This is a genomic window from Hydrogenophaga sp. (assembly GCF_050182545.1).
In the GTDB taxonomy this organism is placed as follows: Bacteria; Pseudomonadota; Gammaproteobacteria; order Burkholderiales; family Burkholderiaceae_C; genus Hydrogenophaga.
This window is the reverse complement of sequence record NZ_JBFXCD010000006.1, coordinates 167,778-223,459: the sequence shown is the minus strand read 5'-3', so window position 1 is coordinate 223,459 and position 55,682 is coordinate 167,778. Positions and strand designations below refer to the sequence as shown.

Genomic DNA, 55,682 nt, shown 5'->3' with positions numbered 1-55,682 from the left:
CGCGGACGCGGTGCGCTCTGCTCCGCGGCTGTCCCCCGGGGCCTGCGGCCCCTCCTCCTTGATGCCGCTGCGCAGAGCGCACCGCATCCGCGAGCGATAGTGGCGGGCGAGGAGTGAAGTGGGATTGACTCCGACATTGAAAACTTGTCGCCTAGCCAAGCAAGTCGGCATGTTGACCGTCCGCAACCTCGCCAAGAAAACGCACCAAAGGCGCAACTAAGTTTGCCGCGATGTATGGCTTCATAGGAAACGCGCCGGCTTGGGAAGACTGGATTCCCCATATCCAGTACTTCATACTGCCCTCGACAAACCTGGCGGCAAATATCGGGCCACCACTGATGCCGACCATGGAGGGTAGTTGGTCGGTCGGAACCACCTCGAAGTAGCAACGAAGCGGATGCTCTTCGAGTTCCGCAGGGCATGTGTCGAGTGATTTCAGCAGCGCGCTTATGGCTTTGAGGCGAACCTGATTAGTTGCCAACTGCGCGCCATGATCAGGCACACCGCATACAAAGAACAGTTCCGGCCTTACCTGATCGTCAGGCCAAGCGCCCTCGTCAAGAGGGACAACTCCGTTTGCCTCCAACTGAGCGGCCTCCAAGTCGCCCAGGATCAAAAGGCCGTAGTCCATAAGCTCACCGTCGAGTGGCACAGTGGGAAGGGCCGCGTCATAGTCAAAAGGGACTGGGTCCGAATACTTTGACGCGATCGAAAGTGCATCTATCAGTCGCGCTCTCTCTATTGACCAGCCTTGATTCCTCAGCGCCCCGACCTTCTGAAGACAGTGCCCTGCGGTGACAAGGAGCCAATTTCCTCGAACTTGAACTGCAAATGCTGAAAAAAGAAACGGAAGCGACGATCCATCCGAGTTCCTCAATTCAAGATAGACAGGTACCAGATGTCGCGCGAAGGTTTCAATGAGGGGTGTGCTTGATTTCATAGCGCCAACAGTGTCCGTTTTTGACCGATTCGCAACATCGTAGTGCGCACAGGCGATCTCGGATCGCATAAGTCCTCAGACCTTCACGTGGTCTGCTCGCCAGAGGCGGCGCCACGCACGCCCTCTCGCCTGTCTGCCCACGGACGCGGTGTGCCCTGCGCAGCGGGGTAAAGGAGGAGACGGCACCAGCCGTCGGGGGACACCCGCGGAGCAGGGCACACCGCGTCCGTGGGCACGCGAGGCATCACGACCTAAACGCAGCGTGCGTCAACCCAACCCGAGCGCCACACCCACAAACACCGTGAACCCCAACCAGTGGTTGAGCCGGAAAGCCTTGAAGCAGCCTTCGCGTGTGCGGTCCTTGATGAGCTGGAAGTGCCACGCCACCTGCGCCAGCGCCACCAGCAGCATGGCGCTCCACACCCAGGGGTTCACCACGGCCCAGAGCGCCGCGGTCCATACCGCGAGGTACACCAGGTAGAACGCGGTGACGGCGGGCACGTCGGCATCACCCAACGTGATGGCCGAGGTCTTCATGCCGATCTTCAGGTCGTCGTCGCGGTCGACCATGGCGTACTCAGTGTCGTAGGCCAGCACCCAGAACAGGTTGCCGGCCATCAGCACCCAGGCCAGCGGCGGCACCTGCGACTGCACGGCGGCGAAGGCCATGGGCACGCCGAAGCTGAAGGCCACGCCCAGCACCGCCTGGGGCAGGGAGACGTAGCGCTTGGCGTACGGGTAGACCAGCGTGATGGCCAGCGCGGCGAACGACATCAGCACCGTGAGTGTGTTGGTGGTGAGCACCAATGCGAAGGCGGTCAGCGCCAGCACCGCACCCAGCGCGAGGGCCTCGCGCACCGAGACCTTGCCCGAGGTGATGGGGCGCTGCGCCGTGCGCTTCACATGTTTGTCGAACTCGCGGTCGGCCACGTCGTTGACGCAGCAGCCCGCGCTGCGCATGAGGATGGTGCCGAGCACGAACACCGCCAGCAGTTGCCAGCCGGGAAATCCGCCGGCCGCCACCCACAGTGCGCCCAGCGAGGGCCACAGCAGCAGCAGCCAGCCCGCAGGCCGGTTCCAGCGGATCAGGTCGAGGTAGAGGGAAAAGCGGCTGGGTCCGCTCATTCTTCAAGCAGTGAACGCAGCATCCACGCGGTCTGCTCGTGCACCGTCAGGCGCTGCGTCAACAGGTCGGCGGTGGGTTCGTCGCCGGCCTTGTCCACCACGGGGAACAGCCCGCGCGCGGTGCGCGCCACGGCTTCGTGGCCCTGAACGAGGATGCGCACCATCTCCATCGCCTTCGGAGGGGTGGCCGGCGCGTCGGGCACCGAGGCGAGTTTGCCAAACTGGGCGTAAGAGCCCGGTGCCGCATGGCCCAGCGAGCGGATGCGCTCGGCCACCGGGTCCACCGCGCCCCAGAGCTCGGTGTACTGGGTCATGAACATGGCGTGCAGCGTGTTGAACATTGGCCCGGTCACGTTCCAGTGGAAGTTGTGCGTGGTCAGGTACAGGGTATAGGTGTCGGCCAGCAACTTGGACAGGCCTTTGGCGATGGCGGCACGGTCTTTCTCGGCAATGCCGATGTTGATGACGGGCGCGGCGGTCTTGGTGGCGGATTTGGCCATGAAGGGACTCCTGGGTTTGTGAGAAAGCGGTTGCGTGCCTCCAGTGTAGGCACGGGATCAGGACAGGCGTTTGACCCCGGGCAACTCGCAGGCATAAATGGCGTTGCGCAACTCGGCAATCGCCTCGTAGCGCGTGAAGCTGCGCCGCCAGGCCAGCACCACGCGGCGCGTGGGCGCCTCACCCTCGAACGGCAGGTAGCGCACGTAGGACGAATCGCCGAAGTCCTGCCCCGGCCTGGCCGCACCCTCGAGCGCGGACGACGGCACCGACAGGCGTGGCACCAGGGTCACGCCCATGCCGGCGGCCACCATGTGCTTGATGGTCTCCAGCGAGGAGCCCTCGAAGCTCTTGCGGATGCCCTCGGCGTCGTTGGAAAAACGGGCGAACTCGGGACAGACCTCCAGCACGTGGTCGCGAAAGCAGTGGCCCGTGCCCAGCAGCAGCATGGTCTCGCGCTTGAGCCGCTCGCTGGTGATGTGGTCCTGCTGCGCCAGCGGGTGCGTGTGCGGCACGGCGGCCAGAAAGGGTTCGTCGTACAGCGGCGCGATGGCGAGGTTGGTGTCCGGAAAAGGCTCGGCGAGGATGGCGCAGTCGATCTCGCCCAGGCGCAGTTGCTCCAGCAGGCGCACGGTGAAGTTTTCCTGCAGCATCAACGGCATCTGCGGCGTGCGGTCAATGACGTTGCGCACCAGGTCGGAGCAGGTAGGGGCCGATGGTGTAGATCACGCCCAGGCGCAGCGGCCCGGCCAGCGGGTCCTTGCCGCGCTTGGCGATTTCCTTGATGGCGGCGGCCTGCTCCAGCACGGTCTGCGCCTGGCGCACGATCTCCTCGCCCAGCGGCGTCACCGCGATCTCGCTGGCGTTGCGCTCGAAGATCTTGAGCTCGAGTTCTTCCTCCAGCTTCTTGATGGCCACCGACAGCGTGGGCTGCGAGACGTAGCAGGCCTCGGCCGCCTTGCCGAAATGCCGCTCCCTGGCCACGGCCACGATGTACTTGAGTTCGGTCAGCGTCATGGGCACCTATTGTGCTCCGCCGGCCCGCCCGCATACGGGTGGCAGTGCGCGCCGCTCAGGCTTTCAGGTACTCGGCCTTGCCGCCCAGCCAGCGCGCGATGTGCTTTTCGGCCCGTTGCGGGTGCTGCGCCAGCATCACGGGTGCGGCCTCGCGCGCCCATTCGAGCAGGTGGGTGTCGGTGGCGAGGTCGGCAAAGCGCAGCAGCGGCGCGCCCGACTGGCGCGCGCCAAGGAATTCGCCCGGGCCGCGAATTTCGAGGTCGCGCCGCGCGATCTCGAAGCCGTCGCTGGTGTCAGCCATGGCCTTGAGGCGCTCGCGCGCGGTCTCGCCCAGGCGCCCGCCATCGGGCGGCGTGTACATCAGCACGCAGGCCGAGGCCGCCGCGCCGCGCCCCACGCGGCCGCGCAGCTGGTGCAGTTGCGAGAGGCCGAAGCGCTCGGCGTGTTCGATCACCATCAGCGAGGCGTTGGGCACGTCCACGCCGACCTCGATCACGGTGGTCGATACCAGCACACCCATCTGCCCGGCCGTGAACAGCGACATCACTGCCTTCTTCTCGGCCACCGGCATGCGCGAATGAAGCAGCCCAACCAGGACGCCCGGAAGTGATTCGCTCAACTCGGCATGCGTCGCGGTCGCGTTGGACAGATCCAGCGCCTCGCTCTCCTCGATCAGCGGACACACCCAGTACACCTGCCGGCCTTGCGCGAGCTGGCCGCGGATGCGCTCGATCACCTCGGCGCGGCGGCTGTCGGCCACCACCTTGGTGACGATGGGCGTGCGCCCGGGCGGCAGCTCGTCGATGGTGGAGACGTCGAGGTCGGCGTAGTAGCTCATGGCGAGCGTTCTGGGAATCGGCGTCGCGGTCATCATCAGAAGGTGGGGTTCACCCTCTGTCATGCCCGATCCCATCTTGCTGCGCAGCGCCAGTCGCTGCGCCACGCCGAAGCGGTGTTGCTCGTCGATGATGGCCAGCGCCAGGTTCCTGAACTGCACCTGCTCCTGGATGACGGCGTGCGTGCCCACCACCAGCGCGGCCTCGCCGCTGGCGATCAGCGCCAGCATCTCGGTGCGCTGCTTTTTCTTCTGGCTGCCGGTCAGCCAGGCCACGCGTTTGCCCAAGGGCGCGAGCAGCGGTTCCAGCCAGCCGATGAGCTTGGCAAAGTGCTGCTCGGCCAGGATCTCGGTGGGCGCCATCAGCGCGCACTGCCAGCCCGCGTCGATGGCGATGGCCGCGGCGAGCGCGGCCACCACCGTCTTGCCCGAACCCACATCACCCTGCAGCAGTCGGTGCATGGGCACCTGGCGCAGCAGGTCGCGTGCGATCTCCTCGCCCACGCGGCGCTGCGCGGTGGTGAGCGCGAACGGCAGGGCGGCCAGCAGCTGTTCATGCAGGCCGCCGGGCGCGGCGCGCAGGGCCGGAGCGCTCAGCGCGGCGCGCTCCTGCCGCGCGGTGAATTGCGAGAGCTGCTGCGCCAGCAACTCCTCGGCCTTCAGGCGCTGCCAGGCCGGGTGGCTGCGGTCCTCCAGCGCGTCGAGCGACACGTCCGGCCCCGGGTGGTGCAGGTACTGCAGCGCGTCGCGCAGCGTCCAGGTGCCGCGCACCACCGCCTGAAGGCCGTCCAGCAGCGCGGGCGGCAGCGTCTCGTCCAGGTCGGCATGCCTGAGGCCACTGGCCACCGCCTTGCGGATGTAGGCCTGCGGCAGTTGCGCGCTGGTGGGGTAGACCGGCGTCAGCGCATCGGGCAGTTCGCCACCGGCGGCGTGGAAGGCCGGGTGCACCATGGTCCAGCCCAGGAAGCCACCGCGCAGTTCACCGCGCACGCGCACCCGCGCGCCCACGGCCAGGGTTTTCTGGTGCGCGGGGTAGAAGGTGAAAAAGCGCAGCGTGCAGGTGTCGGTGCCATCGTCCACCGTGACCAGCAACTGGCGGCGCGGGCGGAAGCTGATCTCGCTGTGCGTGACCATGCCCTCGATCTGCGCCAGTTGCCCGTCGCGCGCGCCGCGCAATGTGACGATGCGGGTTTCGTCCTCGTAGCGCAGCGGCAGGTGCAGCGCCAGATCGATGTCGCGCACCAGCCCGAGCTTGTGCAAGGCCTTCTGCGGGGCACTCAGGGGCTTGCGGGCGGGGGAGGCATCGGGCATGGGACAATTCTGCCCGGTTCCCATCCGCTCCCTTTCACTTGGCACGGGCCTTGTTCGGCCCTCAAGCAGCATGACCTCCTCGCCTTCCGACACCGTCGCGCGCCCCTACACCGTCGCCGACTTCGACTTCCACCTCCCCCCCGAGCTGATCGCCCAGCACCCCGCGCCCGAGCGCAGCGCCTCGCGTCTGCTCGATGGCAGTGGCGGCCCGCCGGTGGACCGCGTGTTCCGCGAGCTGCCCGGCTTGCTGCGCGAAGGCGATTTGCTGGTATTCAACGACACGCAGGTGGTCAAGGCGCGCCTGTTTGGCCAGAAGTCCTCGGGCGGCCAGCTGGAGATGCTGATCGAGCGGGTGCTGCTGCCGCACGAAGCGCTGGACGGCAGCGGCCACGAGGTGGTGGCCCATCTGCGCGTGAGCAAGAAGCCGCAGATCGGTGGAGTGCTGCACATGGCGGGCGGCCTGGCCGGTGGCGGCTTCGACGCGGTGTTTCTCGGCCGCTGGCCCGACGAACAGGGCCAGCTGTTCCGCTTTCGCTTGCAGGGCCCGGCCGGCGAGACGCCGTACGAGCTGATGGCGCGCCATGGCCACGTGCCGCTGCCGCCCTACATCGACCATGGCGACGACGCCGACGACGAGCGCCGTTACCAGACCGTGTTTGCCCGCGTGCCCGGCGCAGTGGCCGCGCCCACCGCCGCGCTGCATTTCGATGAGGCGGTGCTGGCCGCGCTGGAGGCGCGCGGCGTGCGCCGCGCCAGCGTCACGCTGCACGTGGGTGCGGGCACCTTCGCGCCCATGAAAGCAGGGCGCATCGAAGACCACGTGATGCACCACGAGCGCTACGCCATCCCGCGGGCGACGTTGCAGGCGCTGGCCGATTGCCGCGCGCGCGGAGGCCGTGTGCTCGCCGTGGGCACCACCACCGTGCGCACGCTGGAGAGCTGGGCGCGCAGCGGCGAGACGGCGGGCGACACCAACATCTTCATCACGCCGGGTTTCGATTTCCGCGTGGTGGACCTGATGCTCACCAACTTCCACCTGCCGCAGTCCACGCTGATGATGCTGGTGAGCGCCTTCGCCGGCTTTGACCACATCAAGGCGCTGTATGCGCACGCGATCGCGCAGCGCTACCGCTTCTTCAGCTATGGCGACGCGATGCTGCTGGAGCGGCGCCGATGATCCGCCGCTGTGTCGCTGCCCTGGCCGCCTTGCTGGCCACCCTGGCCCAGGCGGCAACGCCCTACGCCGAACAGACGCCGTGCAACGGCCACCCCGGCATCGCGCTGAGCGTCCCGGCCGGCTGGTGCGCCGGCCTCGTGGCCGATGCGCGCGACGGCCTGCGCATGCCGCGCCGACTGCTGGAGGTGGCACCGGGCAGGTTCTGGATCGTCGACATGGGCAACTGGGAACCGCGCCGCGGCCGCCTGCTGGAACTGCGCACCGACGTGCCGCGCGGCCAGCCCGGGCGCGTGCGCGTGCTCGCCAGCCGGCTGGACCGACCGCACGGCCTGGCGAAGGGGCCCGATGGCCGCATTTACATCGGCGAAGCCGGCACGGTGTGGCGCACGCCGGTGGGCGATGCCGTACAGCGGCAGGACGTCATCACCGACCTGCCCACGGGCGGCGCGCACCCGCTCAAGGAACTGGCCTTCACGCCCGACGGCCGCCTGCTGATCAACATGGGATCGCTCACCGACGCCTGCCGGGGCGACGACCAGCAACAGCCTGAGCCCTGCCCCGAACTCACCGGCCCGCAATCGCACGCGGCGGTGTATGTCGCGACCTTCGGCGGCGACGATTTCGCGCTGCAAAGTTTCAGGCCCTTCGCCACCGGCCTGCGCAATTCGCTCGGCCTGGCCAGCACCACCGCGCGCGACGGCTCGGTGCGCCTGTGGCAGGCGGAAAACTCGGTGGACTACACCGACGCGACCCTGCCCGCCGAAGAACTCAACGAACTGAAGGATGGTGCGTCCTACGGCTGGCCGTATTGCGTGAGCGACGCGCGTGGCAAGGCCGTCGTGGCGCGTGGCTACGAAGGCCGCGCGCGCTGCGGCGGCCACAACGCGGCGCATGCGGCATGGCCGGCGCATGTGGCGCCGCTGCAGTTGCTCACCACGCCGAGCCACGTGACCACCGGCCCCTTCGCCGGCCGGCTGCTCGCGGTCTGGCATGGCTACCGCGCGGGCGGCCACCGCATCGTGGCCTGGCGGCTCGACGAACACGGCAGCCCCTTGGGCGCGCGCGAGGACCTCGTGCGCGGCTGGCACGCGCAGGCCGGCGTCCGGCCACTCGGCACGCCCGCCGGCGCCAGCTTCGACGCGCAAGGCCGCCTGTGGATCGTGGAAGACCGCAACCGCAGCGTGATCGTCATCGCGCCCCGACAACCCTGAACACCCGACACCTTCCCGTTGAAAGTGCACCATGCTGCAGTTTGAAGTCCTCCAGAACGACCCCACGAGCCACGCGCGCCGCGCCCGGCTCACGCTCAACCACGGCGTGGTCCAGACGCCCATCTTCATGCCCGTGGGCACCTACGGCACCGTCAAGGGCGTGATGCCGCAAAGCCTGCACGACATGGGGGCGCAGATCATCCTGGGCAACACCTTCCACCTCTGGATGCGCCCGGGCCGCGAGGTGATGCAGAGCTTTGGCGGCCTGCACGCCTTCGAGCAGTGGCACAAACCCATCCTGACCGACTCGGGCGGTTTCCAGGTGTGGTCGCTCGGCGCGATGCGCAAGATCACCGAAGACGGCGTGCACTTCGCCAGCCCCGTCAACGGCGACAAGCTCTTCATGTCGCCCGAGGTGAGCATGCAGATCCAGACCGGCCTGAACAGCGACATCGTGATGCAGCTCGACGAGTGCACGCCGTACGAGACCAACGGCCACATCACCACCGAAGCCGAGGCGCGCAAGAGCATGGAGATGAGTTTGAGGTGGGCGAAGCGATCACAGGATGAATTCGCGCGGCTGGAAAACCCCAACGCGCTGTTTGGCATCGTGCAGGGCGGCATGTTCGAGCACCTGCGCCAGGAGTCGCTGGACGCGCTGGTGTCCATGGACTTCCCCGGCTACGCCATCGGCGGCGTGAGCGTGGGCGAGCCGAAAGAGCAGATGTTGCAGATCATGGCGCACACGCCGCACCGCCTGCCCGCGCACAAGCCGCGCTACCTCATGGGCGTGGGCACGCCCGAGGACCTGGTGCAGGGCGTGGCCGACGGCGTGGACATGTTCGACTGCGTCATGCCCACGCGCAATGCGCGCAACGGCACGCTGTTCACCCGCTTTGGCGACCTGAAGATCCGCAACGCGCGCCACAAGACCGACCACCAGCCGCTGGACCCGACCTGCACCTGCCACGCCTGCGCCGGCGCCAGCGGGGTCAGCTGGGCCGACGGCGGGCGCGACGGCTTCAGCCGCGCCTACCTGCACCACCTGGACCGCTGCGGCGAAATGCTCAGCCCCATGCTGGCCACCATCCACAACCTGCACTACTACCTGAACCTCATGCGCGAGGTGCGCGAGGCGCTGGACGCCGGCACGTTCAGCGCATTCCGCGCGCAGTTCAAGGCCGACCGGGTACGTGGGGTCTAGCCAAACTGCAGACAGCGCATGCTCAGCGTGCCGCTGTGGAAGGCCTCGAACACGTGCTGGGGCACCTGCCCAGCATCGGCCGCGCCCAGGGCGTAGAGGAAGGGCCAGTAGTGGTCGGGCGTGGGCACCGCCATGCGCGCGGACATGTCCAGCCCGGTGTAGTCCAGCAAGGACTTGTCATCGCGCTGATCCAGCGCGCGCTTGACGCGCTCGTCGAAGGCCTGCGCCCAGGGCCGGCTGGCTTTCGATTGCTCGGGCGTGCCCCGGTCGGTCGCGCGCAGGTTGTGCACGATGTTGCCGCTGCCGATGATCAACACACCCTGCTCACGCAAGGCCTGCAGCTCGCGGCCCAGTGTGTAGTGGAAGTCGGCCGGCTTGTCGTAGTCGATCGAGACCTGAAACACGGGCACGTCCGCCTTCGGGAAGAGGTGGTGCAGCACCGTCCAGGTGCCGTGATCGAGCCCCCATTCCGTCGTGGGCACACTGGGGTTGCTGCGGATCAACTTCGCTGCGGCGCGCGCCAGCTCGGGATGGCCCTTGGCCGGGTACTGCATCTCGTGCAACTGGCGCGGGAAGCCGCCAAAGTCGTGGATCGTCGGCGGCTTCTCGTTCACCGTCACGCCTGTGGCGCCGCCGGTGAGCCAGTGGGCCGAGACGACCAGGATCGCGCGCGGCGCGGGCAGGCGCTTGCCCCAGGCCGCGAGTTCGCGGGTGAAGCGGTTGTCCGAGATCGCGTTCATCGGACTGCCATGGCCAATGAACAGCACCGGCAGGCGCTGCGCTTTGCCGGCGGCGTGGACGGCGGGCACCGAGGCGCTCAGCGACAGCAGCGCGGCGGATACCGCGCTCAGGGACGTGGATTCGAGGAAGAGGCGGCGAGAGAACATGAGTGGCAACGCAGGGAAATGAACCGCCTTTTTGGCGAGAGGCAGATCGTAGAGAGGCTTGCCACCCGTTGGGTTCCCTCGCCCCCGGAGAAAAATCGGCTCAGCCCGGGGCCGCCGCCCCGTCCGCCCGCGCCGCCGGCTCGCCACACGCATGGCAGTAGCGCGCGAATGCGCTCTTGCGCGTCTGGCAGGCGCCACAGGGGTTGTGCAGGCCCATCCCGCAGTGCGGGCAGAAGTCGTTTTTCGGGTCCTTCAGGTCCACCGCGCGCTCGCAGCCCGGGCACACGCCCTTGGCCAGACGGGTCTGCGCGAGGTCGTAGTCCAGCTCCTGGCGGCGCTGGCGGTCGGGCAGGGTCTCTGCCTGTTGCTGGCGCTCCAGGTAGCGCTGCAGCGCATGTATGGCGAAGCGCCCGCCGATCACCGTGATCACAATGCCCACGATGTAACGCACATAGCCGCCATAGCTGGGCAGGTAGGGCACCAGCTCCACGAAAAAGGCGAACAGTGCGAAAAAGATGAAGCCCCACACGAAAGGCCAGTACGTGCTCTTGCGCTGCTTCGCGAACAGCCAGCCCGCCGCCACCAGCAGGGGCAGCGTGAGCGCCAGGCGGTAGAGGAACACGCGCAACTCCTGCGCGCGCCGGGCCGACTCGTACGACTGGCGCGCGTCCTCCTGCATTTGCGCCAGTTCGGCCTGGGCACGTTGCCGCGCCTGCCGCGCGTTCAGTGCGGCCTGCTGTTGTGCCTCCACCGCTGCGAGCGCCTCGCGTTCGCTGCCGCGATAGCCCTCCAGTTGCTGCGTGCGCTCGATCAGTTCCGGGTCCTGCTCGGGCCGCTGGGTGGCGTTGCGCGTGGCCAGCCAGTTGCTGAAGGTGTCGCGCGCGGCGCGGTGGTTGGCCTGCGCGGTGCGGTGCCGCAACTGCGCCTGGTCCAGCGCGTCCTGCGCGTCCCGGGCCGCGCGCTGTGCGGCGTCGATGTCCTGCCTCAGTTGCGGCGCGCGCTGTGGATCCAGAAATTCATCAAGCGTGCGTTGCTGCTCCACCTGCGGCAGGTCGCCCACGATGGTGCTGCCCAGCCCCACCAGGAACCACGCGAACACGAAGGCCACCAACCACAGCCCCCGATGAAACCATTTCTCCGACCAACGCAACGCCTTGCCCATGTTCATGCCCTCCAGCGGTATTGAAACGATTGCAGACGGCGCAGGCTCACAGAGCCAGCGCCTGCGGTGCCGACGCGATGCCGCTGCGCGAGAACCAATGAAACACCGAGTCCACCGTGACGGTTTCGATGCGATCCGAGAAGCGCTTCTCGTTCGGGTGGTCGTCGAAGGCCACGTTGGCGGTGCCGGCGCGCGCGCCCAGCCGGGTGAACGCACCGAGGCGGAGCGTGGTCGGCTGGTAGGCCTTGAAGCGCAGCCAGGCCTGGGCCTGCTCGCGCGTCGCCACACCCGGCTCGGCCGCCATGGCCAGTGTCTCGATCGCCCATTGGTTGGACTGCTGGTAGCGCTGGCTCCAGGGGTAGCTCACCAGGTTGTAGGCGCGCTCGTGCAGCAACACCGCGCGGCGCGAATCGCTCAGCAATGCAAGCAGCGGCGCCTGCAGCGCAGGTGCGGGCACCGCCCAGGCGGCTTCATGGCGCCAGAGGTCGTCCAGAAAGAATTCGCCCAGGCCGTGCCGGTACAGGTCGCCCGTCGCCGTGCCGCACTGGTTGAGCTTGTGCAGCACGCGCCAGGGCCCCGCGTCGGTCTTGTAGGCCCAGCCCAGGTGCGAGTAGCGCAGCTGGTACTTGCTCAAGTCCTGCCCGGCGCGCGCCAGCACCACCACCCGCGCGCCGCTGCGGGCATGTTCGGCGTCCAGCGCCTGCGCGGTGCGCTGCGCCAGCGCCATGCCTTGTTCGATGTCATGCGCCGTCAAAGGCTTCTGTTCGCAGGAACGGCCGGCGTGGGCGGTGCCCAGGAGCCCCAGCGCCAGCGCCATGGCGCAGGCCATCTGTTTCATCGCGCGGCTCATGGCGTCACCCGCTCGTTGTGCAGCAGGGCGCGGCCCAGTTCGTTCGGGATGAAGGCCAGCACCTCGCCCGCCGCCGACAGCAGCACGCCGGTGCCGATCACGCTCACCGCCACCACCGTGCCCACACCGACCACCACACCCGACGCGGCGCGCCCGGCCACTTCCACGCTGGCGCGCGCGCCGTCGGAGGCCCGCTCCAGCACATAGACCGTGCCGCGCGCGGTGCTCTCCACCGCCTTGACCGTCAGCACCGCGCCGGCGGTGGACAAGGCCACCGGCACGGCGCTGACCGCCGCCGCGCCCACCGAGGCCGTGGCCACCACGGAGGCAACCGGCAGCAACGACAGCGCGGCCGAGGCCTCGCTTTGCGCCCGCGCCGGGGCACTGGCGACGGCGAAGGCGGCACACAGGCTGGCGACCAGCGCCAGGGATTTCCACTTGATCGTGTTCATGAAAGCTCCAGGTGTTGGGGAGATGAAGGGCGCGCGATCACTCGGCGTCGCGGGCAGCGGCGCGTTCCTGCATCGCCTGCTGGCGGCCCATCAGCTCGCCGCGCACCTGGGCTTCGCTCAGATCGGCTTCGTGGCGGTCGCGAAGGGTCTTGGCCAGCGTGAACGCGGAGGTGACGAGGTACAGCCAGCTCACGCCCAGGTAGGCGCGGTAGGTGTCGTTGATCTCCATGCGCAGCAGACCCCAGCCCGTCAGGCCCATGGCCACGGCAAAGCCACCCCAGACCACCAGCCGCCACATCGGGGTTTCAGTCTCGCCATTGAGCGAGGCCTTCTGGCTGTCGCGCACCGCCTTGGAGAGCACGAACACGGTGGAGAGACAGAACACATAACCCATCACCATGAACGCGCGGTCCAGCGCCTGCCCGGGCAGGTACGCCAGCCCGGTGGCGCACAGGAAGACGGCGATACCGAACGAGACCCAGACCTGGAGCTGCCAGGCGCGGGTGTCGCGCATCACGATGAGGGGAGAACGGTTCGAGGCCATGTGCAAAACCCTTCGGGGTTGTTGAGGAGCCGCGATGGTGGCCCCAGGCCGCGCCGAAAGACCCAGAAACCTGGACCTGTATCGAAGATAGATCTCACAGGTATCACAAATTGATACCTTAAACCAGGGCGGAAGCCCCGGCGCGCGCTCAACGCAGCAACTGCGCCACCCGCCCGTGCAGCGCATCCGGCGTCACCGCCGACGGCGCCAGCGGCTCGCCCACGTTGAGGCCCACCCGGTTGAACAGCCCGCGCCGGAACGGCCGCACCATGGCGGTCTTCTCGCCGTGGCGCACCTCGACGCGGCTGAAGAACGAACCCCAGAGGTTGGTCAGCGCCATCGGGATCACCGGAACCTTCAGGCCGTCGGCCCCGGCGCGCTCCAGGATCTTCATCACGCCGCCCTTGAAGGGCTGCAGCGTGCCGTCGGCGGTGATGCCGCCTTCGGGGAAGATGGCCAGCAGCTCGCCGTCGCGCAGCACGGCGGCGGCGGACTCGAATGCGGACTCGTAGGCCGCCGGATCTTCCTTCTGCGGCGCGACCGGTATCGCCTTGGCCAGTCGGAACAGCCAGCCCAGCACCGGCACGCGGAAGATGCGGTGGTCCATGAGAAAGCGGATGGGGCGCGGGCTCGCGGCCATCAGCAGCACCGCGTCGACGAAGCTCACGTGGTTGCAGACGATCACGGCCGCGCCCTCGGTGGGGATGTGCGCATCGCCCGTCACCTTGAAGCGGTAGACGCAGCGCGAGGCGACCCAGGCGATGAAGCGCAGCAGGTACTCGGGCACCAGCATGAAGATGTAGAAAGCCACCACCGCATTGGCCAGCCCCACCAGCAGGAACATCTGCGGGATGGTGAAGCCGGCCTGGAGCAGGGCGCCCGCGATCACGGCGCTGGCCACCATGAACAGCGCGTTGAGGATGTTGTTCGCCGCGATGATGCGCGCGCGGTGCGTGGGCTGGCTGCGCATCTGGATCAGCGCGTACATGGGCACGCTATACAGGCCTGCAAAGAGGCTGAGCAGGGCCAGGTCGGCCAGCACGCGCCAGTGCGCCGCGTCGACCACGAAGGCCTGCAGGCCCAGGCCGCTGGCGGGCGGCAGGCCGCGCGTGGCGAAGAACAGGTCGATAGCGAACACGCTCATGCCGATCGCGCCCAGGGGCACCAGGCCGATCTCCACATGCCGGCGCGAGAGCACCTCGCACAGCAGCGATCCGGTGGCGATGCCGATGGAGAACACCACGAGCAGCAGCGAGGCGACCTGCTCGTCACCGTGCAGCACGTCCCGTGCAAAGGCCGGGAACATGCTCAGGAACACGGCACCGAAGAACCACATCCAGCTGATGCCGAGCACCGAGCGGAACACCACCGTGTTGCCGTAGGCGAGCTTCAGGTTGCGCCAGGTTTCGGTGACCGGGTTCCAGTTGATCTTCAGGCCCGGGTCCATGGCCGGTGAGACCGGGATGTGGTGGGCCGTCCACCGGCCCAGCACCGCCAGCGCCACACAGGTGAAGCCCACGTGGTGCGCGCCGATCTCGGGCACGGCGATGATCAGGCCGCCGGCCACGTTGCCCAGCAGGATGGCCACGAAGGTGCCCATCTCCACCACGCCGTTGCCGCCGGTGAGCTCGCGCTCGTTCAGGTGCTGCGGCAGGTAGGCGAACTTGACGGGCCCGAACACGGTGGACTGCAGGCCCATGAGGAAGATGCTCGCCAGCAGCACCGGGATGTTCTGCACGAAGAAAGCCCACGCCGCCAGCGCCATGATCAGCACCTCGGCGCGCTTGAGCCACACGATCAGCAGGCGGCGGTCCAGCTTGTCGGCGAGCTGCCCGCTGGTGGCGGAGAACAGCAGGAAGGGCAGGATGAACAGCGCGCCGATCACCAACCCCGCCAGCTCCGCCGGCAGCCAGCTCACCTGCAGCTGGTAGGTGACGAGCACGGTGAAGGCGAACTTGAACAGGTTGTCGTTCGCCGCGCCGAGGAATTGCGTCCAGAAGAACGGTGCGAAGCGGCGCTGGCCCAGCAGGGCGAACTGGCCGCCTTCGTGGGTTGGCGCGCTGGCTGTGGCTGCCGCGTCGGACGCGGTGGTGGCGGTGGGGTTCATGCAGTCTCCTCCTGTGGCGTTGTTGCGGCGGATTCTGCCGCACGCCGCAGTGTCCCGCCGGGCACCGTATCGCGGGCGCGCCTTCCGATACAGTCGCAGCAACCCGGCCAGCCGGTACCGCGTACCGATACTCGACCATCCATGAGCACCACCGCCGACCTTGTTCTCGCGCTCAAGAAGGAACTCAAGTCCGCGCAGATGACCTACGCCGACCTGGCCCGCGCCCTGGGCATGGCGGAGTCCAGCGTGAAGCGCATGCTGGCCAGGGGCGACATGTCGCTCTCGCGGGTGGACGAGATCTGCCGCGCGCTCAAGCTCGATTTCGCCGACCTCGCGCGGCGCGTGGCCGACACCCAGCCGCTGCTGCGTGAGATGACGCAGGAGCAGGAGCGCGCCGTGGTGGCCGACAAGAAACTGCTGCTGGTGGCCATCTGCGTGCTCAGCCAGTGGACGCCGGAGCAGGTCACCGCCCGGTACCGCCTGAGCGAGGCCGAGTGCGTGAAGTACCTGGCGCAGCTCGACCGCATCGGCATCATCGAGCTGCGCCCGCTCAACCGCTACCGGCTCAAGCTGGCCAAGACCTTCCGCTGGCGCCCGCACGGCCCGGTGATGAACTACTTCCGCGAGCACGCCCTGCTGGACTACTTCGCCGGTGGATTCGATGGCGCGGGCGAGGGCGTGATGCTGGTGCATGGCTCGGTCAGCCGCACGCTCGCGCCGGCCTTCCTGGAGCGGCTGCAGCGCGTGGCGCAAGACTTTGCCCAGCAACACCAGACCGACCAGAAGCTTGGTGAAACCGACCGCGAGGGCTACACCCTGGTGCTGGCGATGCGCAGCTGGGAGTTCGACGCCTTCACGCAGCTGCGACGGTGACATGGAGAAGCACCCCCCTGCGCCGCTGACGCGGCTTCCCCCCTCTCTGACGCCTTCGGCTGGGAGGGGGGACCACCTCTCGGGCCGGCGGAGCCGGACCCTTGAGGCGCCTGGGACACGCCCCCGTTGGTCCAGCGCGTCGCAGAAAACCGACTGAGACCTTTATGACCACCAATGACCGAGTCCCCCGCCATGTCTTGCCCGTGCTGGTGCTGGCGCAGTTCATGGGCACGTCGCTGTGGTTCGCGGTCAATGCCGTCATGCCGGATCTGCAGCGCGAACTGGGCTGGCCCACCAGCGCGGTGGGCACGCTGACCTCGTCGCTGCAGTTCGGCTTCATCCTCGGCACGCTGGTGTTCGCACTGCTGGCGATTGCCGACCGCTTCGCGCCGCGGCGCGTGTTCCTGGTCTGTGCGCTCGCGGGCGCGGCCTGCACCGTGGGCGCGTGGTGGATGGTGCGCGACTACTCGGCCCTGCTGGTCTGGCGCTTCGCCACCGGCTTTTTTCTCGCCGGCATCTACCCGGTGGGCATGAAGATCGCGGCACAGTGGTACACGCGTGGCCTGGGGGGTGCGCTGGGCCTGCTGATCGGCGCGCTGGTGCTGGGCTCGGCCAGCGCGCATGCGCTGCGCGCGCTCAGCGGCGCCCTGCCCTGGCCCACGCTCATGCTGGGCGTGGCCGCGCTGGCGGCGGCCGGCGGGCTGATGCTGTTCTTCTGCACCACCGACCCGCCGCATGCGCAGGCGCGGGTGTCGGTGCTGCAGTGGCGTGCACTGGCCACGCTGTGGACCGATGCGCGCGTGCGCAGTTCAGTGCTCGGCTATTTCGGTCACATGTGGGAGCTCTACACCATGTGGGTGATGGTGCCGCTGGTGCTGGCGACACGGCTGCAGGGCACCGCCTTGTCGTGGGCGGCGTTCCTCGTGCTGGGTGCGGGCGTGATCGGCTGCGCAGGCGGCGGCTGGGTGGCGCAGCGCTGGGGCAGCGCCCGCGTGGCGGGCACACAGCTGGCCACCAGCGGCCTGTGCTGCCTGGCGGCGTTCTGGATGATCGACGCGGCCGACGTGTTGTTCTACGGCTGGCTCGTGCTCTGGGGCATCACCGTCTCGGGCGACTCGCCGCAGTTCTCCACCCTCACCGCGCGCAACGCGCCGCCACAGGCCGTGGGCAGCGTTCTCACGCTGACGAACAGCATCGGCTTCGGCATCTCGATCGCGAGCATCCTGCTCTTTGTCGCGCTGGCCGAACACGTGCCGCTGGGCGCGCTGCTGCCCTGGCTGGCCATCGGGCCGGCGCTGGGGCTGTGGGCGTTGCGGCCGCTGTGGCGCGAGGAATCGCGCTAGCTGTTCTCGGGCGACACCGTCCCGTCCGCCTCCAGGAATTCCTGCGGATCGGGCAGTGTGGTGGGCGCGGCCTGCATCTCTGCCGGCTTGAGCTGCTCGGTGAAGCCTTCGAGCGATCCCATGGACCTGCGGTCGCGCCGGGCCACCGGCTCGGACAACAGGTAGGCCACGCTGAGGTCGGCCAGCGCCTGCAGCGAATCGCGGTGCGTGCGCTCCTGCGCGTGTGAGGCGTCGGCACCGAAGCCGATCAGCGCGGTGCGGATGTCGTTGCCCGCCTCCACCGCCGCCGCCGAGTCGGAGCGGTAGAAACGGAACACGTCGCGGCGGTGCGCGATGCCGTGCGTGCGCGCCAGCTCGATCAACTTGTGCGTGAGGTGGTAGTCGAACGGGCCGGCCATGTCCTGCATGCAAATGGTGGCGGCGCGCTCGTCGGTGTTCTGCCCGGGCGCGGCAATGGCGATGTCCAGGCTGACCATTTCGGCGATGTCGCCGTGCAGCGCGGCCGACGAGCCGGAGCCCACTTCCTCGGTGATGGTGAACAGGGGGTGCGCGTCCACCGGCGGCTTGCGACCGCTGTCGACGATGGCCTTGCAGGCCGCCAGCAGCACGGCCACGGCGGCCTTGTCGTCCAGGTAGCGCGAGTTGATGTAGCCGTCGGCCTGCACCTCGGGCTGCGGGTCGAAGGCGATCCAGTCGCCCACATGGATGCCGGCGTCGCTCAGGTCCTGCGCGCTGTGCGCGGGCAGGTCCACACGCACCTCCACATGGTCCCAGCTGGAAGGCTGGGTGTCGATCGCGTCACCGTAGGCATGGCCCGAGGTCTTCAGCGGCAGGCAGGTGCCGCGCAACTGCTGCGTGTCGGTGAACACCGTCAGCCGACCGCCTTCGGCAAAGCGCGACGACCAGCTGCCGATGGGCACGATGCCGATGCGCCCGTTGTCCTTGATCTCGCGCACCATCGCGCCCAGCGTGTCCAGGTGCGCCACGATGGCGCGCGCCGGGCGCGCCTCGCGGCCCTTGAGCGTGGCGCGAATGGCGCCGCGGCGCGTGATCTCGTAGGGAATGCCGATGGCGTCGAGCCGGCTCGCGGTGTAGCGCACCACGGCGTCGGTCAGGCCCACCGGGCTGGGAATGGCCAGCAGCTGCAGCATGGTCTCTTCGAGAAAGGCGTAGTCGATCGTGGGCAAGGCGGGCGTGCCCGCGGTCTCGGGTTGCTTGCTCATGAATGGGTTTCCTCCAGGGTGGAGCCCGGAAACAGCAGGTCGACAAAGCGCTGTGCCGTGGGCTGGGGTTCGTGGTTGGCCAGGCCGGGACGCTCGTTGGCTTCGATGATCACGTGCTCGGGCCCGTCGACCGCGGGCACCAGGAAGTCGAGCCCGGTCACCGGCACGTCGAGCACGCGGCTGGCGTGTTCGGCGGCGTTCTTGAGCGCCGGGTGCAGCTGTTCGGTGACGTCGTGGATGGTGCCGCCGGTGTGCAGGTTGGCGGTCTTGCGCACGGCCAGCGACTGGCCGAAGGGCAACACATCGTCCAGCGTGTGGCCCTGCAGCCCGATGCAGCGGCGCGTTTCGCCATCCACCGGGATGCGCGACTCGCCGCCGGTGGCGGCCGCGCGGCGCCGGCTCTGCTTGTCGATCAGCTGCGCGATGCTGGACTGGCCGTCGCCCACCACGGTGGCGGGCTTGCGGATGGCGGCGGCCACCACCTGGTGGTTGATGACGACGATGCGCAGGTCCTGGCCTTCGCAATACTGTTCCAGCAGCACGCGCTCACCGAAGTGGCTGGCGTTCTCGATCGCGGCCTCAACGTCCTCGGTGGATGTGAGGTTGACCGCGATGCCCTTGCCCTGCTCACCATCCACCGGCTTGACCACGATGGCACCCTGCTCGCGCAGGAACGCGGCGTTGTGCTCGGCGTCACCGGCGATCGCCTGCTGAGGCACGCTCAGCCCGGCCTGCGCCAGCAGGCGAACCGTGACGCGCTTGTCCGCGCAACGGCTCATGGCCACGGCGCTGGTGAGTTCCGAGAGCGATTCGCGGCAGACCACGCTGCGCCCGCCCAGGCTGAGCTTGAAGTAGCCGTTCTCGGCGTCGATCACCTCCACGCGGATGCCCCGGCGCCGCGCCTCGTCCACGATGATGCGGGCATAGGGGTTGAGGCCGTCGGTGCCGCCGGCCGTGCCGGTGAACAGCGGCTCGTTGATCGCGTTGCGCCGTTTCACCGCGAACACCGGAATGTGCTGGAAGCCCAGCTTCTGGTAGAGCGCAATGGCCGAGGCGTTGTCGTGCAGCACGGACACGTCCATGAACGCGCGCCCGCGCGCCTGGAAGTGTTCGGCCAGGTAGCGCGTGAGCGCTTCGCCAATGCCGGGGTGGCTGGCCTGCGGCGAGACCGCCAGCGCCCACAGGCTCGATCCGGGCTGCGGGTCGGCGAACGCCTCGGCGTGGTCCAGCCCCATGGCCACGCCAAGCACCTCGCCCGTGTCGCGGTCCTCGGCCAGGGCGTAGACCACCTGGCGCCCGGCGCGCTGGCCCCAGACCTGGGCCGGGTCCACCGGCACCATGCGGCGCGCGCGGTAGAGGGCATTGATGGCGGCCACGTCGGCGCGCGAGCGCAGCCGCCGCACCGTGAAACCACGCCGCGCCGCGCGCGCCGGCGTGTAGTTGTTCAGGGCAAGCCGGAAGGTCTCGGACGGATCGACGAAGAGCTGCTGCGGCGCGTGCGAGACCACCACGTGCGGCTTGTCCACATAGAAGGCGATGTCGCGCTGCCCGGGCTGTTCCTCCAGCAGGGCGGTGGCGATGTCGGCCGGCTCGGCGAACGTGTGGCCCGCCACCAGGCGACCCCAGCCGCAGGTGGCGGTCACGTTGCGCCGCGGCGGGGTGTGGCCGCGCGGCTTCTCGGCCTGCGGCATGGCTTCGCGGCCCAGCCTCAGGGCCCGTTGAGCATCCTTGCGTTGCATCGTGCTTCTCCTTCAATGCAGGTGGGTTTGCAGCCAGATTTCCAGCAGGCCAAGCTGCCAGAGCTTGGAGCCGCGCAGCGGCGTGATGTGCGCCGACGGGTCGTCCAGCAGGCGCTGCACGTAGCCCGTCTGGAACAGGCCGCGTTCGCGCGCCGCGCGGCTGTGGAGCGCGTCGCGCACGTTCTCCAGCACCGCCCCCTTGAGGTGCTTGAGCGCGGGCACGGGGAAGTAACCCTTGGGCCGGTCGATCACCTCGGACGGGATCACGCGGCGCGCGGCTTCCTTCAGGATGCCCTTGCCGCCCCCGGCGAGCTTGTGGCGCGCGGGAATGCGCGCGGCGAGTTCAACGAGTTCGTGGTCCAGGAAGGGCACGCGCGCCTCCAGGCCGAAGGCCATGGTCATGTTGTCGACGCGCTTGACCGGGTCATCCACCAGCATCACGGTGGTGTCCAGCCGCAGCGCCTGGTCCACCGGGTCGCTCGCGCCCGGCGCCTTGAGGCGCTGCGCCACATAGTTCGCCGTGTGGTCCTCGCCGATCCAGGGGGCCTGCAGCACCTGCTCCATTTCGGCGTGGTCGCGGTCGCGAAAGGCCGCCAGGTAGTCGGCCACCGGTTCGGTGCTGCCCTGCAGCTTCGGGTACCAGTGGTAGCCACCGAACACCTCGTCGGCGCCCTGCCCGCTCTGCACCACCTTGCTGTGGCGCGATACCGCCTCGGACAGCAGGTAGAAGCCGATGCAGTCGTGGCTGACCATCGGCTCGCTCATGGCCGCGATGGCTTCGGGCAGGCGACCCAGCAGCTCGGCCTCGGGAACGAAGATGCGTTCGTGCGTGGTGCCAAAGCGCTCCGCGACGATGTCGGCGTATTCGAATTCGTTGCCCTTCTCGCCGCCCACGTCCTCGAAGCCGACGTTGTAGGTGCGCAGATGGCTCACGCCGGCCTCGACCATCAGGCCAACGATGAGGCTGGAGTCAACACCACCCGAGAGCAGCGCGCCCACCGGCACGTCGGCCACGAGGCGGCGCTTGACGGCGGCGCGCAGGCCATCGAGCAGGATCTCGCGCCAGTCATCAAAGCTGCGCGCCTCGTCCGCGGCGTTGCGCTCGTAGCTCAGGGACCAGAAACCGTGTTCGGTGGTCGTGCCGTCGGCCTCGATCTGCATCAGGGTGCCGGGCGCGAGCTTGCGCACGCCGCGCAGCAGGGTGTGCGGCGGCGGCACGATGGCGTGCAGCGAGAGGTAGTGGTGCAGACCCACCGGGTCGATGGCCGTATCGACGCCGCCGGCGGCCAGCAGTGCGGGCAGGGTGGACGCGAAGCGCAGGCCCCCCGCGACGGGTGCGAGGTACAGCGGCTTGATGCCCAGGCGGTCGCGCCCCAGCAGCACGCGGCCGCTGTCGCGCGACCAGATGGCGAAGGCGAACATGCCGTTGAGCCGCTTCACAAAGTCCGGACCCCAGGCGTGGCAGGCCTTGAGCAGCACCTCGGTGTCGCCGGTGGAATGGAACTGGTAGCCCCTCGCCTGCAGTTCCTTGCGCAGATCGCCATGGTTGTAGACCGCGCCGTTGAACACGATGCCAAGGCCCAGCGCGGGGTCGAACATGGGCTGCTGCGCCGCGTCCGACAGGTCCATGATCTTGAGCCGGCGATGCCCAAAGCCGAAGCGATCGCTCACCTGCAAGCCCTGGCCATCGGGCCCGCGCGGGCGCTGGTGCTGGTTCATGCGCGCCAGCGCCTCGACATCGACGGGGGTTCCGTCAAACCGGATTTCTCCTGCGATTCCACACATGCGTGTCTGCCCTCCTGACGGACAAGCCGATCACCGCAACGCCTCAGACAAATAGGTGTGCCCGGTCGCTTGCCGGGCGGGTCTGTGAATGGGGAAGTGGGAAAAGGGGATCGGCTGGCGCACGGCGGCCGGTGGAGCAGGCGCCACAGAAGGGGGCGCCAACAGAAAGCTGTCCGCAGACACCCGGACCGCGCCGGGACTTCCCTGACTCCGGGGCACGGCGTGCACACGGGTTGAAGATGAAGTGAGCCGCTTATTATATTTAAAACGATATGAATGTCAACAAAATACTACTGAATTTCATATTATGACGACGCATCCCGGATGTGGCTGCGCAGCATGGCGGCGAGCCGTTCCATCGCCGGCGCATCGGCCTGGTCCACCTCCGTCGGCTCGGTCGGTTCGAGCATGTCGTTCGTGTCATCGAACACGTGCAGGCGGGCCTGGGGCGCGGCGTGGGCCAGAAAGCGTTCAAAGGCAGGCACCAGCACGCTGTCCAGCGCCAGATCGAGAATGAGCAGGTGCACGGGCATGTGCGTGGCCTGCTCCATGGCCTCGAGGTAGGTGTCGGCGTGCGCAATGCGGCAGTCGGGGGCGCACTCCCGCACGCAGCGGCGCAAGGCGTCGCGCCGTGGCCCGCTGCGGGCCACCAGCAACACGAGTGGCTCTGACACCGCCGAGGCCTCAGCGCTTGCGGATCAGGCCGAAGACCACCGAGACGAGCGCCAGCACCAGAAAGATCACGAACAGGACCTGGGCGATGCCGGCCGCGCTGGCCGCAATGCCGCCGAAGCCCAGGACGGCGGCGATCAATGCAATGACGAAAAAAACCACAGCGTAGTGCAGCATGGTGGGCTCCTGTGAGGGGTCGGCGGGCCGACCGGTTGAAGGTTCACAACGACCGCCGTTGTGATGCCTTCACTGTAGGAAAGCCCCTTCGATGAGGCTGCAAGCCCGCGCGCCGCTTCCGCGTAGGAGAACACCGACATTCGGGCGGCGGGCGCCCGCGCAGCTACTGGATGAGGCCGTTCTTGAGCGCGTAGTAGGTGAGCTCGCTGTTGCTGGTGAGCTTGAGCTTCTCGAGCACGCGCGTGCGGTAGGTGCTCACGGTCTTGACACTCAGGAACATGGCCTCGGCCATGTGGCCGATGGTCTCGCCCTGGGCCAGGCGCAGGAACACCTGCAGTTCGCGCTCGGACAGCAACTCGTGCGGGGCGCGTTCGGCATCACCCGCCGCGTTGTCGGCCAGCAGTTCGGCCACCCCCGGGCTGATGTAGCGCCGCCCGCGCGCCACCGTGCGGATGGCGGCGACGATGTCCTCCGGTGCGCATTCCTTGTTGAGGTAACCGCTGGCGCCGCTGCGCAGCAGGATGGTGGCGTACTGCGCTTCCGGAAACCCGCTGAGGATGAGCACCGGCAGTTCGGGAAAGCGCGCCTTGATCGCCTGCAGCGCATCCACCCCGCCCTGGTCGGGCATGGAGATGTCCATCAGCAGCACGTCCACCTCGCCGCCGCGCGCCAGTTCGAGCGCCTCGCGCCCGTTGTTGGCCTCGCCTGTCACCTTCAGGTCGACATGCTCACCGAGAAACTGGCGCAAGCCGGATCGCACGATGGCGTGGTCGTCGACGATGCCTACCTTGATCATGATGTCCTCGGGGTGGGTCCGCCATGCGGGCGGGGAGTGCGCTGCAATTTAACAGGCCCTGCGCGTGCGTGCCGTCGGACGGGTCCTACAAACCGTTCGGGGCATCGGCGATGTCCTACAAGCGCGCGGCGGCACGCCCGACATCGCACGCGGCCCGCCTTTCCTACAGTGACTTCACGGCACGACGCCTACCACGTCAAGGCCGCCACCGGCCTCCCGGCCGGTTCCGCAACCACCATCGAAGGAGTCACACATGAACTGGGATCGCATTGAAGGCAACTGGAAGCAAGCCAAAGGCAAGATGATCGAACAGTGGGGCAAGCTCACCGACGACGATCTCGACGTCGTCGCGGGTCGCCGCGAGCAGCTCGCCGGAAAGATCCAGGAACGCTATGGCGTGGCCAAGGACGAAGCCGAGCGCCAGGTGGCCGAGTGGGAGCGCCGCGTCGGCGACGACTGGTTTGCAGCCAGCCCCGACAAGAAGCAACGTCGGCACTGAGCCACCTCCGACCCCCAACCCTCCGCCATTCACCCCATCCGCCGGCACGGGCCGGCGAACTGAAAGGACTTCATCATGAAACGCACCACCCGATACACCGCCCTTGCGGCCGCAGCGCTGGCAACCTCCCTCATCGTGGCCTGTGGCCAGCAGGAAGACGCCACCGTGGGCCAGAAAATCGACGACGCGGTTGAAAAAACGCAGAGCGCGGGCACCGAGCTGCGCGCCGACACCCGGGACGCCGCGCAGGATCTCAAGGCCGCAGGCAGCAACGCCGCCGATACGCTGAGTGAGACGGGCGACAGGATTGCCGCAGGCGCCACCGACATGGCGATCACCGCCAAGGTGAATGCCGCCCTGGCCGAAGACACCCAGCTGAGCGCGCTGAAGATCGACGTGGACACCAACAACGGTCTGGTCGAACTCAAGGGCACGGCCCCCGATGCCGCCGCCCGCGACCGCGCCACCATGCTGGCCTCCGCGGTGGAAGGCGTGCAGCGCGTGGAGAACCGCCTGACGGTCGAACCCAAGGGCTGACACCCGGCCTGATGTCCTGCTTTGAATGACCACCCCTGCCCCACGAGGCGCACACCGACACGGTGGCCCGCCCGCGGGGCAGCCCACTGCCCCTTACTCCGAGGAGATTTCCATGAAACTGTCCCATGCCCTACTCGCCACCGCGGCCGCCCTCGCGGTCGTCCAGGTCACCGGCTGCGCGGTGGCCCGCGACCAGCAGACCGTGGGTGCCTACATCGACGACACCACCCTCACCACGCGCGTGAAGGCCCGCTTTGCCAAGGACCCGGTCGTCAGCGCCACCTCGCTCAATGTCGAGACACTCAACGGCACGGTGCAACTCTCCGGCTTCGCCAAGTCCGCGGCCGAGCGCGACACCGCCGAACGCCTGGCCAGGACCACGGACGGCGTGAAGAGCGTGCGCAACGACATCGTGGTGCGCTGACACCCGCTCCAGGCAGCCCCCGCGGCCCCTCGTCCGTGTAGGACGCGGACTACAGAACAATGGGTGGCCGCGGTGATACAAACACACACGAACGCTGCATGATGGTTGCATTCGCATTCCACCGCTCCAGGCTTCACCCACTTTCCGTCCGTCCATGTCGCCGCTCAGAACCTTCATCGTCGAGGACAACAAGGTCATCTACGAGAACCTTGTGTCCACGCTGGAAGAACTGGCCCACGTCGAGGTGGTGGGCCACGCGCGCGACGAGTCGGCTGCCGTGCAATGGCTCGGCAGCGGTGACCGTTGCGACCTCATGATCGTGGACATTTTCCTGTTGAGCGGCTCGGGGCTGGGCGTTCTAAAGGCCGCTCAGGATGCCCATCTGCCGGTACGCAAGGTGGTGCTGACGAACTACGCCACTCCCGACATCCGTCGGCGCTGCGCCGCGCTGGGCGCTGATCGCGTGTTCGACAAATCCTGCGAGCTCGAGGACCTGATCACCTACTGCGAGCGCATCGCAGACGGCTCGGCCACCGCACCGGGCGATCTTCAATAGGCCTGACAGCGCCCACCGATGTCCCCGGCACAGCCCTGGCGCAACTCACGGTGGGGAACGCCGCTGGCCACTGCGCTGGCCATGCTGCTGGCACTGGCGGTCTTTGCCGGTTCGGAATGGACCTATCAACGCGCGCTGGACTCGCTGTTCAGCATGGGCGGACGCGACAATGCGCGCACCGCCGTGCAGACCGTGATGCGCCGCCTGCTTGACATCGAGACCGCCCAGCGCGGCTACCTTCTCACCGGCCGCGCGCAGTACCTGGCGCCCTACACGGCGGCGGAGACCGACATGGCGCACGCCATCAACCGCCTGCGCGAACACCACCGCAGCGACCCCGAACTCCTGAAACTGGTGGACGCGCTCGAGCAGCGCGTTCTGGAGAAGGCGTCCGAGGTGGCGGAAACCATATCGCTGTACAACGAGGGGCAGCACGACAGCTGGAGAGGATTGCTGCTGACCGACATCGGGCGCGAGAAGATGGAGAGCGCGCGCCGCATCGCCGACGTGCTGCTGGTCACGGAGGACCGCCGCGTGGCCAGCGAGCGGGCGGAGATCTACCGCACGCTGGAAGCGGGCCGCGTGGGTGTGCATGGCCTCACGCTTCTAAGCCTGCTCGCGTACGTGTTCTTCCTGCGCAAGAACGCGGCCCTGCAGGCCAGTCAGATCGCGCACGCCCGCCACCTGCAGGCTGAGCGCGATTCGCTTGAACACCAGGTGCGGCTGCGAACCGAGGAATTGGCCCTGCTCAACCTGAGCCTGCAGGAGCTGCGCGACGGCGAGCGCAGCGGACTGGCGCGCGCCCTGCATGATGAACTCGGCGCGCTGCTCACCGCGGCCAAGCTCGACCTCACTCGCCTGCGCCATGCGCTGCCCGCGCCAGGCAGCGAGATCACCGCGCGCCTGCACCACCTGGGCGCCACGCTGGACCAGGGCATCGACATGAAGCGGCAACTGATGGAGAGCCTGGTGCCCGCGAGCCTGCACAACCTCGGCCTGTCGGCCGCGATCGAGCAGCGCGCGCGCGAGTTCGAGCGCGAGACAGGCGTGCCCATCGGTCTCGACCTGCAGGCCGTCGACGCCGACGAACCCACTCGACAGGCCTTGTTTGCCGTCGTGCAGGGCGCGCTGTCCAACGTCGAACGGCATGCGGGTGCGAGCGAGGTGGTGCTGTCACTGGCCACCGTGGACGGTGAATTCGTGCTGACCCTGACCGACAACGGCCGCGGATACGCAGGACATCCGGGCTCGGCCTCCGCGCTCGGGCTGAAGAACCTGCGCCACCGCATCGAGTCCCTGGGTGGCCGTTTTTCGGCGGCATCGGCACCGGGCAAGGGCACCCGGGTGCAGGCGCGACTACCCGCCACAGGCCCGATGGATCGCGCCCTCGGCGCCCGTGCTACAACCCCGCGATGATCAAATCATCCATCCATCGCGCGGTCCGCACGCACTACGCGATGCCCGTCATCGTGGCGCTGGCGGTGATCACCATGGCGATCACCGAGAGCACCTACCAGCATTCGCGATCCACCCTCGCGCAGGGCATCACGTTGACGGACGCGCGCCTGCAGGCCGCGCGCACGCTGCAGACGCTGACCGACGCCGAGACCGCGGCGCGCGCCTACATCATCAGCACCGACCCGGGGGACCTCGAAAACTACCGCGAGGCCATCAACGAGATGGAGAGCGTGCGCCAGGGTGTGTTCCAGTTGCTGACCGATCTGGATCCGCAGCGCACCCTGGCCCTGGGCGATGTCAGCCAGCACATAGACGCGCGAGCGGCCACGCTGGAGCAATGGGTGCGCATGGCCGAACAGGGGCGCCCGACCCAGGCCAGGACGCTGGCCAGTGGCGACCAGGGCCGGCTGCGCTACGCGGAGCTGCGCCAGGAATTCGAGTTCGTGCTGGAGCGTGCGGCGGCCATCCAAACCATGGCCCGCGTGTCCCTCTACGACGCCTTGCTGATCAACCGCGTCGCCCTGCATGGCCTGGTGGTGCTGGTGGTGGTGGCCTTGCTGTTGTTCATGCGCCAGCTGCGCGAGAGCGACCGGCGCGAGGCACAGGAGCACGAACGCCTCACGGCCCAGGTGGCCCTGCGCACCACCGCGCTGCGCAACCTGGCTGGCCACCACGTGAACGCGCGCGAGGACGAGCGCGGGCGCGTGGCGCGCGAGCTGCACGACGAGATGGGTGGCCTGCTCACTGCGATGAAGCTGGAGATCGCGCGCCTGCGGCGCGTGCCCGACGTGCCCGTCGCGGCGCTGGAGCGACTCGCCGGCATCGAGCTGCGACTCAATGAAGGCATTGCCGTGAAGCGGCGCATCGTCGAGCACCTGCGCCCCTCTTCGCTCGATCAACTGGGCCTCATACCGGCGCTGGAAATGCTGTGCCAGGACGCGGGCAACGGACTGGGCATCCCGGTGCGCTCGCACCTCTCGCCGGTCGAACTGGACAAGGACGCCGAGCTCACCGTGTACCGGCTGGTGCAGGAGTCGCTCACCAATGTGCGCAAATACGCGCAGGCGCGACAGGTGCTGGTCGAACTGGGGCAAACCGGCGACTGGGTGCGCGTGCTGGTGCGAGACGACGGCCTGGGCTTCGACACCGAGGCCGTGCCCGCCGGTCACCACGGCCTGATGGGCATGCGGGTGCGGGTGGAGTCGCACGCGGGGCGACTGGACGTCACGAGCACCCCCGGCAGCGGCACCAGCGTGCAGGCGGAACTGCCGGCACGGGCGCCGGGCGGTTCAGTCGGCAGTGGGCCCGGGTGAGGGAATCCGGAACCAGAACGTGGCGCCCTGCCCCGCCTCGGACTCGGCCCACACGCGACCGTTGTGGCGCTCGACGATGCGGGCCACGATGGCCAGCCCAACACCCAGGCCCGGCACGTCGCTGCGGTTGCCGAGCCGCTGGAACATGCCGAACAATTTGCCCGCGTGGGCCATGTCGAAGCCCAGGCCGTTGTCGCTCACGTAGTAGGCATTGCGGATGCCGTCGTGGCCGACCTGAATCACCGGTTCGGTCTGGTGCGTGGAGTATTTGAGCGCGTTGTCGAGCAGGTTGCTCAGCACCTGACGCAACAACACCGCGTCGCCCATGGCCTGCGGCAGCGGGCCGATGTCGATGCGGGCGTTGCGCAACTGGGGTGACAGGCTCTCCGCCACCTCCAGCGCCAGCGCGCGCATGTCCACCGGCACCGGCTGCAATTCCACCCGAACCACCCGCAGCACTTCGAGCATGTCGGTCAGCATCTGACCCATGTTGCGCGAGGCCTTGACGATGCGTCCGAACATGTCGCGCGCACCCGGACTCAAGGCGGCCTCGTCCTCCTCGGCGATCACCGCCGCGAAACCATTCACCGAGCGCAGCGGCGCGCGCAGGTCGTGCGCGATCGAGTACGACACGGCCTCCATGTCGCGCATCGAGCGCTCCAGCGCCGCCGTGCGCTCCTCCACCCGCTGCTCCAGGCTGGCGTTGAGGGCGCGCACCTCTTCCTGGGCCGCCACCCGGTCGGTGATGTCGATGTGGGTGCCCGACATGAAGAGCGCGCGCTGATCCTCGTCGCGCCGGTGCACCCTTCCGCGCGCGTTGACCCAGACCCAGCGGCCGTCCTTGTGCCGCAGGCGCAGGTCGCATTCGTAGTAGGGCAGCTCGCCCGCGATGTGGCGGTCGCGCAGTCCATTGGCACGCACCAGATCGTCCGGGTGAGCCAGGTGCTCCCAGTCGCGGTTGTAGCGCAGGCCGAGCTCTTCCGGCGCGTAGCCCAGCATCTCGGACCAGCGGTCATTGACCTTGAGCTCGTCCGTGCCCAGGTTGACCTCCCAGACGCCCGGCCGCGTGGCCTCCAGGATCCAGGCCAGGCGCTGGCGCTCCGCGCCCAGCGATTCCTGGACGGCGATGTAGGACGTGACGTCGGTGATCGTGCGGACGGCGGCGCCGTCGTCGAGCATGCGCGTGCCCACTTCCAGAACCCTGCCGTCCAGTGTCCTGCGCAGGTAGCGATCCGGCACGGACGCCTGCCCGCGCAGGGTCACGTAGTCCCTGCCATTGGCCTCGACGAGCTGGAAGTTTTCGCCGAAATCGCCGCGCGCGGCCATGAAGGCGGAGACGGCGGCATGCGACGGTCGACTGGCCATCATGTCTTCGGGCAGGTCCAGCATCTCCAGCATGCGGCGGTTGTAGAACGAAACCGTGCCATCGCGCTCGATCTTGGCCAGCCCCTGGCTCATGCTGTCGAGCGTGACCTGCAGGGCCGCCGTGCGCTCCACCAGCGCGGCGGACGTGACCTCCAGGGAGTGCACGGCACGTTCGCGCTCGGCATGGTGCTGCCGCGCCACCAGCAACTGCCTCACCACGCCCAGCAGCGGCTGCAGGAAGTCCACATCCTCGAGCTGATAGCCCTCGGGGTGGTGGCACAGGCCGACGACGGCGCGAACCTGCTGCTCCACCACCAGCGGGATCAGCACCAGATTGGGAGAGGACGGCGGCCACCCCTCGATCTGTTCGAGCCCGGTGCACGCGCAGGTTTGGTTGTGCACGAAAGGCTGGCCGCTTTCGATCGCCCTGTGCACCAGCGTGCCCTCCAGACCGGTTTCGCGACCCGCCAGCGCCCCCGGCGCCAGCAGCCGGCCCAGCGGCGGCCCGTGATCGCCCGCAGGGTCCGCGCCACCCCCGTGCACTTCAACGATGAAGCCGTTGGCGCTCCCGCTGGCCTTGAGCAGGTTGTCCAGCAGCGTGTCGAACACCTGCGGATTGCCTTCATCGGAGATGAAGAGCGACTGGGCGACCCGCACGGCTTCCAGCATGCGGTGCTGCTGCTGCAGCTTCTGCTCCGCGCGCCGCGCCTCGGTCACGTCCCAGGTGAAGCCGTGCCAGACCACCGTGCCGTCGCTCTCCCGGTTCGGAACCGCCTCCACGCTGTACCAGCGCTGCTCACCCGTGGGCAGGTTGAAGCGCATGGTGTGGCGCCAGATCCGCATCGACTCGGTCGCGATCCGCAGCGATTCGACCACGCCGGGCCGGTCATCGGGATGCAGGTGGCGGAAGATTTCGCGCGCGTCCTGCCGCAGGGCCCCGGGGTCCACCCCCAGCATGTCGCGCACGACCTCGCTCACGAAGGAGAAGGCGCTGCGGCCATCGGGCTGCAGCCGGGCCTGGTACATCAGGCCGGGCACGCGAGCGGCCACGTTCTGCAGCAGCGAGAGCTGCTGCTCCAGCCGCTGGATGGCCTCGCGCTCGGCGGTCACGTCCTGCACCACGCCGTAGTCGGTCTCGGGGTTGCCCTCGACCCGCGTGGTGCTCATGCGCGTGCGCAACCAGCGCTGGCGCCCGTCGGCCATCACCCAGCGGAAATCGAGCTCGCGCCCATCCAGCGCCTCGCGTGCCACCGTCCAGGCCCGCAGGTCGTCCGGGTGGATGCCGCTGCGCGCCGCGCGCTTGTCCAGCTGCCGCTCGTCGGGGTAGCGGCCCACAACGCCGTACAGGCCCTCGGACCAGGCCACCGTGTCCGATCCGCGCACATTCGTCCAGGAGCCCACGCGGGCCAGCTTCTCGATCGCCTGGTGCAGTTCCACCTGCGCCTGCAACCTCAGGTTGGACTGCCGCAGATGGGCCTCGGTCTCGGCACGGGCGGCCTCGGCCGCGGCCTCGCGGTCGGCGTCGGTCACGCTCACCAGCAGGTAGGCCTCCCCCTCGTACTGCAGCCGGACAACGCGCGTGCGCACCTGGCGCTTGCCACCTCCGGCCACGCGAATGGTGTAGAGCGCGCCTTCGTCGCCCAGCTGTCGCAGAAACTGCCGTCGGTCGGCCTCGTCGACCCAGACGCCCACCTCCACGCTGGTCTTGCCCACCGCCTGCTCGGCGTCGATGCCTGTCAGTGCCGTCCAGGCCCGGTTGGCGGCAACGATCAGGCCGTCCGATTCCCGGCCCACGATCACGGCCGTGGGTTGCTCGTCAAACAGCAGGCCCAGCGGCAGTCCGGGCCTGGAAGTCCCGTCAGCCACCGGCTCCGGTGCCTGAGCCTCTGCCAGCAGATGCTTGTCCGTGTTCATGAGGGCCCCATCACCCGCACGTTGGTCCGACTCTTGTCTGGTGGTCGTGCCTGCCTTGATCCCTGGCTCGCCGCGTTGTAACGCGGTGTTTCAGCAGCATAGACCATTGCGCTCGTGTACGTAAGTTCTCAACGGCCTGTGCGGCGCGCCGATGCTGTACCCGGCCTGTAACAGGTTTCACAGATAATTGAAACCAAATTACAGAACGGCCTGCCGGCCTTCACCCACTTCCTCCCGGAGACAGCCCCCATGCCCTTGCGCGCCACCAAGATCGTCGCCACCCTTGGCCCTGCGTCCAGCGATCCCGATCTGCTCGAAAAAATGATCCGCGCCGGCGTCAACGTGGTGCGGCTCAATTTTTCACATGGCACGGCGCAGGACCACATCGACCGCGCCGAACTGGTGCGCGCGGCCGCGCAGCGCGCCGGGCGCGAGGTCGGCATCATGGCCGACCTGCAGGGCCCGAAGATCCGGGTGGGCAAGTTCGCCCAGGGCAAGGTCATGCTGGAGCCGGGCGAGCCCTTCGTGCTGGATGCCTCGCGCACCGAGCCAGGCGACATCGAGGGCGTGGGCCTGGACTACAAGGAACTGCCGCGCGACGTGAAGGCCGGCGACACGCTGCTGCTCAACGACGGCCTGATCGTGCTCACCATCAACAAGGTGATCGGCCCGGCCGTGCACACCACCGTCCGGCTCGGCGGCGAGCTCTCCAACAACAAAGGCATCAACAAGCAGGGCGGTGGCCTGACCGCGCCCGCGCTGACCGCCAAGGACATGGACGACATCAAGACCGCCATGGGCCTGAGGGCCGACTACGTGGCGGTGAGTTTCCCCAAGAATGCGACCGACATGGAGCTCGCGCGCCAGCTCTGCAACGTGGCCGGCGCGGCCATCGGCCACAAGCCAGGCCTGATCGCCAAGATCGAACGCGCGGAAGCGATCCCCGAACTGGCGAGCATCCTCAAGGTGTCCGACGGCATCATGGTCGCGCGCGGCGACCTCGCGGTGGAAGTGGGCAACGCGGCGGTGCCGGGCCTGCAGAAACACATGATCAAGATGGCGCGCGAAATGGACAAGGTGGTGATCACGGCCACGCAAATGATGGAATCGATGATCGTCAATCCGGTGCCCACGCGCGCCGAGGTGAGCGATGTGGCCAATGCCGTGCTCGACGGCACCGACGCGGTGATGCTCAGCGCCGAGACCGCTGCGGGCAAGTACCCGCTGGAGACCGTGCTGGAGATGGCCAACATCTGCTCCGAGGCCGAGAAGGCCGAGTACCGGGAACTGAGCGCCGACTTCCAGGGCAAGACCTTCAAGCGCATCGACCAGTCCATCGCCATGGGCGCGCTCTTCACCGCCCACCACCTGGGTGCCAAGGCCATCGTCGCGCTGACCGACTCGGGCTCGACCGCGCTGTGGATGAGCCGGCACAACGTGCGCATGCCGATCTACGCCATGACACCCAACCTCTCGACCCAGCGCCGCATGACGCTCTACCGCAACGTGCGCCCGCTGCTGATGGACAACAACACCGACCGCGACAACGCCCTGGCCGACGCCGAAGCACACCTGAACAAGCGCGGCATCGTGCAGACCGGCGACGTATACGCCATCACCGTGGGCGAGCCCATGGGCCAGCCCGGCGGCACCAACACACTCAAGATCTGCAGGGCGGCATAAGGGGCACACCCCCTGCCGCGCGGGCCAGCGACCCGCGCAGCGGTGGAGCGTGGGGGCCACCCCGATCCGGCGCCGGGCCGCCCCAAGCCGGATCAGCCCCCTCGGGGGGCAGCGACCCGCGCAGCGGTGGAGCGTGGGGGCCCATTCAATCGATCCGCATGGAGACGCCCGTCACGAACACGGCGTCGGCTTTCTCGACGCTGGAACCGGGATCGCTGTCGTAGCGGTAGCTCAGTCCCGCAGTGAGGTTGATGGCCTGTGTCATGGCCACCGTGAGGCCGGTGTCCAGCACCGCGCGGTACTGGCCGGAATTGCGCAAGTTCGGGTACAGCGTGAGTTTCTGGCGCAGGCTGGTGGTCTCGGTGAGCTTGTGGCTGGACTCCTCCGACAGCACCAGTTCGAGCCGACCATAGCGTTCGCGCATGGCGCCCGCGACATTGGTGGCCGCGACGTAGCGGTCGTGCGTGTAGCCCAGGCCAGCGGACACGTCGAAGAAGCCGTGTTCATCGGCCCAGATGTGGCGGCCCACGCCGGTGGCCACCGTATACCGGGCCGCGATGTTGGCCAGCTTGTCGCGCAGCGTCTCGGCCGAACCAAAGCCGAACCCGTCGACGGAGAAATCGCGGTCGTACTGCGTGCGCAGGCCGTAGCGCTCCGTGGTCTGCACGCCGTCGTTGCGCGCATGATCGGCCTTCGCGGCCCAGGTCCATTTGTCGTTCGTGGTCTGCCGCGCCGCCTCGGCAGCCAGGTTCAGCGAGCTGGCGTTGTTGTTGCCGGACGAGACATTGGCGCCCGCGGTCAGCAGGTAGCGCCACTGGCCATCGGGCTTGAGCGTGACCTGTGCCAACGAGGGCGCCGGCACGAGGAACAGGCTGGCGGCGCTCAGCGTCACGATCAGAGAACAATGGGGCATGGCGGTCCTTTCCGGGCGAGGGTGGGGTGGTGATGACCCCCGGAGGACTCCATGTTGCCGCGCCGCAGTTCCCCTGGTGATGTAACGAATGGCGTCAGGTCGCTGGCAGCACCGCGCGGCGCCGCCCCTGCCAGCCCATGAACTGCCGTGCGGCCGCGGCGCACACCAGGCCCAGCGCCAGGCCCACGGCGACGTCCGAAACGAAATGCAAACCCAGAAACACCCGGCTCCACGCGATCGCCAGCGCCACAGTGGCGACCAGGAGAATCAGCCACCGGCGCGCCCGGTGGGGAGCAAACGCCGCCAGCCCGGCGGCCCAGGCCCCGGCCACGGCGGCATGAAAACTGGGAAAGCCGGCAGACGCCGCATGCGCGAGCCATTGGTGGCCCAGCCCGAGCTCGAACGGCCGCGCCGCGTGCACGGCTTCGCGGATGCCCCGCACCGCCAGCCAGGCCAGTGCCATGGTCAGGCACACCCCCAGCAACTGCCGGCGCGCGGCGGGTCCCGCGATCGCCAGCGGCGCCAGCGCCAGCAAGGCCAGCGCCGGCAGCACCGTGGAAATCCAGCGCGCCAGCGCCAGCAGCCAGGCCGGCGTGCCGGGCGTGGCATTGATCCAGAGAAAGAGCAGGGTATCGAGTTCAGCCATGGCATTGCGGAGGTTCCGGCGCAGTCTGGCGGGCCCGCATTAAGGCCAGATGAAACGGCGCACGCCGAGCTTGCAAAGACATGCGAAATGACACGTGTGGCGTACCTGGCCTGGTACATGCCCCAAGTAAAATGCCGGGTTACATCACGGTTACCAACTGCTTAAGGGGAATCTCATGGCGCTCGTTTCCATGCGCGAACTGCTCGACCACGCCGCCGCCAACGGCTATGGCATTCCGGCGTTCAACGTCAACAACCTCGAACAGGTGCAGGCCGTGATGGCTGCGGCCGACGAAGTCGGCGCGCCGGTGATCCTGCAGGCCAGCGCCGGTGCCCGCAAATACGCAGGCGAGCCCTTCATCAAGCACCTGATCCAGGCCGCGATGGAGGCCTACCCGCACATTCCACTGGTGATGCACCAGGACCACGGCACCTCGCCCAAGGTCTGCGAGGGCGCCATCAACCTGGGTTTCGGCTCGGTGATGATGGACGGTTCGCTGATGGAAGACGGCAAGACGCCGGCCTCGTTCGAATACAACACCGACGTCACCCGCAAAGTGGTGGAGATGGCGCACAAGGTCGGCGTCACCGTGGAGGGCGAACTGGGCTGCCTGGGCAACCTGGAAACCGGTGAAGCGGGCGAGGAAGACGGCATTGGCGCCGAAGGCAAGCTCGACCACAGCCAGATGCTCACGGACCCCGAAGAGGCCGCGCAGTTCGTCAAGGCCACGCAGCTCGACGCCCTGGCCATCGCCATCGGCACCAGCCACGGCGCCTACAAGTTCAGCCGCCCGCCCACCGGTGACATCCTGGCCATCGGCCGCGTGAAGGAAATCCACCAGCGCATTCCCAACACCCACCTGGTGATGCACGGCTCGTCGTCCGTGCCGCCCGAGCTGCTGGCCATCATCAACCAGTACGGCGGCAAGATGAAGGAAACCTACGGCGTGCCGGTCAAGGAAATCCAGGAAGCCATCAAGCACGGCGTGCGCAAGATCAACATCGACACCGACATCCGCCTGGCCATGACGGGCGCGGTGCGCAAGTTCCTGGCCGAAAACCCCGACAAGTTCGACGCCCGCGAATGGCTCAAACCCGCGCGCGAAGCCGCCAAGGCGGTTTGCAAGGCGCGTTACCTGGAATTCGGCTGCGAAGGCCAGGGCAGCAAGATCAAGGGCGAGAGCCTGCAGGTGGTGGCCGCCAGGTACGCCAAGGGCGAGCTGGCCCAGGTCGTGCACTGACCGCCATTCAAGACCCGCACGCTTCCAGACGCCACCCCCGCGGTGGCGTTTTTCATGGACGGATGAGCGAGGTGCCGCCCCCTCGATGCGGTCGCGCGCAGCGCGGCGGGGGTGGTCAATCCTCCCAGGCGCCGGCCTGGATCGCCGCCATGATCTCGCGCCCGGTGCGCACCAGCGCCGGCCCGAAGTCCTCGTGCAACAGGACGCCTTGCAGCCGTGAAGCGGGCCCGCCCACCGTCAGCGCCAGCGGCTCACGGCCATCGCCCAGATCCAGCCCCACGCCGATGGCGGCGATTTCGCTCTCCCATTCCGACTCGGACGCCACGTAGCCACGCGCGGCGCCCTCGGCTTCGGCGCGCCGCAGGCCGGCCTCGCGCATGGGCCAGCGCGCGCCGTCCTGCGCCTGCAGCCGGCGCGCCATCAGCGCGCGCATGCCTGGGTCCGCCGCGCACCAGATCGCGCGGCCCATGGCGGTTTCGGCGAAGGGCAGGCGCGTGCCCACGTCCAGCCCCAGGATCAGGCGCGCTGTGCTGCGGCAATGCGCCACGTACACCACCGAGGTGTCGTGCCGCACCCCGAGCGAGATCGCGGCCTGCGTGTGCTCGGCCAGCGCCTCCATGAAGGGCCGTGCGATGCGTCCGACCTGGAAGTTGGACAGCACGCTGAAGCCCAGCGACAGCACCGCCGGGCTCAGCGCGTACTCGCCGGTGGCGGCGCGGTGCCGCAAGTAGCCCAGGCTGGTGAGCGTGAACGTGAGGCGCGACACCGTGGCCTGCGGCAAGCCGGAGCGGCGCGCGAGTTCCTGGTGCGCCAGCCAGCGGTCGGCCGGGCCGAAACAGCGCAGCAATCCCAGGCCCCGCGCCAGCGCGGTGACAAAGCGACGGTCCTGCGCGGGATCGGTGTCGGCCAGAGGAGCGGAAGGGGTGTGGCGCTGACGGCCCATGGGTGGATCTCCGTGGCGGAACACGGCCACGACAGTCTTAGACCATTTATTCCGCTTGTCGGAATTTTATTCAAAACCTCTGCTCATCCCCGTGCTCGATTTCCCTGATCTGGATTTACAAGAACAAGGCACGAACCGTATATTGAAGACCTTCTTCTCTAATTCTGCTTAGCGGAATAAAAACGCAGCCTTCGACCGCGATCTGCCCGCATGAATCCTCTGCCTCCGGCCCACTGGCCCCCCGGCCTGCCCCGGCACCTCACGCTGCCGCAAACGAACGTGTTTCACAACGTCGAGGTGTCGGCCGCGCGCTACCCCGACAAGCCCTTCATCGTGTTCTACGACACGCCGTTGAGCTATGCCGCGTTCCTGCGCGAGGCCGAACAGGTGGCTGGGTATCTGCAGCAGGTCTGCCGCGTGAGGCCCGGTGACCGCGTGCTGCTGTGCATGCAGAACAGCCCGCAGTGGGTGCTGGCGTTCTACGGCATCCTGCGCGCCAACGCGGTCGTGGTGCCGGTCAATCCGATGAACCGTGTGGAGGAACTGCGCCACTGCGTGCGCGACAGCGGCGCCACCGTGGCCTTCGTGGCGCAGGACCTGCTGCCGCAGCTGCGCCCCCTGCACGTGCCCGAAGGATCGGACGACGGCCTTCTGCGCCACCTGATCGTGGCCACCTACAGCGACCACCTGCGCACGCCCACCGACCTGCGCGTGCCCGACTTCGTCGCCGCGCCACGCGAACCTGTGGCTGCTCCGGGCATCGCTGCCTGGGCCGACGTGCTCGCCGCTGACTGCACACCGGGGCCGCTCACCGCCGGCCCCGACGACCTGTGCGCCATGCCCTACACATCGGGTACCACCGGCCTGCCCAAGGGCTGCATGCACACCCACCGCAGCGTGATGAGCACCCTGGTGGGCGGCGTGCGCTGGTTCGGCACGTCGCAGGATTCGGTGTGCCTGGCCGTGCTGCCGTTCTTCCACGTCACCGGCCTGTCGGGCAGCCTCAATGGCCCGCTCTATGCCGGCGCCACCATCGTCGTGCTGGCGCGCTGGGACCGCGAGGCCGCCGCCACCTGCATGGCGCGCTACCGCGTCACGGTGTGGCAGGCGATCTCGACCATGGTGATCGACTTTCTGGCCCACCCGGCGATCGGCGAGGTCGACCTCACCAGCCTGGCCTGCATCCGGGGCGGCGGCGCCGCCATGCCCGACGCGGTGGCCGCGCGCCTGAAAGCGCTGACCGGACTGGACTACATCGAAGGCTATGGCATGTCCGAGACCATGGCCGCGACCCACATCAACCCGCTGCACCAGCCCCGGCCGCAGTGCCTGGGCATTCCGGTGTTCGATGTCGACGCCCGGGTGATCGACCCCGACACACTGGCCGGCCTGGCACCGGGCCAGACCGGCGAGATCGTGCTGCATGGCCCGCAGGTGATGCAGGGCTACTGGCGCAATCCGCAGGCCACGCGCGAGTCCTTCATCGAGATCGATGGCAAGCGCTTTCTGCGCACCGGCGACCTCGGTCACGTCGATGCGGACGGCTACTTCTACATGACGGACCGCCTCAAACGCATGATCAACGCCAGCGGCTACAAGGTCTGGCCGGCCGAAGTGGAGGCCCTGATGTACCACCATCCGGCGATCCAGGAAGCCTGCGTGATCGGCGTGCGCGATGCCCATCGGGGCGAGAGCGTCAAGGCGCTGGTGGTGCTGCGCCCCGAGCAGCGTGGCCTCGTCAGCGAGCAGGACGTGATTCACTGGGCCCACGGCCACATGGCCGCCTACAAGAGCCCGCGCATCGTCGAATTCGTGGAAGCGCTGCCCCGCTCGGGCAGCGGCAAGGTGATGTGGCGCGAACTGCAGGAGCAGCAGGCCGTGCGCGACGCGCAAGCGCAACCACCGCCCCCGTGAGCAAGCCCGGCGCGCCGCGCCAATCCCACCGCCGACCCGGCATCCCCCACCCCAGCAAGGAGACACGATCATGACAAGCACAACCCACCCACCCTCAAGCCGCCGCCGCGCGCTGCTGCTGGCCGCCACCGCAGCGGCCGCGGTGGCAGCGTCCTGGGGCGCCGCCCACGCGCAGGCGCAGCCCTACCCCAACCGGCCTGTCACGCTCATCGTCCCGTGGCCCGCCGGCGGCTCCACCGACCGCCACCTGCGCACCCTGGCCGAGATCGCCAGCAAGCACCTGGGTCAACCCATCGTGATCGAGAACCGTCCCGGCGCGGGCGGCACGCTCGGCCCGGCCAACATGGCGCAGACCGCCAAGCCCGATGGCTACACCATCTCGCAGTTCCCCCTTGGACTGCTGCGCCTGCCCCACATGCAGAAGAGCAGCTGGAACCCGCTCACCGACTTCAGCTACATCATCGGCGTCTCGGGCTACACCTTCGGCCTGACCGTCAAGGCCGACTCGCCCTACAAGAGCTTCAACGAGTACATCGAAGCGGCGCGCAAGCAGCCCAACCAGATCAACTACGGCTCCACCGGCACCGGCAGCAGCCCGCACCTGATCATGGAAGAGCTCGCCGGCAACGCCAAGGTGCAGCTCACGCACGTGCCGTTCAAGGGCAACGCCGATCTGGTCGCGGCCTTGCTGGGTGGCCACGTGATGGCGCAAAGCGATGCCAGCGGCTGGGACAAGTACGTGGACGGCGGCCAGATGCGCCTGCTGGTCACCTTTGGCGAACAGCGCACCCAGCGCTGGCCCGATGTGCCCACCGCGCAGGAACTGGGCTATGGCGTGGTCTCGACCTCGCCCTACGGCCTGGCCGGCCCCAAGGGCATGGACCCTGCCGTGGTGAAGGTTCTGCACGACGCTTTCAAGAAGGCCATGGACGACCCCAAGCACCTGGAAGTGCTGGGTCAGCTCAACCAGGCCATGTGGTACCGCAGCGGCGACGACTACCGCAAGTGGGCCACGGAGACCTTCGCCAAGGACAAGGCGCTGATCGAACGCCTGGGGCTGTCGGCAAAGTAGGCGAGACGCCGCCAACTTGCGATAATCGCCCGGAATAGTTCAAAGCCCGTTGGCTGTTCAACGGGCTTTTTTCTTGTGCCGCTTTCTCCCGATCCGATCATGACCCCTGCCCTCCACACCTCGGCCCTCTCCTCCCTGCCCCTGCTGGCACGCGGCAAGGTGCGCGACAACTACGCCGTGGGCGACGATCGCATCCTGATGGTGGCCAGCGACCGCATCAGCGCCTTCGACGTGATCATGGGCGAGCCGATCCCGGGCAAGGGCGAGCTGCTGACCCGGCTCTCGCTGTTCTGGTTCGATCAGCTCGGCCCCAAGGGCCTGAACATCTGCCCGATCCACCTCACCGGTGACGCGCCCGAAAGCGTGGTGTCCGCGGCCGAGGCACCGCAGATCGCGGGCCGTTCGATGCTGGTGCAGCGCCTCAAGCCCATTCCGGTGGAAGCGGTGGTGCGTGGCTACCTGGCCGGCAGCGGCTGGAAGGAGTACCAGGAGGGTCAGGCCGTGTGCGGCGTGAAGCTGCCCGCCGGCCTGCAGAACGCCTCGCGCCTGCCCGAGCCGATCTACACGCCTGCGGCCAAGGCGGCCATGGGCGAGCACGACGAGAACATCAGCTTCGAACGCACGGTGGAGATGATCGGCCCCGAACTCGCCGCACAGATCCGCGACGTGTCGATCGCTCTGTACAAGGCCGCGGCCGCCATCGCCCTCAAGAAGGGCATCATCATCGCCGACACCAAGTTCGAGTTCGGCCTGGACAAGGCGGGCCGGCTGGTGCTGATGGACGAGGTGCTCACACCCGACAGTTCGCGCTACTGGCCCGCCGAGAGCTATGTGGTGGGCCAGAACCCGCCCAGCTACGACAAGCAGTTCCTGCGCGACTGGCTGGAAACCGCCCAGGTCGGCGGCAAGCCCTGGGACAAGACGCCGCCCGCGCCGCGCCTGCCCAAAGAGGTGATCGAGAAGACCGCCGCGAAGTACCAGGAAGCCCTGACGCGGCTGATGGGCTGAGGGCCGACAGGCCTCAGCTCAACACCACGCTGGAAAGACGGCGCCGGTACGTCGCCACCGTCGGGTCCTCGGGCGGTACCTGGCCCTCGGCCACCTTGGGCTTGGGGGGCTCGATCACGTCGAGGATGGCAATGAAGGTCTTGCGCGCCAGGTCTTCGTTCCAGGCCTTGTCGCGCATCAGGATTTCCAGCAACTCGTCCATCGCCGCGGTCCACTGGCCATAGGCCATGAGCAGCTGCGCCAGCGCGAAGCGTGCATCGAAGTCGCGCTTGTTGGCGGCAATGGCCGCCTGCAGCTCCGCGGCGCGCGCGTCAGGATCGGCAACGCCGGCCAGGGCATCGCGCGCGGCCATCCAGCGCTGCAGCGAGTCAAGCCGCCGCACGCCCGCGGCCTTGGCGATCACGGGCGCGAACGCCACCTTGGCGTCGTCGTCCTGGCCGAGTTCGAGCAAGAGCTTCACCAGATCGAAGCGCGCATCGTCGTTGTCCGGCGCGGCCTGCACCGCCTGCTGCAGCTTTTCCAGCGCGCCTTCGAGATCGCCTTCGGCCAGCGCATCCTGCGCCTCGGCCTCCGCCTCCTCGGCCTCGAGGGTTTCGACGCTGGGCAGGTGCTTGTCCAGGAAGGCCTTGATCTGCCCCTCGGGCAGCGCGCCCATGAAACCGTCGACCGGCTGGCCGTTCATCAGCAACACGCACGTGGGGATGCTGCGCACGCCGAACGCGGCGGCGAGCTGCTGCTCCTGGTCGGAGTCGATCTTGACCAGCTTGAAGCGGCCTGCGTAGTCGGTCTCGAGCTTTTCCAGCAGTGGCCCGATGACCTTGCAGGGACCACACCACGGAGCCCAGAAATCCACCAGCACGGGGGTCTGCATCGAAGCCTCGATGACCTCGGCTTCAAAGTTGGCGATGGTGACGTTGATCATGGGGAGCGGCCTGGCTGGGGCGCCCGCGCGGAGTCGGCGGGCGGCAAACGTAAAATCGACACTTTACCGGAGAGCGCCGCGTCACACGCACGTTCCCGGTCCTGCCCCGCCGGGGCTCATCGGCCAGAGGCACCAACATGAACTCCATCCAAGTGGGTGTGCTCATGGGCTCCAGCAGCGACTGGGACACCATGCAGCATGCCGTGCAGGTCCTGCAGGACTTCGGCATCGAACACGAGGCACGCGTGGTGTCGGCCCATCGCATGCCCGACGACATGTTTGCCTATGCCGAAGCGGCCGCGCTGCGCGGCCTCAGGGCCATCATCGCCGGCGCGGGCGGCGCCGCCCACCTGCCGGGCATGCTGGCGGCCAAGACCGTGGTGCCGGTGCTCGGTGTTCCGGTGGCCAGCAAGCACCTCAGCGGGGTGGACTCCCTGCACAGCATCGTGCAGATGCCCAAGGGCGTGCCGGTGGCCACCTTCGCCATTGGCGCGGCCGGCGCGGCCAATGCCGCCCTGTTCGCCGTGGCCATGCTGGCCTGCGACAACCCCGAGCTGCGCCACAAGCTCGAGGCCTTCCGCGTCCAGCAGACGGCGGCCGCGCGCGGCATGACCCTTCCCGCATGAGCTTCAAGACCCTTCTACCCGGCAGCCCTTCCCCCAATGGTCAACCCACCACGCTGGGCGTGATGGGCGGCGGCCAGCTCGGCCGCATGTTCGTACAGGCGGCCCAGGCCATGGGTTTCGCCACTGTGGTGCTCGACCCCGACCCGGCCAGCCCGGCGGGCCAGATCAGCCACCACCACATTCGCGCGGCGTACGACGACGAACCGGGCCTGGCCCAGTTGATCCAGCGCAGCGACGCCATCACCACCGAATTCGAGAACGTGCCGGCAGCCGCACTGGCCACGCTGGCCGCGCAGCGCACGGTGGCCCCCTCGGCCTCGTGCGTCGCCGTGGCACAGGACCGCGTCAAGGAAAAGGCCCACTTCGAGCAGTGCGCGCCCATCAGCGGCGTGGCTCCCGCGCCGCACGCGGTCATCACCACCGATGCGTCGCTCGCCGCCGTACCGGACGACCTGCTGCCCGGCATCCTGAAGACCGCGCGCATGGGCTACGACGGCAAGGGCCAGTTGCGCGTGGCCTCGCGTGCTCAACTCGCCGAGGCATGGGACCAGCTCGACAAGGTCCCATGCGTGCTCGAGAAAATGCTCACGCTGCGCGCGGAATGCTCGGTGATCGTGGCGCGCGGCGCCGATGGTCAGGTGGTGAGTTTTCCGGTGCAGAAGAACACCCACCACGAAGGCATCCTCGCGATCACCGAGGTGTTTGACGGCGCCATCGAGGCGGGTCTGGCGCAGCGGGCGCAGGCCAGCACCGTCGCCATCGCGAACCACCTGCGCTATGTCGGCGTGCTGTGCGTCGAGTACTTCGTGGTCGAGCGTGCCGATGGCACGACCGATCTGGTGGTCAACGAGATGGCGCCGCGACCCCACAACAGCGGCCATTACACGCAGAACGCCTGCGACATCTCCCAGTTCGAAGCCCAGGTGCGCGCACTGGCCGGCCTGCCGCTGCCCGTGCCGCGCCAGCACAGCCCGACCATCATGATCAACCTGCTGGGCGACCTATGGTTCGAGCCCAACGCAGTGCGCGCCCAGGCGAGCAAGACGCCGGTGTCGCCGCCCTGGGCGGCGGTGCTGGCCCTGCCCGGCACGCACCTGCACCTGTACGGCAAGCTGGGCGCCCGCCCGGGCCGCAAGATGGGCCACCTCAACGTCACCGGCGCCAGCGTGACGCGGGTACGCGAAACAACAGCGCAAGCGCTCGCACTGCTCGGCCTGCCTGCGCTCGGCGTCTGACATGCCGCTGCTGCTCCAGGCCAGCGACCCTTCCGCCATCGACGCCGCGGCGCGGCGCCTGGCGGCCGGCTCGCTGGTGGGCATGCCGACGGAAACCGTGTACGGCCTCGCGGCCGACGCGGACAACGCCAGCGCCGTGCACCGCATCTTCGATGCCAAGGGCAGGCCCGCCGACCACCCGCTGATCGTGCACCTCGCGCACGGTGACGGTGCGCGCGGCTGGCGTGCCGGCGTGGATCACTACGCCCGCACCGTGCCGGCGTTCGCCGCCGCGCTGATGGAGCATTTCTGGCCGGGCCCGCTCACGCTCATCCTGCCGCGCCGCGAAGGCGTGGCCGCGGTTGCGGCGGGCGGGCAGGATTCGGTGGGCCTGCGCTGCCCGGTGCACCCGGTGGCGCAGGCACTGCTGCAGGCCGCGGCCGCGCGGGGTGTGCACGGCGTGGCCGCCCCCAGTGCCAACCGCTTTGGCCGGGTCAGCCCCACCACCGCAGCGCACGTGGCCGAGGAATTCGCGGCACTGCCGGACGACGCCTTGCTGATCCTGGACGGCGGCGCCAGCCGGGTGGGCATCGAGTCCACCATCGTCGACGCCACGCGCGATCACCCGGTGCTGCTGCGTCCGGGCATGATCACGCCCGCGCAGCTGGAGGCCGCGTGCGGCCAGCCATTGCGCGCGCGCGACGAGGCAGCGCCGCGCGCCTCCGGCACGCTCGCATCGCACTACGCACCGCGCGCCACCGTGCGCCTCATGGATGGCCAGGCGCTGCAGGCGGCGCTGGACGTGCTGGGCCGCGACGCAAAACACATTGGTGTTTACGCGCACAGCCCCGTCAAGGTCGCGCGAGGCGTGCCGCTGAGGCGCATGCCGGCCGACGCAGCGCTTTGTGCGCAGGAACTGTTCGCGGTGCTGCGTGAGCTCGACGCCACCGGCGTTCGCCTGATCTGGGTGGAAACGCCACCCGCAGGGGCCGCCTGGGACGGCGTGCGCGACCGCCTGCAACGCGCGGCGGCCTGAGCGGCACCGCGTCACCACCGGTCGTCAGCCCTTGGGCAGGCGCCCGAAACGCAACTTCATCACCAGGATGGCCAGGGCCAGCGACAGCGTGACGGCATTGGCCGCCACCACCGGCCATGCGCCCAGGCTCAGGCCGTAGAACAGCCACAGGGTCACACCGACCGTGAACACGCTGTACATGCCCAGCGAGATGCCGCTCACGTCGCGCGTGCGAAAGGTCAGCCAGGCCTGGGGCACGAAGCTTGCCGTGGTCAGGCACGCGGCACCGTAGCCGATGACATCGCCGAATTGCATGGTTCCAGCCTTCAGCTTCAATCGGGCAGCGAGGCCGTCCACTCCAGCAAGGCGTCCAGCGCGGGTCGGGCCGCAGGCGCGTTGGGGTGGTTGATGAAGGCCACCAGCACGTAGCGAGCGCCGTTCACCGCGTTCACGTAACCGGCAATGCTGCTCACGTCGCGCAGCGTGCCGGTCTTGATCCAGGCATTGCCGCGCGCGCTGCTGTTCTCGCCGCGCGCCAGCCGGGCGGCGGTGCCGTTGACACCCGCGACCGACAGCGACTGCAGGAGGCGCTCGCCCTGCGGGTGCTGCGCCGCATGGCGCAACAGACCGGCCAGCGCTTCCGGGGTGATGCGCTCGCCGCGCGAAAGGCCCGAGCCGTTTTCGAGCACTGGCGCCGGCACCCGCAGCCCAAAGGTGCGCGCCCACCAACCCTGCAGCACCTCGCGCGAACGCTCGAAGCGAGCGGTGCGCGCCGGCACCAGGCGATCAGCGGCCGAACCCGGCGCCACCACGGCAACGGTCTGTGGCGGCGGCGGTGCCAGCTGGCCCAGCGTGAGGAACACCTGCTGCGCCATCACGTTGTTGCTCCACTGGTTCACGTCGACGAGGATTTCCGACAGTGGCAGCGAAGGCGCATCGAGCAGCAGCGTGACGCCCGGAGGCGTCAGGCCGGTGCGCACCTGGCCGGTGATGACGCCGCCACTGGCGCGCCACAGACCCTCCAGCGCGCGCGCGGCATAGCTGGCCGGCTGCTGGTAGGCCACGGGCCACTTGAGTTCGCCACACTTCTGCGGGTAGCGGCCCTCGAAACGGATGCTGTTCGGGTCGTCAAAGCGCGCCTGAAGCGCCGTGCGCCAGTCGCCGCAGGCGGTGCGCGACAGCGGCACGGTGGCGTCGATCGACAGGCCGGCCAGCGGCGGCTCGCTGATGACGTAGGCCACGCCGTTGGCCGGGTCGGGTTGGAAACTGAGGATGACCGACTTGAAGTTGACGAGCAACGCGTCGGGCGACGCGTTGTAGGGGCGCAGGGCCTCGCCGTCGAAGGCGCCGGGATCGGTGTAGGGCAGGTCGAAGGCGCTGTGGTCAAGCACCATGTCGCCCAGGATCACCTGCACGCCCTGGTTCTGCAGGGCGTAATAGGCTTCATGCACGCGTTCGAGCACCAGCTTGGGGTCTCCGCCGCCGCGCACGTACAGGTTGCCACGCAGCACGCCGTTGTCGACCGTGCCGTCCGTGTAGAAGCGCGTGCTCCAGGTGAAGTCCGGGCCCAGCAGGTCGATGGCCGCATAGGACGTCACCAGCTTCATCACCGATGCGGGGTTGACCAGCACCCCGGCCTGGTGGCGCAGGCGTTCGTGCGCGTCGGGCTCAACCGACACCACCAGCGCCGACAGCGCGCTGGCCGGCACCTGGGCACGGTTGAGAGCCTCCATCACCGCCGGCGGAAGCGTGGCACCACGGCCCGGCATCTGTGCGCAGGCAGGCAAGCCAGCGCCCGCGAGCATCCACAGCGCAAGCACGCGGACAAAAAGTGAGCAACGCAGGATCGGCAGGCGCAGCGGCATGGAGACTGATTATGAAACGCGGGCCGGCCGATGCGACCGCGAGACGGTGGGCGGGCGTGACAAAAGACGGCCGGTGGCGCACCCGCACCACACAGTGCGAACCGGTGCGGTGGCCGATAATCCCCCGATGCCTTCCGCACTGCGCCTGCTTGCCATCGAAACCAGCACCGACACCCTGTCGGTGGCGCTGGGCACGGGCGCACCCGATGGCCCGCTGTGGCAACACACCGGCCCCGGCGGCGCCCGGGCATCCACCACGCTGCTGCCGCTGGTGCAACAGCTGCTCGGCGCCTCAGGCTGGTCGCTCGCCGGCCTGGATGCCGTGGTGTTCGGTCGGGGTCCGGGTTCGTTCACCGGCTTGCGCACCGCGTGCGCCGTGGCCCAGGGCCTGGCCTATGGTGCCCGCGACGCGGCCCGCCCGGGCGGGTTGCCCGTGCTGCCCGTGGACACGCTGCTGGCTCTGGCAGAGGAGGCGCGCCACGCGCACGCACTGGCCGGCCAGGCCGCGCCCGACACCGTGATTTCACTGCTCGACGCCCGTATGGGCGAGCTGTACCTGGCCCTGTACGCCTGCAAGCCAACAGGTCTCTCGCCCCTGGAGCCACCGCGCCTGTGCGCGCCGCAAGACCTTGCCACCCATTTGCGCGACCGGCTGCCCGCCGCTGGACAGCCGCTGCTTGCCGGCAATGTGTTCGCCGCCTACGACCATGAGCTCACAGGGCTCCGCGGCCTGCGCCGCCCGGCCCTGCCCACGGCCACGGCCTTGCTGCGCCTGGCGCCGGACCTGATCGCCGCTGGCGCTGCACTGCCCGCGCGCGATGCGCTGCCGCTGTACGTGCGCGACAAGGTGGCCCAGACCACCGACGAGCGCGAGCGGCAGCGGGTGGCAGCAAGTCCCGCGCATTGAGGCCCGGCACATGGACACCTCCGTGAACGCCCTGCTCGTGGCCATGGCTGGCGGCCTCGCCAGCCCGGCCACGGCGCACCCGCCCCGGACCTGGCCGACACCGGGCACCCAGCAGCGAGCCGGCGCGCGCCGCATCGCCTTCGAGCCCATGACCGAGGCCGACCTGGACGCGGTGCACGCGGTGGAATCCACCGCCTATGCCCATCCCTGGTCGCGCAAGCACTTCCGCGATTCGCTGCAAGCCGGCTACCCGGCCGTGCTGCTGCTGGGCGAGGCACTGGCGCACGACCCGCCGTCGCCCGCCCACACCGCGCGCGCCGACGGCCGCGTGTTGCTGGGCTACCTGGTCGCCATGCCGGGCGTGGACGAGGTGCACCTGCTCAACGTCACCGTCGCCCCGGCGCACCAGCGCCAGGGCTGGGCGCGCTTCATGCTCGACGCGTTGGTGCTGTGGTCGCGCACGCAGAACGCGCAATGGCTCTGGCTGGAGGTGCGCGTAGGCAACGGGCCCGCACGCCAGCTCTACGAGCGGTATGGCTTCAAGCAAGTCGGGCTGCGCAAGGGCTACTACCCGGCGGGCCATCTGCGGCGGGAAGACGCCGTGGTCATGAGCCTGAACCTGACGCCCGGCGACGCTGCGGAGGCACGCCCGTGACGCAACACGACACCTCCTTCGTGCCGCAGCTCGATGCCCGCCAGCGCGCCATGCTCGCCGAAATGGGTGTGCGCGTCTGGGCGCCCCGGCCCGCGCCAACCACCGTGGCGGCACCCGCGACCCCGTCCGCCGCGCAGGCGCGCCCACACCGGCCAGGCCCGGTGCCTGTGCATGCGCCCAACACACCGGCCGCAGCAGCCACAGCCGCGGCGCAACCAGTGGCGCCGCCGCGCCGGCCCAGCGGCATCGATGCCCTGGACTGGACCGCGTTGCGCGAAGCGGTGGCCGCCTGCCAGGCCTGCGGCTTGTGCAAGAACCGCAAGAACACCGTCTTCGGCGTCGGCGACGTGCGGGCCGACTGGATGATCGTGGGCGAGGCCCCGGGCGAAAACGAGGACCTGCAGGGCGAACCCTTCGTGGGCGCGGCAGGCCAGTTGCTCGACAACATGCTGCGCGCCGTGGGCCGCGACCGCGCTGGCGAGGGCGCGCAAGGCGCGTTCATTGCCAACGTGCTCAAGTGCCGTCCGCCCGCCAACCGCAATCCCCTGCCGGATGAAGTCGCGCAGTGCGAGCCCTACCTCGCTCGCCAGGTGGCGCTGGTACAACCCAAGGTCATCGTCGCCATGGGGCGCTTCGCCGTGCAGTCGCTGCTCAAGACCACCGAACCCATCGGCCGCCTGCGCGGCCGCGTGCACCGCTACGAAGGCGTTCCGGTGATCGTGACCTACCACCCGGCCTATCTGCTGCGCACCCCGGCCGACAAAGGCAAGGCCTGGGCCGACCTGTGCCTGGCGATGCACACGGCCGAGACCGCTGCCTGACCCCCGCGCCGAAGCGCGACCCGCCACGCATGAAGCGGTCCAACCCAGGGACACCGAGGGTCCGGCTCTGCCGGCCCCAGGTGTCGCCCCCCTCCCGCCAAAGGCGAAGAGAGGGGGGCCGCGAAGCGGCGCAAGGGGTGTTCAGGTATGTGGCACCTCGGCCGTGCGCCTCGAAGGCCACAGCACGGACGCAATCGCGACCATCACCAGCGCGACGGCCGCCCAGTCCTGCCAGCGCAGCATCTCGCCCAGCCACCAGGCGCCACTGAACACGCCGAGCACGGGGATGAACATCACCGACAGGGTGGAGGCGATGGGCGGCAGGTCGCGCGCCAGCGACAGCCAGGCCACCTGCGCGAACGCGAACACCCCCAGCGCGTTGTAGACGATGGCCCACCAGATCCCCGGCGTCGGCCAGACCCATGCCTCGCGTTCAAAGATCAGCGCCAGCGCGGTCATCCACGCCGTGGTGAGCGCGGTGAGCCAGAACGAGATCGTCAGCGTGGGCTGCGGGATGCGGGTGCGGCGCAGCAACTGCGTGCCCAGGGCCCAGGCGGCGGCGGCCACCAGCATCATCAGCACGCCCATGGGCTTGCCCGAGAGCCGGGTGAATTCGTGCCACAGCAGCAACAGCACGCCGAGCGAGGCCGCAGCCACGCCACCCCAGCCCCGCAGGGCCAGGCGCTGGCCGAACCACCAGGCGCCCACCAGCGCAGAGAACACCGGCATGGTGTAGCCCAGGATCGCGGCGCGCCCACTGGACAAGGTCTGGATCGCCAGGATCGCCAGCGTGTGCCAGAACAGCATGTTGAACACCGTGAGCAGGGCCAGCTCCGGCCAGTGCTCGCGCCCGATGCGAAACGGCACCTGGCGCCACCACAGGAACAGGCCCAGCACCGGCAGGCCGATCCACATGCAGATGGTGCGAAACGTCAGCGGCGGAAAACCCGTCACGCCGAATTTCATGATGGGCCAGTTGACACCCCAGACAATGGTGAGCAGAACCAGCAGAACCAGCTGTTGTCGGGAAAGGGCGTGCATGGCCGCGATCTTAGGTGGGCGCCCCGTCGCGTGTCCGCCAAGGGCCGGCGAGAGGCCGCCAACTAAAATCTCGCCCCATGACCTTCCTTGACCAGCTGCGCAACGCCGAGCACCAGAACCGTTCCCTGTTGTGCGTCGGCCTGGACCCCGATCCCGCGCGTTTTCCCGCGCACCTGAAGAACGACGCCACCCGCATCTACGACTTCTGCGCCGCCATCGTCGAGGCCACGGCCGACACCGCCATCGCCTTCAAGCCACAGATCGCCTACTTCGCCGCGCACCGCGCCGAGGAACAGCTCGAACGCCTCATGGCGCACATGCGCCGCATCGCACCCCAGGTGCCGGTGATCCTGGACGCCAAGCGCGGCGACATCGGCAGCACTGCGCAGCAGTACGCGATCGAGGCCTTCGAGCGCTACGGCGCCGACGCGGTCACGCTCTCGCCCTTCATGGGCTTCGACTCCGTGCAGCCCTACCTGCAGTACCACGGCAAGGGCGCCTTCCTGCTCTGCCGCACCTCCAACCCCGGCGGCGACGATTTGCAGAACCAGCGCTTCGCGTCCATCGAGGGCGAGCCGCGCCTGTACGAACACGTGGCACGTCTGGCGCAAGGGCCGTGGAACCTCAACGGGCAGCTGGGCCTGGTCGTGGGTGCGACCTATCCCGCCGAGATCGAGCGCGTGCGCGAGATCGCGCCCACGCTGCCCCTGCTGATCCCCGGCGTCGGGGCGCAGGGTGGTGACGCCGTGGCCACCGTCAAAGCCGGCCTGCGCACCCAGGCGGGCGAGACCACCGGCGCGATCATCGTGAACTCCTCGCGCGCCATCCTGTATGCCTCCGACGGCGCCGACTTTGCCGACGCAGCGCGCCGCGCGGCGCTCAAAACCCGAGACGAACTGCACGCCGCGCGCACCTGAATTTCGACGAGAGGCCGCCAAATACCCTCCGGCGGTATGCCCGCCCGGCGGATGCCGCAGGCGCGCCACACCCAGCTGTAACGACTTGAAAACCAGCCCCGTCTGTGATCGGCGGCTCCCTACACTCGCGCTCGTCGAACCGAGGAGGGATCGCCATGACGGACATCGAAGCGCCTTTGAAACCGGCCGATGAGGCCACCGCCACCGACCGGCACCACGGGCCGCAGACGGCGCCGGAAAACCCGTCTCACGGTGCGCTGCCGGCGCTGACGCCGCTGGCCGCGGCCGCGCTGCTCGCGGCTTGTGGTGGTGGTGGCGACGGCGGCGGCGGAAACACACCCGAGGCCCCTCCCGTCGTAGGCATCGTCGACTTCCCCACCAGCGGCTTCGCCCACCCGGATGCCACCAGCGATGCCGAAGCCGCGCGCTTCCTGCAGCAAGCGCAATTCTCCTCCACCCCGACCGAGATCACCGAGCTGCGCGGCATGAGCTATGCGCAGTGGCTGGCCAACCAGTTCGCGAACTACCGGGGTAGTACCGGCTGGAACTGGCTGGAAGCCCGTGGATACGGCGCAGTGGACAGCAACAGCTACTTCTTCAACCACTACCCGGCCGACTTCATGATCTGGAACCAGCTGCTGGCTGGCCCGGACATGATGCGCAAGCGCATCGCGCTGGCGCTCTCGGAGTTCTTCGTGACCTCGCTGAGCTCGGCCGAGTTCACCTGGCGCGCCCATGCCTACGCCAGCTGGTGGGACACGCTGATGCGCAACGCCTTCGGGAGCTACCGGCAGCTGCTGGAAGACGTGACGCTGCACCCGGCCATGGGCTACTTCCTCAACACCAAGGGCAACCAGAAGGAAAACAGCAGCGGGCGCGTGCCCGACGAGAACTACGCGCGGGAGGTGATGCAGCTGTTCACCATCGGCGTCTACAAGCTCAACCTGGACGGCTCGGTGCAGACCGTCGGCGGTGTGCCGCAGGAAACCTATGGCCAGGACGACGTCACTGGCCTGGCGCGTGTCTTCACCGGCTACGACTTCGACCGCTCCGACGGCGTGCGCCACACCGTGCCCGGGCAGAGCTACACCATCGAGTCGCGCGCCTTCGCCCGCAAGCCGATGTCGTTCAACGCCAACCGGCATTCCATGCTGGAAGCCCGCTTCCTGGGCACCACGGTGCCCGCCAACACGGATGGCGCCACCGCGCTGCGCATGGCGCTGGACACGCTGTTCAACCACCCGAACGCCGCGCCCTTCTTCGCGCGCCAGATGATCCAGCGCCTGGTCACCAGCGACCCCAGCCCGGCCTACGTGGCGCGCGTGGCAGCGCGCTTCAACGACAACGGCGCGGGCGAGCGCGGCGACCTCAAGGCGGTGTGGGTGGCCATCCTGCTCGACGACGAGGCGCGCGGCCCGGCGACGCTGCAGAGCAACACCTTCGGCAAGCTGCGCGAACCCATGCTGCGCTTCGTGCAGTGGGCCCGCAGTTTCGGCGTGACCTCGGCCGCGGGCAGCTGGAAGCTGTTCGAGCTCAACAACGCCGGCACGCAGCTGGGCCAGAGCCCGCTGCGCGCGCCCTCGGTGTTCAACTACTTCCGCCCCGGCTATGTGCCACCCGGCACCGCGCTTTCGGCCTCGGGCGCCACGGCCCCGGAGTTCCAGCTCGTCAACGAGACCAGCGTCGGTGGCTACCTCAACTTCATGCAAAGCGTGATCGAGCGCGGTCTGAACTGCCCCAACCCGGCCGTGCCGCAAGCCGCCTGGAACAACTATGCCTACGACATCACCGCCAACTACACACGCGAGCTGGCCCTGGTGGCCGATGCCCAGGCGCTGGTAAACCACGTCTGCCTGGTGCTCGCCGCCGACCAGATTTCCGCGGCCACGCGCACCGTCATGGTCAACGCGCTTAACGCCACCCCGGTAACCACCGCCAGCAGCCAGACCGTCAAGCTTCGGCGCGTCTGGGCGGCCATCCTGATGGTCATGGGCTCGGCCGAATACCTGATCCAGAAGTAAGGGGCCCACCATGCACTTCCTCCAGCCCGACAAGCACACGCGCCGCGCCTTCCTGCGCCGCGCCGGACAGCTCGCCTTCACCGGCGCGGCCCTGCCCACCGCCCTCAACCTGACGGCCATGGCGGACGCCGCAGCGTTCAATGCCACCGACTACAAGGCGCTGGTCTGCGTCTTCCTGTTCGGCGGCAACGACTACGCCAACACCGTCATCAACTACGACAACGCCAGCTACGACCAGTACAGCGCGATCCGCGGCGGCGGCGCCAACCGCACGGCCGGTGGCATTGCCATCGGCCAGGCCGACATGGCGCCCACACTGCTCAACCCGACAGTGGCACTGCCGGGCGGTCGCCAGTACGCCCTGCATCCGTCCATGACCGGTCTGGCCGGCCTCTTCAACAGTGGCGCGGCGGCGGTGCAGCTCAACGTGGGGCCGCTGGTGGTGCCGCTCACGCGCCAGCAGTACCGAAGCAGCAACCGCGTGCTCTATCCCCTGCCACCCAAACTGTTCTCGCACAACGACCAGCAGTCGGTCTGGCAAACCTCGCAAGCCGAGGGCGCCACCACCGGCTGGGGCGGTCAGATCGGCGACCTCGCACTCGCCCACAACACCAGCAGCGTGCTCTCCTGCATCTCGGTGTCCGGCAACACCGTCTTCCTCTCGGGGGACCAGGCGCTGTCCTACCAGGTCAGCACCAACGGCGCGGTCAAGATCAACAGCCTGAGCAACAACGTCTACAGCTCGGCGGCCGTGCGCGCGGCCATGCTGCAACTGGCGCTGCAGAACCGCGGCCATGTGCTGGAGAACGAATACAACCTGGTTACGGCCCGCGCAGTCGGCGCCGAGAGCGCGGTCACCGGCGCCCTGAACGCCTTCCCCGCGACCAACGCGCCCTTCAACGCCTTCCCGACCGGCAACAACCTGGCCGACCAGCTCAAGCTGGTGGCGCGCCTGATCGCCGCGCGCGACAACCTCGGCAGCCGCCGCCAGGTGTTCTTCGTCTCCATGGGTGGCTTCGATCTGCACGACAACCTGGTCAACGGCCAGGCCAGCCTGATGGGACGCCTGAGCGCGGCGCTCACGGCTTTCCATGCCGCCACTGTGCAACTGGGCGTGGCCGACAAGGTGACGGCTTTCACCGCCTCCGACTTCGGCCGCACGCTCACCAGCAACGGAGATGGCTCCGACCACGGCTGGGGCAGCCACCACTTCGTCGTCGGTGGCGCGGTGCGGGGCAGGGCCTTCTACGGCAGCGCCCCGCCCGTGAGCGTGGGCGACTCCACCACCGATGCCAACGACCAGTGGCACGTGGGCCAGGGTCGCCTGCTGCCCAGCACCTCGGTCGACCAGTACGCCGGCACGCTGGCCACCTGGTTCGGCGTACAGGGCGCCGAGATGAACGGCATCCTGCCCAACCTGGTGAATTTCAACAGCGCCGAGTACCCGAGCAATCTCGGCTTCATGCTCTGAGCCCGTAGCCTGCGCGACAGGCCCTGCCCCGCAGCGCGCACTAGGATGCGCGCTGGTTGTCCCGGGGGTTCTGCATGATTGATCTGTACACGGCCGCCACGCCCAACGGACACAAGGTGTCCATTGCACTGGAAGAACTGGGTCTGCCCTACACGCTCAAGGTGCTCGACCTGGGCGCTGGCGAGCAGCGCAGCCCGGCATACCTCGCCATCAACCCCAATGGCCGCATCCCCGCCATCGTGGACCACGGGGCCGGCGGCTTTGCGGTGTTCGAGTCGGGCGCCTGCCTGATCTACCTGGCGGAGAAGACGGGCCGCCTCATGCCGTCGGACCCCCAGGGCCGCTCGCGCGTGCTGCAGTGGCTGATGTTCCAGATGGGAGGCATCGGCCCCATGATGGGTCAGGCCAACGTGTTCTTCCGCTACTTCCCCGAGAAGATCCCGGCCGCCATCGATCGTTACCAGGGCGAGTGCAAGCGCCTGTTCCGGGTGCTCGACGGACACCTTCAGCAGCACGAGTACCTGGCCGGCGACTATTCCATTGCCGACATCGCCAACTGGGCCTGGGTGCGCACGCACCGCTGGTCCGGCGTGAAGATCGACGACCTGCCCCACCTCAAGCGCTGGCGCGACGCGATCCGCGCGCGGCCCGCGGTGCAGCGCGGCATTGAACAACCGCCATCGAAAGTGGACCTGACGCGCGACGGCGACGCGGCCGCGCAGCGCTTTGCCGAGGAGGCGCGCCGCATGGTCGAAACCGGGCAGAGCCTGAATTCCGGCACGGGGGCCGCATGA

General features: G+C 68.6%; 51 protein-coding genes and 1 pseudogene (1 of these 52 only partly in view). 27 read left to right on the top strand and 25 right to left on the bottom strand.

The window, feature by feature from the left end; genetic code table 11:
* Positions 1-151 precede the first annotated feature (151 nt).
* The 5 genes and pseudogenes from AB7P10_RS09165 to recG all read right to left on the bottom strand — a co-directional run bounded on the left by AB7P10_RS09165 (position 152) and on the right by recG (position 5,726).
* Entirely contained in the window at positions 152-940 is a 789-nt protein-coding gene (locus tag AB7P10_RS09165) for a hypothetical protein (protein ID WP_428293537.1), read from the bottom strand.
* Between the two features lie 267 nt (positions 941-1,207).
* Positions 1,208-2,065 carry a 4-hydroxybenzoate octaprenyltransferase gene (gene ubiA / locus AB7P10_RS09160; RefSeq protein ID WP_428293536.1) on the bottom strand — a complete coding sequence of 286 codons (858 nt, stop codon included), beginning with the start codon at positions 2,063-2,065 and terminating at the stop codon, positions 1,208-1,210.
* Positions 2,062-2,565, bottom strand: a complete 504-nt coding sequence (locus tag AB7P10_RS09155; protein ID WP_428293535.1) for a Dps family protein — start codon at positions 2,563-2,565, stop codon at positions 2,062-2,064. Before AB7P10_RS09155 ends, ubiA begins: the two co-directional genes overlap by 4 nt.
* Positions 2,566-2,622: 57 nt before the next feature.
* Positions 2,623-3,580, bottom strand: a pseudogene (locus AB7P10_RS09150) (hydrogen peroxide-inducible genes activator).
* A 55-nt stretch (positions 3,581-3,635) separates the two neighbouring features.
* Positions 3,636-5,726 (bottom strand): ATP-dependent DNA helicase RecG, encoded by a 2,091-nt coding sequence (gene recG / locus AB7P10_RS09145; RefSeq protein ID WP_428293534.1) that lies wholly within the window; start codon positions 5,724-5,726, stop codon positions 3,636-3,638.
* 70 nt (positions 5,727-5,796) lie between these two features.
* Between recG and queA the strand changes: the two genes are divergently transcribed.
* From queA to tgt, 3 genes are read left to right on the top strand one after another with little or no spacing between them, the layout of a single operon-like run.
* Positions 5,797-6,903: a tRNA preQ1(34) S-adenosylmethionine ribosyltransferase-isomerase QueA gene (gene queA / locus AB7P10_RS09140; RefSeq protein WP_428293533.1), complete on the top strand. Its 1,107-nt coding sequence runs from the start codon at positions 5,797-5,799 to the stop codon at positions 6,901-6,903.
* The gene (locus AB7P10_RS09135; RefSeq protein WP_428293532.1) at positions 6,900-8,114 is read left to right on the top strand and encodes a PQQ-dependent sugar dehydrogenase; all 1,215 of its coding nucleotides are present in this window, start codon (positions 6,900-6,902) and stop codon (positions 8,112-8,114) included. The genes queA and AB7P10_RS09135 overlap by 4 nt, the downstream gene beginning before the upstream one ends.
* 31 nt (positions 8,115-8,145) lie before the next feature.
* Positions 8,146-9,318, top strand: coding sequence for a tRNA guanosine(34) transglycosylase Tgt (tgt, locus tag AB7P10_RS09130; protein ID WP_428293531.1), 1,173 nt, complete (start codon positions 8,146-8,148; stop codon positions 9,316-9,318).
* Here tgt and ygiD read toward each other — a convergent pair.
* From ygiD to AB7P10_RS09100, 6 genes are all read right to left on the bottom strand, one after another.
* Positions 9,315-10,205 carry a 4,5-DOPA dioxygenase extradiol gene (gene ygiD / locus AB7P10_RS09125; RefSeq protein ID WP_428293530.1) on the bottom strand — a complete coding sequence of 297 codons (891 nt, stop codon included), beginning with the start codon at positions 10,203-10,205 and terminating at the stop codon, positions 9,315-9,317. The genes tgt and ygiD overlap by 4 nt on opposite strands.
* A 100-nt stretch (positions 10,206-10,305) precedes the next feature.
* Positions 10,306-11,367 (bottom strand): serine endopeptidase, encoded by a 1,062-nt coding sequence (locus AB7P10_RS09120; protein ID WP_428293565.1) that lies wholly within the window; start codon positions 11,365-11,367, stop codon positions 10,306-10,308.
* Positions 11,368-11,413: 46 nt separating this feature from the next.
* The gene (locus AB7P10_RS09115) at positions 11,414-12,205 is read right to left on the bottom strand and encodes a DUF2145 domain-containing protein (RefSeq protein WP_428293529.1); all 792 of its coding nucleotides are present in this window, start codon (positions 12,203-12,205) and stop codon (positions 11,414-11,416) included.
* Between the two features lie 8 nt (positions 12,206-12,213).
* Complete coding sequence (locus tag AB7P10_RS09110) at positions 12,214-12,669, bottom strand: hypothetical protein (RefSeq protein WP_428293528.1); 456 nt, start codon at positions 12,667-12,669, stop codon at positions 12,214-12,216.
* 37 nt (positions 12,670-12,706) lie between these two features.
* Positions 12,707-13,213, bottom strand: coding sequence for a YiaA/YiaB family inner membrane protein (locus AB7P10_RS09105; RefSeq protein WP_428293527.1), 507 nt, complete (start codon positions 13,211-13,213; stop codon positions 12,707-12,709).
* Positions 13,214-13,361: 148 nt separating this feature from the next.
* Positions 13,362-15,320, bottom strand: a complete 1,959-nt coding sequence (locus AB7P10_RS09100) for an MFS transporter (RefSeq protein ID WP_428293526.1) — start codon at positions 15,318-15,320, stop codon at positions 13,362-13,364.
* Positions 15,321-15,461: 141 nt separating this feature from the next.
* On the opposite strand from AB7P10_RS09100, the gene AB7P10_RS09095 reads away from it, so the two are divergent.
* Positions 15,462-16,193, top strand: a complete 732-nt coding sequence (locus tag AB7P10_RS09095) for a helix-turn-helix domain-containing protein (protein ID WP_428293525.1) — start codon at positions 15,462-15,464, stop codon at positions 16,191-16,193.
* Between the two features lie 164 nt (positions 16,194-16,357).
* On the top strand, positions 16,358-17,536 hold the full coding sequence (locus AB7P10_RS09090) for an MFS transporter (protein ID WP_428293524.1): 1,179 nt from the start codon (positions 16,358-16,360) through the stop codon (positions 17,534-17,536).
* Here AB7P10_RS09090 and AB7P10_RS09085 read toward each other — a convergent pair.
* The 6 genes from AB7P10_RS09085 to AB7P10_RS09060 all read right to left on the bottom strand — a co-directional run bounded on the left by AB7P10_RS09085 (position 17,533) and on the right by AB7P10_RS09060 (position 23,928).
* Positions 17,533-18,759, bottom strand: coding sequence for an osmoprotectant NAGGN system M42 family peptidase (locus tag AB7P10_RS09085; RefSeq protein WP_428293523.1), 1,227 nt, complete (start codon positions 18,757-18,759; stop codon positions 17,533-17,535). The two genes, AB7P10_RS09090 and AB7P10_RS09085, sit on opposite strands and share 4 nt — an antisense overlap.
* Positions 18,756-20,498, bottom strand: coding sequence for an N-acetylglutaminylglutamine synthetase (ngg, locus tag AB7P10_RS09080; RefSeq protein WP_428293522.1), 1,743 nt, complete (start codon positions 20,496-20,498; stop codon positions 18,756-18,758). Before ngg ends, AB7P10_RS09085 begins: the two co-directional genes overlap by 4 nt.
* A gap of 12 nt (positions 20,499-20,510) precedes the next feature.
* Positions 20,511-22,283: an N-acetylglutaminylglutamine amidotransferase gene (locus AB7P10_RS09075; RefSeq protein ID WP_428293521.1), complete on the bottom strand. Its 1,773-nt coding sequence runs from the start codon at positions 22,281-22,283 to the stop codon at positions 20,511-20,513.
* A 305-nt stretch (positions 22,284-22,588) separates the two neighbouring features.
* Positions 22,589-22,957 carry a hypothetical protein gene (locus AB7P10_RS09070; RefSeq protein ID WP_428293520.1) on the bottom strand — a complete coding sequence of 123 codons (369 nt, stop codon included), beginning with the start codon at positions 22,955-22,957 and terminating at the stop codon, positions 22,589-22,591.
* 10 nt (positions 22,958-22,967) lie between these two features.
* Positions 22,968-23,132 (bottom strand): DUF1328 domain-containing protein, encoded by a 165-nt coding sequence (locus AB7P10_RS09065; protein WP_297651585.1) that lies wholly within the window; start codon positions 23,130-23,132, stop codon positions 22,968-22,970.
* A gap of 163 nt (positions 23,133-23,295) precedes the next feature.
* Complete coding sequence (locus AB7P10_RS09060) at positions 23,296-23,928, bottom strand: response regulator (protein WP_428293519.1); 633 nt, start codon at positions 23,926-23,928, stop codon at positions 23,296-23,298.
* Positions 23,929-24,181: 253 nt separating this feature from the next.
* On the opposite strand from AB7P10_RS09060, the gene AB7P10_RS09055 reads away from it, so the two are divergent.
* From AB7P10_RS09055 to AB7P10_RS09030, 6 genes are all read left to right on the top strand, one after another.
* On the top strand, positions 24,182-24,427 hold the full coding sequence (locus AB7P10_RS09055; RefSeq protein WP_428293518.1) for a CsbD family protein: 246 nt from the start codon (positions 24,182-24,184) through the stop codon (positions 24,425-24,427).
* A gap of 75 nt (positions 24,428-24,502) precedes the next feature.
* Complete coding sequence (locus AB7P10_RS09050) at positions 24,503-24,964, top strand: BON domain-containing protein (protein WP_428293517.1); 462 nt, start codon at positions 24,503-24,505, stop codon at positions 24,962-24,964.
* A gap of 112 nt (positions 24,965-25,076) precedes the next feature.
* Positions 25,077-25,388: a BON domain-containing protein gene (locus AB7P10_RS09045; RefSeq protein ID WP_428293516.1), complete on the top strand. Its 312-nt coding sequence runs from the start codon at positions 25,077-25,079 to the stop codon at positions 25,386-25,388.
* A gap of 154 nt (positions 25,389-25,542) precedes the next feature.
* Positions 25,543-25,944: a response regulator gene (locus AB7P10_RS09040; RefSeq protein ID WP_428293515.1), complete on the top strand. Its 402-nt coding sequence runs from the start codon at positions 25,543-25,545 to the stop codon at positions 25,942-25,944.
* Between the two features lie 18 nt (positions 25,945-25,962).
* Positions 25,963-27,360 (top strand): CHASE3 domain-containing protein, encoded by a 1,398-nt coding sequence (locus AB7P10_RS09035; protein ID WP_428293514.1) that lies wholly within the window; start codon positions 25,963-25,965, stop codon positions 27,358-27,360.
* A complete protein-coding gene (locus AB7P10_RS09030) occupies positions 27,357-28,715 on the top strand; it encodes a CHASE3 domain-containing protein (protein WP_428293513.1) in 1,359 nt (452 codons plus the stop codon). Before AB7P10_RS09035 ends, AB7P10_RS09030 begins: the two co-directional genes overlap by 4 nt.
* Here the strand turns inward: AB7P10_RS09030 and AB7P10_RS09025 are convergent.
* Complete coding sequence (locus tag AB7P10_RS09025; protein ID WP_428293512.1) at positions 28,692-31,994, bottom strand: PAS domain-containing protein; 3,303 nt, start codon at positions 31,992-31,994, stop codon at positions 28,692-28,694. The two genes, AB7P10_RS09030 and AB7P10_RS09025, sit on opposite strands and share 24 nt — an antisense overlap.
* 249 nt (positions 31,995-32,243) lie before the next feature.
* Between AB7P10_RS09025 and pyk the strand changes: the two genes are divergently transcribed.
* Complete coding sequence (gene pyk / locus AB7P10_RS09020) at positions 32,244-33,677, top strand: pyruvate kinase (RefSeq protein ID WP_428293511.1); 1,434 nt, start codon at positions 32,244-32,246, stop codon at positions 33,675-33,677.
* Positions 33,678-33,822: 145 nt separating this feature from the next.
* On the opposite strand, the gene AB7P10_RS09015 is transcribed toward pyk, so the two are convergent.
* Together AB7P10_RS09015 and AB7P10_RS09010 are read right to left on the bottom strand one after the other, a co-directional pair.
* Entirely contained in the window at positions 33,823-34,590 is a 768-nt protein-coding gene (locus AB7P10_RS09015; protein ID WP_428293510.1) for a DUF481 domain-containing protein, read from the bottom strand.
* A 94-nt stretch (positions 34,591-34,684) separates the two neighbouring features.
* Positions 34,685-35,236: a phosphatase PAP2 family protein gene (locus AB7P10_RS09010; RefSeq protein ID WP_428293509.1), complete on the bottom strand. Its 552-nt coding sequence runs from the start codon at positions 35,234-35,236 to the stop codon at positions 34,685-34,687.
* A 175-nt stretch (positions 35,237-35,411) separates the two neighbouring features.
* Here AB7P10_RS09010 and fba point away from each other — a divergent pair, with 175 nt between their 5' ends.
* Complete coding sequence (gene fba / locus AB7P10_RS09005; RefSeq protein WP_428293508.1) at positions 35,412-36,476, top strand: class II fructose-bisphosphate aldolase; 1,065 nt, start codon at positions 35,412-35,414, stop codon at positions 36,474-36,476.
* A 115-nt stretch (positions 36,477-36,591) separates the two neighbouring features.
* Here the strand turns inward: fba and AB7P10_RS09000 are convergent, their stop codons facing one another.
* Entirely contained in the window at positions 36,592-37,419 is an 828-nt protein-coding gene (locus tag AB7P10_RS09000) for an IclR family transcriptional regulator (RefSeq protein WP_428293507.1), read from the bottom strand.
* A gap of 210 nt (positions 37,420-37,629) precedes the next feature.
* On the opposite strand from AB7P10_RS09000, the gene AB7P10_RS08995 reads away from it, so the two are divergent.
* From AB7P10_RS08995 to AB7P10_RS08985, 3 genes are all read left to right on the top strand, one after another.
* On the top strand, positions 37,630-39,333 hold the full coding sequence (locus tag AB7P10_RS08995; protein WP_428293506.1) for a long-chain fatty acid--CoA ligase: 1,704 nt from the start codon (positions 37,630-37,632) through the stop codon (positions 39,331-39,333).
* Positions 39,334-39,403: 70 nt separating this feature from the next.
* On the top strand, positions 39,404-40,405 hold the full coding sequence (locus AB7P10_RS08990; protein WP_428293505.1) for a tripartite tricarboxylate transporter substrate binding protein: 1,002 nt from the start codon (positions 39,404-39,406) through the stop codon (positions 40,403-40,405).
* Positions 40,406-40,504: 99 nt separating this feature from the next.
* Positions 40,505-41,413, top strand: coding sequence for a phosphoribosylaminoimidazolesuccinocarboxamide synthase (locus tag AB7P10_RS08985; RefSeq protein ID WP_428293504.1), 909 nt, complete (start codon positions 40,505-40,507; stop codon positions 41,411-41,413).
* Between the two features lie 13 nt (positions 41,414-41,426).
* Here AB7P10_RS08985 and trxA read toward each other — a convergent pair whose 3' ends face one another.
* The gene (trxA, locus tag AB7P10_RS08980; RefSeq protein ID WP_428293503.1) at positions 41,427-42,335 is read right to left on the bottom strand and encodes a thioredoxin; all 909 of its coding nucleotides are present in this window, start codon (positions 42,333-42,335) and stop codon (positions 41,427-41,429) included.
* Positions 42,336-42,472: 137 nt separating this feature from the next.
* On the opposite strand from trxA, the gene purE reads away from it, so the two are divergent.
* From purE to AB7P10_RS08965, 3 genes are read left to right on the top strand one after another with little or no spacing between them, the layout of a single operon-like run.
* Complete coding sequence (purE, locus tag AB7P10_RS08975; RefSeq protein ID WP_428293502.1) at positions 42,473-42,961, top strand: 5-(carboxyamino)imidazole ribonucleotide mutase; 489 nt, start codon at positions 42,473-42,475, stop codon at positions 42,959-42,961.
* Entirely contained in the window at positions 42,958-44,196 is a 1,239-nt protein-coding gene (locus AB7P10_RS08970; protein ID WP_428293501.1) for a 5-(carboxyamino)imidazole ribonucleotide synthase, read from the top strand. Before purE ends, AB7P10_RS08970 begins: the two co-directional genes overlap by 4 nt.
* Before the next feature lie 7 nt (positions 44,197-44,203).
* Positions 44,204-45,211 (top strand): L-threonylcarbamoyladenylate synthase, encoded by a 1,008-nt coding sequence (locus AB7P10_RS08965; protein WP_428293564.1) that lies wholly within the window; start codon positions 44,204-44,206, stop codon positions 45,209-45,211.
* A gap of 24 nt (positions 45,212-45,235) precedes the next feature.
* Here the strand turns inward: AB7P10_RS08965 and AB7P10_RS08960 are convergent, their stop codons facing one another.
* Complete coding sequence (locus tag AB7P10_RS08960; RefSeq protein ID WP_428293500.1) at positions 45,236-45,505, bottom strand: SemiSWEET transporter; 270 nt, start codon at positions 45,503-45,505, stop codon at positions 45,236-45,238.
* A gap of 17 nt (positions 45,506-45,522) precedes the next feature.
* Positions 45,523-47,055 (bottom strand): D-alanyl-D-alanine carboxypeptidase/D-alanyl-D-alanine endopeptidase, encoded by a 1,533-nt coding sequence (gene dacB / locus AB7P10_RS08955; protein WP_428293499.1) that lies wholly within the window; start codon positions 47,053-47,055, stop codon positions 45,523-45,525.
* A gap of 127 nt (positions 47,056-47,182) precedes the next feature.
* Between dacB and tsaB the strand changes: the two genes are divergently transcribed.
* The 3 genes from tsaB to AB7P10_RS08940 all read left to right on the top strand — a co-directional run bounded on the left by tsaB (position 47,183) and on the right by AB7P10_RS08940 (position 49,438).
* Positions 47,183-47,962, top strand: a complete 780-nt coding sequence (tsaB, locus tag AB7P10_RS08950) for a tRNA (adenosine(37)-N6)-threonylcarbamoyltransferase complex dimerization subunit type 1 TsaB (protein WP_428293498.1) — start codon at positions 47,183-47,185, stop codon at positions 47,960-47,962.
* 148 nt (positions 47,963-48,110) lie between these two features.
* A complete protein-coding gene (locus tag AB7P10_RS08945; RefSeq protein WP_428293563.1) occupies positions 48,111-48,617 on the top strand; it encodes a GNAT family N-acetyltransferase in 507 nt (168 codons plus the stop codon).
* A gap of 50 nt (positions 48,618-48,667) precedes the next feature.
* Entirely contained in the window at positions 48,668-49,438 is a 771-nt protein-coding gene (locus AB7P10_RS08940; RefSeq protein WP_428293562.1) for a uracil-DNA glycosylase, read from the top strand.
* A 141-nt stretch (positions 49,439-49,579) separates the two neighbouring features.
* Here AB7P10_RS08940 and AB7P10_RS08935 read toward each other — a convergent pair whose 3' ends face one another.
* On the bottom strand, positions 49,580-50,479 hold the full coding sequence (locus AB7P10_RS08935) for a DMT family transporter (RefSeq protein WP_428293497.1): 900 nt from the start codon (positions 50,477-50,479) through the stop codon (positions 49,580-49,582).
* Between the two features lie 77 nt (positions 50,480-50,556).
* Here AB7P10_RS08935 and pyrF point away from each other — a divergent pair, with 77 nt between their 5' ends.
* Entirely contained in the window at positions 50,557-51,396 is an 840-nt protein-coding gene (gene pyrF / locus AB7P10_RS08930) for an orotidine-5'-phosphate decarboxylase (protein ID WP_428293496.1), read from the top strand.
* Positions 51,397-51,551: 155 nt separating this feature from the next.
* Positions 51,552-53,417 (top strand): DUF1800 domain-containing protein, encoded by a 1,866-nt coding sequence (locus AB7P10_RS08925; protein ID WP_428293495.1) that lies wholly within the window; start codon positions 51,552-51,554, stop codon positions 53,415-53,417.
* 10 nt (positions 53,418-53,427) lie between these two features.
* Positions 53,428-54,888, top strand: a complete 1,461-nt coding sequence (locus tag AB7P10_RS08920; RefSeq protein WP_428293494.1) for a DUF1501 domain-containing protein — start codon at positions 53,428-53,430, stop codon at positions 54,886-54,888.
* 74 nt (positions 54,889-54,962) lie between these two features.
* Positions 54,963-55,682 (top strand): glutathione S-transferase family protein, encoded by a 720-nt coding sequence (locus AB7P10_RS08915; RefSeq protein WP_428293493.1) that lies wholly within the window; start codon positions 54,963-54,965, stop codon positions 55,680-55,682.
* On the top strand, positions 55,679-55,682 hold the beginning of the coding sequence (locus AB7P10_RS08910; RefSeq protein WP_428293492.1) for a glutathione S-transferase family protein. Its footprint extends 614 nt past the window's final position; the window shows 4 of its 618 coding nt (coding positions 1-4); the start codon lies at positions 55,679-55,681; its stop codon lies off the right edge, out of view. The genes AB7P10_RS08915 and AB7P10_RS08910 overlap by 4 nt, the downstream gene beginning before the upstream one ends.

Excerpts from the sequence above, each read along its gene's own strand:
- AB7P10_RS09025 (WP_428293512.1), bottom strand. The coding sequence starts at position 31,994 with ATGAACACGGACAAGCATCTGCTGGCAGAGGCTCAGGCACCGGAGCCG.
- AB7P10_RS08925 (WP_428293495.1), top strand. The coding sequence starts at position 51,552 with ATGACGGACATCGAAGCGCCTTTGAAACCGGCCGATGAGGCCACCGCC.
- AB7P10_RS09115 (WP_428293529.1), bottom strand. The coding sequence starts at position 12,205 with ATGAAACAGATGGCCTGCGCCATGGCGCTGGCGCTGGGGCTCCTGGGC.
- AB7P10_RS09060 (WP_428293519.1), bottom strand. The coding sequence starts at position 23,928 with ATGATCAAGGTAGGCATCGTCGACGACCACGCCATCGTGCGATCCGGC.
- AB7P10_RS09155 (WP_428293535.1), bottom strand. The coding sequence starts at position 2,565 with ATGGCCAAATCCGCCACCAAGACCGCCGCGCCCGTCATCAACATCGGC.
- AB7P10_RS09165 (WP_428293537.1), bottom strand. The coding sequence starts at position 940 with ATGAAATCAAGCACACCCCTCATTGAAACCTTCGCGCGACATCTGGTA.
- AB7P10_RS09035 (WP_428293514.1), top strand. The coding sequence starts at position 25,963 with ATGTCCCCGGCACAGCCCTGGCGCAACTCACGGTGGGGAACGCCGCTG.
- ngg (WP_428293522.1), bottom strand. The coding sequence starts at position 20,498 with ATGCAACGCAAGGATGCTCAACGGGCCCTGAGGCTGGGCCGCGAAGCC.
- fba (WP_428293508.1), top strand. The coding sequence starts at position 35,412 with ATGGCGCTCGTTTCCATGCGCGAACTGCTCGACCACGCCGCCGCCAAC.
- AB7P10_RS09110 (WP_428293528.1), bottom strand. The coding sequence starts at position 12,669 with ATGAACACGATCAAGTGGAAATCCCTGGCGCTGGTCGCCAGCCTGTGT.
- AB7P10_RS09065 (WP_297651585.1), bottom strand. The coding sequence starts at position 23,132 with ATGCTGCACTACGCTGTGGTTTTTTTCGTCATTGCATTGATCGCCGCC.
- AB7P10_RS08920 (WP_428293494.1), top strand. The coding sequence starts at position 53,428 with ATGCACTTCCTCCAGCCCGACAAGCACACGCGCCGCGCCTTCCTGCGC.
- ygiD (WP_428293530.1), bottom strand. The coding sequence starts at position 10,205 with ATGTTCTCTCGCCGCCTCTTCCTCGAATCCACGTCCCTGAGCGCGGTA.
- pyk (WP_428293511.1), top strand. The coding sequence starts at position 32,244 with ATGCCCTTGCGCGCCACCAAGATCGTCGCCACCCTTGGCCCTGCGTCC.
- AB7P10_RS08935 (WP_428293497.1), bottom strand. The coding sequence starts at position 50,479 with ATGCACGCCCTTTCCCGACAACAGCTGGTTCTGCTGGTTCTGCTCACC.
- ubiA (WP_428293536.1), bottom strand. The coding sequence starts at position 2,065 with ATGAGCGGACCCAGCCGCTTTTCCCTCTACCTCGACCTGATCCGCTGG.
- AB7P10_RS09040 (WP_428293515.1), top strand. The coding sequence starts at position 25,543 with ATGTCGCCGCTCAGAACCTTCATCGTCGAGGACAACAAGGTCATCTAC.
- purE (WP_428293502.1), top strand. The coding sequence starts at position 42,473 with ATGAACTCCATCCAAGTGGGTGTGCTCATGGGCTCCAGCAGCGACTGG.
- AB7P10_RS09050 (WP_428293517.1), top strand. The coding sequence starts at position 24,503 with ATGAAACGCACCACCCGATACACCGCCCTTGCGGCCGCAGCGCTGGCA.
- dacB (WP_428293499.1), bottom strand. The coding sequence starts at position 47,055 with ATGCCGCTGCGCCTGCCGATCCTGCGTTGCTCACTTTTTGTCCGCGTG.
- pyrF (WP_428293496.1), top strand. The coding sequence starts at position 50,557 with ATGACCTTCCTTGACCAGCTGCGCAACGCCGAGCACCAGAACCGTTCC.
- AB7P10_RS09015 (WP_428293510.1), bottom strand. The coding sequence starts at position 34,590 with ATGCCCCATTGTTCTCTGATCGTGACGCTGAGCGCCGCCAGCCTGTTC.
- tsaB (WP_428293498.1), top strand. The coding sequence starts at position 47,183 with ATGCCTTCCGCACTGCGCCTGCTTGCCATCGAAACCAGCACCGACACC.
- AB7P10_RS08985 (WP_428293504.1), top strand. The coding sequence starts at position 40,505 with ATGACCCCTGCCCTCCACACCTCGGCCCTCTCCTCCCTGCCCCTGCTG.
- AB7P10_RS09000 (WP_428293507.1), bottom strand. The coding sequence starts at position 37,419 with ATGGGCCGTCAGCGCCACACCCCTTCCGCTCCTCTGGCCGACACCGAT.
- AB7P10_RS08945 (WP_428293563.1), top strand. The coding sequence starts at position 48,111 with ATGACCGAGGCCGACCTGGACGCGGTGCACGCGGTGGAATCCACCGCC.
- AB7P10_RS08960 (WP_428293500.1), bottom strand. The coding sequence starts at position 45,505 with ATGCAATTCGGCGATGTCATCGGCTACGGTGCCGCGTGCCTGACCACG.
- AB7P10_RS09100 (WP_428293526.1), bottom strand. The coding sequence starts at position 15,320 with ATGAACCCCACCGCCACCACCGCGTCCGACGCGGCAGCCACAGCCAGC.
- AB7P10_RS09045 (WP_428293516.1), top strand. The coding sequence starts at position 25,077 with ATGAAACTGTCCCATGCCCTACTCGCCACCGCGGCCGCCCTCGCGGTC.
- AB7P10_RS08990 (WP_428293505.1), top strand. The coding sequence starts at position 39,404 with ATGACAAGCACAACCCACCCACCCTCAAGCCGCCGCCGCGCGCTGCTG.
- AB7P10_RS09090 (WP_428293524.1), top strand. The coding sequence starts at position 16,358 with ATGACCACCAATGACCGAGTCCCCCGCCATGTCTTGCCCGTGCTGGTG.
- tgt (WP_428293531.1), top strand. The coding sequence starts at position 8,146 with ATGCTGCAGTTTGAAGTCCTCCAGAACGACCCCACGAGCCACGCGCGC.
- recG (WP_428293534.1), bottom strand. The coding sequence starts at position 5,726 with ATGCCCGATGCCTCCCCCGCCCGCAAGCCCCTGAGTGCCCCGCAGAAG.
- AB7P10_RS09055 (WP_428293518.1), top strand. The coding sequence starts at position 24,182 with ATGAACTGGGATCGCATTGAAGGCAACTGGAAGCAAGCCAAAGGCAAG.
- AB7P10_RS09135 (WP_428293532.1), top strand. The coding sequence starts at position 6,900 with ATGATCCGCCGCTGTGTCGCTGCCCTGGCCGCCTTGCTGGCCACCCTG.
- AB7P10_RS08995 (WP_428293506.1), top strand. The coding sequence starts at position 37,630 with ATGAATCCTCTGCCTCCGGCCCACTGGCCCCCCGGCCTGCCCCGGCAC.
- AB7P10_RS08915 (WP_428293493.1), top strand. The coding sequence starts at position 54,963 with ATGATTGATCTGTACACGGCCGCCACGCCCAACGGACACAAGGTGTCC.
- AB7P10_RS09030 (WP_428293513.1), top strand. The coding sequence starts at position 27,357 with ATGATCAAATCATCCATCCATCGCGCGGTCCGCACGCACTACGCGATG.
- AB7P10_RS09010 (WP_428293509.1), bottom strand. The coding sequence starts at position 35,236 with ATGGCTGAACTCGATACCCTGCTCTTTCTCTGGATCAATGCCACGCCC.
- AB7P10_RS09095 (WP_428293525.1), top strand. The coding sequence starts at position 15,462 with ATGAGCACCACCGCCGACCTTGTTCTCGCGCTCAAGAAGGAACTCAAG.
- AB7P10_RS09105 (WP_428293527.1), bottom strand. The coding sequence starts at position 13,213 with ATGGCCTCGAACCGTTCTCCCCTCATCGTGATGCGCGACACCCGCGCC.
- AB7P10_RS08970 (WP_428293501.1), top strand. The coding sequence starts at position 42,958 with ATGAGCTTCAAGACCCTTCTACCCGGCAGCCCTTCCCCCAATGGTCAA.
- AB7P10_RS09120 (WP_428293565.1), bottom strand. The coding sequence starts at position 11,367 with ATGGGCAAGGCGTTGCGTTGGTCGGAGAAATGGTTTCATCGGGGGCTG.
- AB7P10_RS09085 (WP_428293523.1), bottom strand. The coding sequence starts at position 18,759 with ATGAGCAAGCAACCCGAGACCGCGGGCACGCCCGCCTTGCCCACGATC.
- trxA (WP_428293503.1), bottom strand. The coding sequence starts at position 42,335 with ATGATCAACGTCACCATCGCCAACTTTGAAGCCGAGGTCATCGAGGCT.
- AB7P10_RS08940 (WP_428293562.1), top strand. The coding sequence starts at position 48,668 with ATGCTCGCCGAAATGGGTGTGCGCGTCTGGGCGCCCCGGCCCGCGCCA.
- queA (WP_428293533.1), top strand. The coding sequence starts at position 5,797 with ATGACCTCCTCGCCTTCCGACACCGTCGCGCGCCCCTACACCGTCGCC.
- AB7P10_RS09075 (WP_428293521.1), bottom strand. The coding sequence starts at position 22,283 with ATGTGTGGAATCGCAGGAGAAATCCGGTTTGACGGAACCCCCGTCGAT.